The organism is Salmonirosea aquatica, from assembly GCF_009296315.1.
Lineage (GTDB): Bacteria > Bacteroidota > Bacteroidia > Cytophagales > Spirosomataceae > Salmonirosea > Salmonirosea aquatica.
This window is the reverse complement of sequence record NZ_WHLY01000002.1, coordinates 6,243,056-6,299,352: the sequence shown is the minus strand read 5'-3', so window position 1 is coordinate 6,299,352 and position 56,297 is coordinate 6,243,056. Positions and strand designations below refer to the sequence as shown.

Here is a 56,297-nt window from a genome sequence, read left to right as displayed (position 1 = left end):
TACCTGGCTGATTTTGCCCGGCTGATGCGCGAGTCCCTGACCAACAGCAGCAGAGAAGAGATTTCGCTACACGAGGAGGTACAGGGGCTGGAAACCTACCTAAAACTGGAACGACTCCGATTTGGCTTCACGTACCAGATTAGCCTGGATGATGCCATCCAACCTTACGAAAGCAGTATTCCGGCCCTGCTGTTGCAACCCCTGGTAGAGAACGCGGTCAAGCACGGTGCTTCCGCTTTGGGAAAGGCGGGACAGGTGGACATCCGTTTCGAAAAAAGGGACGAAATGATGATCGTACGGATTTCCGATAATGGAAAAGGCTACCCGGACGAAGCTTCCACCGGCGGCTTTGGTTTGAAACTAACCCGCGACCGCATCGAACTGATGAACCAGCTAAACCCAGTACAACCAATTCAACTTGAAATCACCGCCCGCTCGCCGGCGGGTACCGAAGTAATACTGCGCTTTAACCATTGGTTTGCATGAAAGCTATTCTGATTGACGACGAACAGCCCAACCTGGACAACCTGCGGGCAATGCTGAAGACCTACTGTCCCCATGTGGAGGTATGCGCCACCGCCCTGAACGCCCGGGATGGCAAGCTGCTTTTGCAGCAGCACCAGCCGGACCTGCTTTTTCTGGATATTCAGATGCCCGGCCAGAGTGGTTTCGACCTGCTGCGGAGCCTATCGTCCTGCCCTTTTGAGGTGATCATTGTCACGGCCTACGAACAGTATGCGATACAGGCCATGCGCTTTGCGGCCGTGGATTATTTGCTGAAACCGATCGATATCGGCGAGTTGGAAGCGGCGGTCGACCGAGCCATGAAACAACGTCGCCTAAAAGCGCAGAATAATCAGTTGGAGAACCTTTTGCAGCTCCTAGCCAGTCAGCAAGCTAATGAAGAACCACGCTTGGCTCTGTCCACCACAAAGGAGACACGCCTGGTGAAAGTCGGCGAGATTGTCCGTTGCGAATCGGCCAATACCTATACGACCTTTTTCCTGAGCGATGGAGAATCGATGCTAGTGTGCAAACCCATCTATGAATACGATGAACTTCTGAAGAAGTACGGTTTTTTGCGTTGCCACCAGTCCCACCTGGTCAATAAAACGTGGGTAAAAAGCTGGAGGAAGCAGTACGGCGACTTCCTGCTGCTGAACGACGGTACCGAGATACCAATATCCCGCGGTAAAAAGGAAGCGGTAAAACGTGCCCTGAATCTGTTTTAATTCGACTGCGTGTTCTTACTAACCTTTACAGAGATGAGGTTTTTAATTCGTGGCTTTTCCTGAGCATTTGGTTCAAAGGCAACTTTTAGATTGGTAACAAGAGATCGGCACGGCTATCCAGAGTTTATCAACTGTCTAAAACAGGGTACCTTGGACATTCAAGGAAAATGTCTAAGGTTGTCCAGGAAGCGGCATGAGTCTTCCGTAATAGCGGATCGTTACGCTTTCTGAAGCACTCTTTTCCGAGACCCTATTCCCGTCCCACCTACACCCATTGCGGGTCGTTATTTATTCAACCGAATCAAATCCGAAGCGATCCCGCCCTTAGCCAGGCTGAATGCCTTGGTCGCTCGGCCGGTGCCAGGATCGTATTCGTAAAAGCCGCTCGTATTGTTGCTCGCCGTATTGTACTGAAAATAGAATTTGCCATCGTATTTGTAAGCATTGGGGTACCCAAAGCCGGCGGTGAAGGGAATGTCATCCAGTACACTGACTGTCTTGGCGTTTAAGTCCAGCTTAACCCAGCGCTGGTTTTCGCTGTAGAATATGGCGTTTCTCAACTCGAAGAACTCTGCTTCCGTAATGATGCCCTGTGCGAATTTGCCAACCAACTCAAGAATTCGGGGGGATTCGGGTTGGGCCGAGATACAGGAATAAGCAATGCCGTTGGCATCGTAAATGCTCCCCAGCATCAGCTGTACCAAAAGATTCTGTTGGCCGAGGGTATTGACGGGATTGAAGCTATAGGAGGCGTCAAAATCGGTTGAATTGGCAGGAATCTTCAAAATCTGGGGCCGTGCATATTGTGCGGCTCGGGGGCCCATCTGTCCATCCAGGCCATAGGAGCCCTGGGTGAAAATATAGATGTTCCCGCTCTCATCGACAATCTGGTTTTCGTTGCCCCTCGACACCGGATAGCTGGCGTTCGCATAAGTAATGGTTTTCTCCCACTGCCTGCTCGTCAGATTGATTACTTCCACGTACACGTCAGTAGCATCGTAGTAGGGACTGGTGTTTTCATTGTCGGTTAGCAGGGCCAGGAAAACCCGGTTGTCCTGTTTTCTATAAACAATGTTGCTATAATAGTTTCGTGAATTAGCTGCAATTTTTTTCGCCTTTGACATGTCAATCTGCCCCAGGGCTTCCATGGTACTGGGATTGAAAATACCCACGTACCGGTCGCTGTTCCACAGGGTGTACAGTCCCAGATTGTCATCAATGATCTTTACAAAATTGAGGTCGTTCAACAGGGGTATGCTGGCCACTTCGACTAGTTTTCCATCCTGGTCCACCGCAATTTTTGAGAGCGTCCGGTCACCTCGGAGAGACGTTCCAAAAATATAATTCTTCCAGTCGGCCTTCCCAAAGAAATAATTGTAGGTGGATTTGGCCGTCATGTCCACAGGGGTACTGCCGGGCAGGTCTTCGAAGTACCCGGCGTAGTAGGTGGATCCGCCCGTGGATTCATTCACCGAACTTATGACGTATCCGCTTTCCTTATATTGCGGTCCGGGGGAGGGGTCCACCTTGTTGTTATCGCACGAGATAAGCAAGAGAGCCACAAGAGGTACACTCAGAATTTTGCTATTTTTCATTTGGCTGAAATTGGTTTATTTCGAACAGAAGTTTTACGTTGAAGTGGATCCCCGCGCGCGGCACCAGGAAATTATCGAAAAGTTGGGCGTTGAGAATATTGTTGATATTGAGCGCCAATGTTAGGAGCGGTTTGGCAAAACGGTATGAAGTCCCCACATCTATCCGGTTTTGAGTGGGAACAAACGAATCAGGGGAAGAGGTGGGCGTATCGTCACGGCCGATCAGGATATGGTTGAACGGGGCCACATGCAGGTAATAGACGTACACTCTGAATTTATCGTTCCGACTCAGCAGGCCGTGGGTTTCCCATCCGAGTTCGGTATTGGCAAAAAATGTCGGATTATTGGGGAAAGTAGTGCCTACCAGGAAAGCATTCCGGGGGTCTTTCAGGGCTGAAAAACGTTTCCGTAGGGTGGTAATATTGCTTCGCCAGGTCCACGCTTTCTTTAAGTTCAGAATCAGCTCGCCTTCCAGGCCTATGGTCTTCACCTGGTCTGTATTTTCGTACCTCCTTACCAGCCCGTTTCCTAAGAAGATAATGTCGTTCTGCTTATGCCAAAAGCCGTTCAATGTGGTGTTGATGGACAGATCGCCCGCAAAAACGTGCGTATAGTGCCAGCCCAGGTTGACATTGTCACTATTTTCGGGAATCAGGTCGGTGTTGCGCAGGATGTCGGCCCCGTTTCCTACGAACTGCTCGAAAAAGGGAATCAAGAAGCCGCGCTCGTAGGAAGCGCGGGCGAAGAAATTGTCCGTGAAGTTGTACTTTAGGCCCGCATTCCAACCCCAGAAACCATCCTTTTTTTTAACCGGCAGAAGGGTATTATTTTCCGCCCCGTTCAACTGGTAGTCGAAGCGTTTTAGCGCAGCCGACACTTCCACGCTTTCTGAAAATTTCCCGTTGTACTGCAGGCCGGCGATGTTCTTGGCGAGGTATTGCGGAATGCTCAGGTAATCCCTTTCACCTTCTTCCCTGAGGTGATCCTGGCCAGTCAGCTGCTGGTGGGCCCAGAGGTTGGACACCAGGAACCGGTGCTTCTCAGTGGCTTCCCATACCAGGGTGGTGCGGTTGATAAAATTGTTATAATAGGTGACGTAGTTCGATCGGTCCACGTATTCGCCGGGTGCCGAACGGCCCACCACCTGGCCGCTCCAGCTGTAGACATTGGCCGTGGTATCCACAAAATTCAGCGCCTGGTGGCTGTAACTAGAAAGGGTACTGGCCTTGAAACGATCATTCATAAACGCTTTTTCATAGCGGGCGCTCACACCGTAGTTTCGGGCTCGGTATTCCACCTCGCCAAAGGCGGTTGTGCTCACCCGGGCACCATTCTGGAGTTCCTTGAAGCCCGTGGAGTAATTGGCGGTGAATCGTAGCTCATCGGCCCATTTTCTGCTATGGACTCCGAAAGAAACCCCTCCGAACGCCATGCTGTACGCGTCATGGAAACGCCTGACCCGCTCCACTCTGTTTCTTTCAAAGACCAGCGCACGCATCGGATAGTCATTGTCGGAATAGTTGTAGCTGGCGTTGGCATTTATAAAAAAATTCTTTCGATTGGCCAGACCGATTTCAAAATCGACCAGATGCGTGTTGAAGGAACCCAGGCTATAGGAAGCGCGGAGATGCGAATGGGCTTTTTGCTCAGTGATGATATTGATTGCCCCACCCATTGCATCGGTCCCGACATCGACAGGTACCACCCCCTTGTAAACGTCCAGCCGCCTGATGGTACCGAGCGGAAGCGTGGAAATATCGAAGCTGGGATAAAGGAACTCCATAGGTAGCCCATCGACATAAACACGGATAGCGTTGCCCCTCATGCCGTTGATCGAGATATCCGACCTCTCACCGAGGCTACTCGACCGTCTGATCCGTACGCCGGCGATCCGGTCGGCTATATCCGTCAGCAGGTTATTCTGGGTGATTATCTCCCGGATATCGATGCTGGAGATGGGAATGGTTCTCTGCTGTTGCACTGAGGATGTTTTTTCCGCAGCAACCACCACCTCATCGAGGACCTGCGGATCTTCGGTCATTTGCACATTTTCAGCCGTTGCGGGTTGTCCTATCCGGATAGCTATTGTGACCTTTCGATAGCCCAACAGCTGGGCCACCAAATTATAGGTACCATAGGGGACATCCTCGAATAGGTACCGGCCGGCTTCATCGGTAGTGGTAGTGAAATTAGTATTTACCAGATAAAGGCTTACATGGGGTAAAGCTTCGGATTGGGCGGTTTGCACGAGTCCGGTTAGGCTTCCCTGCTGGGCCTTTGCTAGAAGAGGAAACAGAAAGCACATCATCCAGTAGAATTTCATCATGCGGACTTGTTCAATACTCCCATTTTAGAGTTACATAACAAAATTACACATTTATTCGTGACCGGTCTGTATATACATATGAATTATAAAAATTATAGAACATGATGGAATTTTGTCCTTTTTTGACAGGAGTCATTATATATGTTTCATAATCTGACTACTGTGCTGACTTACATTGGGTTAATTCCGGTGGATGTCAACCGAAATGTTTGGCTCGGATCCATCGTTAGCTATTGCCTTCTCTGAGGCGGTGCCAAGAGAAGACTGGTGACACTGACTGGCCTGCCGCTAGATATATCCCTATCTTCTCCCGGTCAACTGTTCCTGAGAATGTCGGCGGCAAAATGGGTTCCATCTGATGCAGGCGGCAGTGCTCCTCATAAGGGAATGCTTATGCTTACCTATTTAATTCATCGTTACTCCTTGGTCGAACAACTCAGGCAGGGCTTTCGGTACCCCTGAGAAGTGTATAAATGAAAAGAAGTGATGAGCTGATATCTAGGCTACTCAAATCTCAGGCCGATCCTTTAAAGGCATCTGGAGCTAGGTTTGACACTTCCGCGTGGGGGTAAGTGGGCTTTGACAAGGACTTTTTTTATTCGGTAAAAGTCCTACCCCGGGCCTGTCTCATCCCAGCCCCCGCAATTTCTTATAAAAACCATCGCTGTACGTATTACTGATGGGAATGGTCTGTTTGCCAATCCAGATCCGGTTTCTCTCGATATGATCGATCTTGTCGATGGCCACCATATAGGAGCGATGAACGCGGGCAAAATGTGGGGCAGGCAGTAGCTCCTCCAGCTGCGCAAAGCTCAGCAGCGTCATCAACCCTTCCCGAGTAGTGTGAATCATCAAATAGTCCCGCATCCCCTCAATGTATAGAATGTCACGGATGGAAACTTTCTGGATGCGATGCCCGACTTTCAAAAACAGATACTCCTGCCCGTAGGCCGGCTCTCCCGCGGTTTCCCCGAGCGTCGGCACCCGTTCGACCCCTGATTCCTGGTACAGGCGCAGTACTCCCTGATAAAACCGCTCAAAGGAAAAAGGCTTTAGCAGGTAATCCTTCACTTCCAGGTCGAATGCTTTCAGAGCATACTGGTCGTAGGCCGTCGTCAGGATGATCATCGGCCGGGGATTCAGCATGGAAACAAAGGTGAGCCCATCTAGGTTGGGCATATTGACGTCAAGGAAAAGCAGCCCGGGTTTGTCCCGGTCCATTTGCGCCGCCGCTTCCATAGGACTCATAAAGGTACCTTGCAATTCCAGAAAAGGAACTTTGGCTACGTATTCTTCCAGTATTTCCTGAGCCAGAGGCTCGTCGTCAATGATATAGCAGGTAAGTTTTCGCATGATTAGGCGGTCGATGGAGACCCTGGATATTTAAAAGAACGGTGAACAGGCCACCCAGCTGGCGGGTTTCCAGGCTGTACTGATCGGGATATAACAGGGCCAGCCGCTTGCGAACATTCGGGAGCCCGATTCCCCCCGGGCTTTCCAGGGCATTGCCCCCATTCTTTCCAACCGGATTTTGGATACTCAAGGTAAGCGTATGGTCATTGATTTCCATCGTTACCTTCACATCACCGGGCTCCAGACGGGCGGGGCTGTGTTTGTAGGCATTCTCCAGGAGGTGGATGAAGAGCAACGGAGCGATATAACAGGAAGTGGCGTCTCCCTCCACTTTCAGGTCCACCACCGGACTTTTCTTATACCGCAGCTGCTGTAGGCTCACATAGTCCAGCAGGTACTTTATTTCTCTTTCAAGCGGCACCGTGGCGGCATTCGATTCATAGATCATGTAGCGCATCAGGGAAGACAAGCGAAGGACGGCCTCCGGGGCTGCCGGGGCCTGCTTGTAGACCAGCGTGTGGATGTTGTTGAGGGTATTGAATAGAAAGTGAGGATTGATCTGTGATTTCAAGTAGTACAGCTCCGCCTCTACGGCCTGTTTCTCCAGCTGCTCCTTGCGGATGGTATTGAGCACCAGATTCTCCGTCACCTTGGCCAACCAGCTGAGAAAGATAAACGGAACTACTAGGGAGATCAGGGAGATAAAATAATATTCAGAAAAAAGGTCGAAGGTATCCAGCTTTTTGTAGTGCAAAAGCACATACAGCAAAGGCCCTGACCACAGGATAGCTGCCAGCCTGAGGTAATAGGTACCTCTCTTTCTTTTACCGGACAACCGGGTCAAAAGATAGAAATGGCTGTAAAAAACATAGAGACTCGTCAGCAGTACATCCACGGTTAAGATAAACCAATGGGCGGTATCCTGGCTGTGCTGCAGAGCAATCACCAGACTAAACAGGATCCAGAGGACGATGTGGAGCAGCGTGAATACTTTTTTTATCCGATTCATCCGACAAAATTATCTGATCCTTCGGTACCTCCATGCCTATTCGACCGGAAGCGTATTCCAATCTGCGAACGGGCCGATTCATCCTGCCAGTGAATTGGCAGAAGGAAAGCCGCAATCGGCAGAATGCTTTGCCACGGTGGTATATCGCTTTTTGCTTTCATTTCGAGTACCGGTTCTTTTGGGTCGAACAGGCACAGAAAAGCAAAGCATTTTGAAATGCTGCGCTGTCTACCTGCAAAAACATCACCGCAATATTCTTGGTACCTATGGAAAATAGCCTGGTTAGCCTTTCTATCCACAACATCTCCAAAGCCTATCCCAATGGGCGGTCCGCCGCAGCGGTTCAGGCGCTCCGGGATGTTTCCCTCACCATACCAAATGGCATGTATGGCCTGCTCGGCCCCAACGGGGCCGGCAAGTCTACCCTGATGCGCACTTTGGCGACACTACAGGAGCCGGATGAAGGGCAGATCTTATTGGGAGAAATAGATATTTTGAAACAAAAGGACGAAGCACGCCAGGCGCTGGGGTACCTGCCGCAGGAATTCGGGCTCTACCCAAAAGCAAGAGCCGAGGATATGCTGGACTACTTCGCCGTGCTCAAAGGCATTACCCACCGGGCTTCCAGGAGAGAAGTGGTACAAGCTTTACTGAAACAAACCAACCTCTGGGAAAAGCGCCGGCAGAAACTGGGCGGTTTCTCCGGAGGCATGCGGCAGCGCTTCGGCGTGGCGGTGGCCCTGCTGGGCAGTCCAAAGCTGTTGATCGTGGATGAACCCACGGCCGGGCTGGACCCGGCCGAGCGGGTGCGCTTTCTGAACCTGTTGAGCGAACTCGGCGAGAAAAGCGTCGTAATCCTATCCACCCACATTGTGGAAGATGTCAGCGAGCTCTGCACCCGAATGGCCATCATCGACCAGGGACGGATCCTGCTGGAAGCCGAGACTTTAAAAGTTGTGGAGGGAATACGGGGAAAAATCTGGCGCCGCATCGTGGAGAAAAGGGGTTTGCCCGCGTTGGAGCGGGAACATACAGTCATCTCCACCAAGTTGCTGAGCGGACGAACGGTAGTCCATGTCTACGAAGAAACAGATCCCGGCAATGGCTTTGAGTCCGTGGCCCCCGATCTGGAGGATGTCTACTTCACGACCCTGACCGGATCGACTCGAAGCCACAAACCGGAGACCACACGATGAAGTTCTGGAAGATCTTTCGCTATGAGTTGGCCTATCTGGCAAGGCGCATTTCCACCTGGCTCTATCTGGTCGTTCTTCTCGCGTTTGTAATGGGCATGAACCAGGTCATCAAACCGGGTGACGGCGTATACCCCAACAATACCTTCCTCATTACGGCCCTCACAGTCCTTGGCGGCCTTATCTGGCTGGTGATAGGCGCGTCAATAGCCGGAGAAGCAGCAGCCCGCGATGTGCAGACGCGTATTCATCCGCTCGTATATACAACACCAGTCAGTAGGTCCAGCTACCTAAGTGGAAAATTTATGGCGGCCTTTGCGGTGAATGCCCTGCTGCTGCTTTCTTTGCCGGTGGGCATACTGCTTTTCTTCTACCTGCCCGGTCTGGACTCCCTGCGGGGCATCGATCAGGGTGAACTACTGCCGTTCAGGCCAACCGTTTACCTGAATGTCTACTGCTTGATCGCCTTACCGAATGCTTTCGTGGCCACCGCGCTCCAATTCGCCCTTGCAAAGCTCACCCGCCAGGTGGCGGCCAGTTATATGGCCAGCTTGCTGCTGGCCGTTTTTCCCCAGATGATTGCGGTTGGGGCGGCAAACCTCTTCGGGAATTGGGACTTGCTCAAAGTACTGGATCCGGTCGGTGTGGCCGGAATCATTGGCAACGAATTGCAAACATGGACACCCAGCGAGAAAAACACGCGACAGGTTACGCTGGAAGGGATGTACCTGTGGAATCGCATTCTTTGGCTTGGCGTGGCCCTGGGGTTGTTGTGGCTCACCTACCTCCGCTTCAGTAGGACCAATCCTGAAACCAACCGCTGGTGGAGTCGCTTTTCGTGGCGGCCAAAAGTACAGGCCAAAAAAGCAGAAACCGCAATCGTTAGCGCATCCGCTATTTCTGTTCCTCAGGTTCGACGTGGTTTTGGTTTTGCCACCCATTTTCATCAGACGCTGACCATTGCGTGGGACTCTTTTGGGAAAATAGCCAGACATCCTATGGGACTTACGCTAGTTAGCGCTATTTGCCTGGCCTCGGCAGCGTTCAGTGATCAAATCATTGCCGAATTTGGGATTCCGCTGCTCCCCACCACGCAGCAAGTGGTAAACTACCTGGCCGCTCCGGTCAGCAGTGTCAATACCCCTGGGTGGTGATCCCGCTTCTCATCATGTACTTCGCGGGCGAGCTGGTCTGGCGTGAGCGGGATGCGGGCCTGAGTGATATAATCGATGCCGCGCCGGTACCGGATTGGGCGCTCCTGAGCGGCAAGTTCCTGGGTCTGACTCTGACCATCGTGGCTTGGATGGTACTGCTCATGATCGGAGGTATCGGGATGCAACTACACCTGGATTACCACAACTTCGAGATAGACCTGTACCTGCAGGTGCTTTTCGGGCTCCAGCTGGCAGACTACCTGCTCTTTGCTTTGCTGGCCCTGGTGGTGCACGTAATGGCGAATCAAAAATACATAGGGTACCTGGTGGTGCTTTTGCTTTACAGCTTCATGGCTTTTTCCTCCCATTTTGGGGTGGAGCACCCCATGCTTATTTTTGGCGCAGACCCGGGATGGTGGTACACTGACATGCGGGGTTTCGGACCTACGCTTGGGCCGTGGCTTTGGTTTAAGCTATACTGGGTAGCCTGGGGTATACTGCTTGCCGTGGCAGGGAGATTGCTCTGGGTACGGGGAAGCGATCAACGTCTGAGCTACCGAATTCAGTCAGCAAAGCGCCGCTTCACCCCCTCAACCATCTGGATAGCCACAGTCGGTGTTGGGTTTGTTCTTACCCTGGGAAGCTTCATTTTCTACAATACCAATGTGCGCAACGAGTACCTAACCACAGCCGACCTACTGGAAAAGAAGGCCGAATACGAACGGCGCTACGGCCAGTACCTCCAGACTCCGCACCCCCAGCTGACAGCCACCCGGCTGCACGTCGAACTCTATCCCGACCGGCAGGAAGCTGTCATACGGGGTACCTATACCTTGGTAAACAAGGAGGCAGTATCCCTAGACACCATCCATATAGGGAGCGCTTTGGGTGTAGAGTTTAGAGAAGTAAGTTTCAGTCGGCCAGCCGTTGGCGTGGTGATAGGCAAAAAACTCCACCACCACATTTACAGGCTGAATCAACCGCTACAGCCAGGAGGTTCATTCCAAGTGAACTTTGTAGTGTATTATAAACCGCATGGCTTCCGGCATAGCGGTACCAATGACTTGGTGGTAGAGAATGGCACCTACTTTACAAATTACGACCTGCTTCCTACGATTGGTTACCAACGTCATCGGGAGATAATGGATGCGGTCGTAAGAAAAAAGTATACACTTCCGGCGCGCCCAGTACTTCCCTCCCTCGAGGACCAGCAGGCCCGAAAAAAGCCGTTCAGTACCGATCAGACTACCTTCGAAGCCATTGTGGGTACGGCACAGGATGAAGTAGTCGTTGCACCAGGTAAGTTGCTTAAAACCTGGACGGAAGGCGGCCGGTGCTACTTCCACTACCTGACGGATGCTCCCATCGGGAGCGAGTACGCCATCCTGTCCGGTAAATACGCGGTGCGGGAAAGCCAATGGAATAACGTTGCAATCCGGGTGTACTACCATCCCGGACACGCCCGGAACATAGACCGTATGCTCCGGAGCGTACAGGCTTCGCTGGCGTATTACACGGCGCAGTTCGGCCCCTACCCCTTTGGCCATCTGACCGTAGTAGAGCGCGCCGGTCCCGGAGCAGGAGCCACTGCGGATGCGGGCATCATCTACTACGGAGAACAGTACGCCCTGATGAATCCCGATGACAGCCCGGATGGGTTCGACCTGCCCTACTACATTCTGGCGCATGAAGTGGCGCACCAGTGGTGGGGGATGGCCCGGTTGACCCCGGCCTACGTCGAGGGAGCCGGGGTTCTGATTGAGGGCCTGGCCGTGTACTCTGGCATGCAGGTTCTGGAAAGGAGCTACGGCGAGGGGCATTTGCAACGATACGTGGACTTTCTGCATTCCTTCTACGAAATGCCCCGCTCAGGCGCCACGGCTACCCTGCTCCGGGCGAATGAAGAATTTCTCTACTACCGAAAGGGGGGACTCGCCCTGCATGCCCTGAGTAAGTACATCGGCAAGGAAAAGGTCAATGCCGCGCTGCGACGTCTGCTCCAAAAGCACGACGCGGGGGAGGTACCCCTGCCGGCCACCCCGGACCTTTACCGGGAACTACAAAACATCACCCCGGACTCTTTACATTACCTGTTACACGACCTGTTTGAGCAGAACACGTATTGGCGCCTCAAAACAAAGCAACTGGCGGTAAAGCAAAACAAAGCAGGCAGCTGGCAGGTGACTATGAGGGTACAGGCACAAAAGGTAATAGTGGATAGAACGGGTCATGAAAAAGAAGTTCCGATGGAGGATTGGCTGGAGGTTGGCCTTTATGAGGAGGGCAAGGGGACAAGCGAGCCTCTCTACCTTCGGATGCACCGCATACGCTCGGGGGAACAGACCATTCAAGTGACCGTACCGCGAACACCCGCACGCGGCGGCATTGACCCCAACCACCTGATGATCGACCTGAGGCTTGACGATAATATGATGCACATGGACGGGTAATAATGCCATGTTCGAGGTATTCTGGAAGGCACATTTTACAAATGTCTTCCCCCACACTCAGCTTTTCCATCCAATTTTTTACAAAAGGTACGCTGTTTTTTTCTCAGCGTACCTTTTTATGTTATTGATAAGTGAGTAGGATTGTGAATTTATTGTATTTTGGGGTCGATGGCAAAATACAATCGGATCGCCGATATCACAAAGTGAACACGAGCTCCTGTGTCAGCGCTGTGCCTAATTAAAAGAAGCGGGCTGGAAATAGACCAAAATCGCCCAAGCTTTGGGCCCAATGGAAGGGTGGGTGAGCCGGACGCTGAAAAAATCAGATAAGATGGCGAGGCTGACTTAGTATAGTGCAAACCTGATGGGTCTGCTATCTGCTGCCTTTTCTAAGTCGAACCTAGGCAGCGGCCGAATGGGTACCCAGGGAACAGACACCAGTCATTACCGAGAAAGCAGGACGGAACCACCTCAGTCTGATAGTGGCGATGGCTCCCAAAGGACGCTTGTATACGGGTGGGCGGGGTGCGGCATTTAACGGAGCTGATGTGGTTTGGTTGTCAAAGGAGTAGTGTCGGCGCTACCGCCGAAAAAACTTGCTCATAATCAGTAAGGACCCTGAGCTAACGGTACCACTATTCGTAAAAATCAACAGGTGAAAACTTCCTGAGCCGCAAGAAAGGATGGGTTCACCTGCAGACATTGCCGGCGTACAGTCCTGAGTGGTCCGCCACCACAGCTAAATCCTGTAGATTGGTAAAGGTGCAAGAATTAGAGCATGTTGGGAAATTAAATTTGGCAAAACTCAATACTTGCGGAATAATCGTTGAATTGGTCATCAAACGAATCGAAGAACTAATGAACATGTAAATTTCTGTGAAAGCTACTCACCATTTTTGCTTGATCAAGTCAGCTATTTGGGATTCCCAATTCTTTAACATACTGAAATTCTGTTCAATACAAATTCCAAACAAGCTCTTAGGCAATAACTCCATAATAAACTCGTCCCATTTCCGTAAAAGGGAAATGGGATTCTTTATAAACTAATTTATCTATCAATAAAAATATTATGGATAAGACAAAAAAAATAATTGCAGATTCTGAAACTTTAATCATTTTTGGAATTATTGTTTTAGTAACCGTAATAATTGCTTCGCTTATAGGAAAGTATCTGCAGAGAATATTAAAAAGAAAAAGTGAAGATCAAAATATAGATAGTACAAGCTTTGTGTTTCTAAAACATATCATTATTGCAACAATTTATTTTTTCGGTTTAGGATGGGCACTGTTGACATTGCCTATTTCTGAAAATTTTGCGCATTCTTTATTTGCGGGAGCTGGAGCTTCCACTTTGATATTGGGATTTGCTTCTCAACAAATTTTAAGTAATATCATGAGCGGAGCTTTTCTAATTATTAAGAAACCATTTAAGATTAATGACATAATTGAAATCCAAGGTAATAGAGGAAGAGTAATTGAATTAGATTTACATGATATTACAATTGAGGATGAAAAAAAGGATAAAATTTTAATCCCCAATTCAATGATTTCAAATGGGATAATTAGAAATGTAAATAAGAATTTAAAAGAAAAAATTAACACACAATAATGGCTCTTCCATTGAGTCGCTACTGCTGTCTGTCGCCAACAAAAAATGGACAGCCGGAGCAGTGAAAAGAGAAGAAACGGTTTTAAACCCATTATACTCGCTGAAAAATATAAGTGCAGCGGCGCGCCCCTTTTCCGTCGTTTCAGCATCGATAACTGTTTAGGTTTTTTGCACTCTGCTACAATTTGCTCCTGACGGCCCCAATACGCATCCGCGGGATGTAGATTATCCAGTGAGTGTCCCGGCGTCCCGGTCATGATACTACTGGTGATAATAAAACATTACCCATCCGGTTAGATGTTGGCCCTGTTCATCGGGACTGTAATAATGCTCCGGCAGCACATTTTTCATAGACCAATGCCGCGACGGCGTACCGTTGGCGCTCGATTTTGCCGGCTCCGGTAGGAGATGAAATGGCGCACTTCGAATATATTCAATGCTTTCACCTTTCAAATACTCTCTTAAATACCGTTTTTTCTTTGTTTTTGTCACGGCAAATAAAAAACGCCACACCTACTAGCAGGTGTGGCGTTAAGTGGAGACGGAGGGATTCGAACTCTTATTCGGTTGCTTAAAAAAGTGCCTTTACGGCTTGTATGGGCACTTTTTCGGTTTTTTTTTAGTGGCATTTGGGGGTATTTTTAGTGGCACCGGTGCCGAATTGGCACCAAATTGGCACCATTTTAGAATTGCATTCTTTTAAGATTGATTGGTTGGGTAGTCTCACCGCGCCGGGGCATCCACAATCCGCAGTACTTTCCATATCTGGCGCAGATCCTGGGTTTTGACATTGATTTTGCCACCGGTTTCGGTGTTGTCGCTGTGCAGGGTCAGGAAACCTTCCTGGTAGTTGTTGTCGCGGATGCGTTTTATGACGAACGAATTGGCGAAAACGACCACGTACACGCCGCTCGTGATATAAGGCCAATCATTCGGATCTACCTGCTTGCAGCGCACGACCGTAGTACTGGGGTAGTTGGGCTCCATGCTATCGCCATTCACTTCAATACAAATCTGTCCTTCAAAGGAGCCATTGCCTTTCTTAATTACCGTGTAGGTTTCATGGGTGTTGCCTTTGAGTCCATCGGGCATTTCGATGAAGCTTGCGCGCGCCGGTACCGATACGAAGGGCAACTCGATAAATTCAAGATCCTCAGGGTATTTTATCTTATGAGGATAGTCTTCAACAATGTTTTCATTGACTATGTCTATTAAAGATACATTGTAACGTTCTGATAATAAGGCTAGTTGCTCAATACTAGGCTTGCTTGTACCTTTCTCCCACTTCTGTACAGCAGCGGCTTGTATCCCAAATAGTTCTCCTACCTCTCTTAAACTCAGCTTATTAGCTTTTCTTAGAAACCGTAAATTCTCTTGCATTGTCATTTCGGGATAAAATAATTGTGTATTTATCTTGTTTTTTATCTTAAAAAGATAAATATTTACGTCGTAGTAATTACGACTTGAAAAGTAAGCCGTAGTACGATAAAAACCAATGATTGCGCGAGTTAAACCACGATAAAATTATCTAATGGAAGAATCACTTGAAATCGAAGTCCTGAGAAGCGAATTCCAGATGCTTCGGGAACATCTGGGTAGCAGGACTTGGAAAGACCAAGTCAGGAAAGTTGACTCTTACTATCAGTCTGGACAAGGATTGCTTGACATGAATGCTGTTCGTGACAACCAGGCAAATTACTCACGCACGTTGCGACTACTCCGTGCAATGAGAAAAACCATTAATGGGGAAGCCTCCCAAACTGCCATCCGCAAGCAAGGCCTGATCCGCTCCGAACCCCTCCCTGACAAATACCCCGCCGCCCATCGGGCCGCGCGCCAACGAGCTTCTAACCGGAAGACCACTAAATAACCCGTTCACTTTTAACTATTTCTAAGCAAAATGGAAACACTCGATTTGAATTACACGATCAAGAACCCCGTGCCGGGCGTCGCTACGCCGCCCGTGCGCGACTTCGTGGGCGAAATGGAGGCCAATCCCGTACTGCGCGACGACAGTAAATTCTGGAATGCCCTATTCAATGGGCTTACGTACTCAGAAACACTCGGCCCTGTTTTCGGCGAACGCTACACGAACCTATCCTGGACGATCATGCCGGAAATGGAACAATGGAAGGATCACCTGCTGTGCTTCGGGATCGAGTGGCATCATCCCGAAAATACGCTGAAGGAACTGCGGTTCATCCGGGCCAAGGCCGATGAGTACATGCACTGGATGAACTATGAAGGATGACGCCCTGGCCATTGCCTATTTCTGGGAGCCGGTCACGCTCGTGACCGGCCTGGCTTTCGCCCTACTGTGCCTGGCCGTAGCCGGGTGGCTTATTTACGAACTCAAAACTGCCCCCAAATTCGATGAAAAGGGAAACCCCATCACCCCCCAGCCGCGCCCTGATCCTAAAAGCCCGGATCGTAGGACGAAAGGAAATGATCAGTAATGCCATCAAAGAGGGACGCTCGGCCGAGAGCATCCGCTTTTTGCAAGACAACCAGTCGAAAGATGAACAGGAGTACCGACAACTCATTGACAACCAATAACACAAAAGGCTATGCCAACTAAAAGAATCAAATACCCGACCGTCGTACTGGATACCGAGCAGTTGGGCTTCCACTACGACACCATCCAGTGCCCCACCTGCGGGCTAGTCCAGAAGGCCCGGATCATCGACACCAAGCCCCGCCCTACGTACCTGCATGAGTGCAAGGCCTGCAAATGGATCATTGAAGGCGATGAATGGAATTCGGTGGTACCCGTCTAACTCAACCAGGCTATTCCCATGAACCGACCCATTCTTTTGAAAATTGCCTTTGACCGTGACCAGATGAACATGATCCACATGATGATCCGCCTGGGCAAGACGCAGCGCCCCTACTGCCCTACGAGTCTACGGAGCTTGGAAGCCAAGGTACTGGCCTGCCGCCTGAGCGCCTACAATAGTGGCTCGTACGTGCTGGAACTGAACCAGCCGGAGGGCATCATCCTGCGGGGCTGCAACACCGACTACTGCGTGGGCATGGCCGACTACCTGCTGGCCCTGGAAGGACAGCTGGACGCCCTGCCCTGTACCGACGAACATCTGGAGCGCTGGGAGCGGCACCTGCACATCTTCGGCCAGAAAGTCCAGGACGCCCTGGTGCAGTACCGCCGCGCCACCAAGCTCCAACAAATGCTATACTAGTTTTTTGCTTCCCCCTGCTCTCATATAGAGAGTGTTCATTAGCGCTTCTCAGGCCGGCGTTTGCGGGCCGTGAGAGCAGGGGGCTTTACTTACTATCTGAATGTCGAAAGTTGATTTAGACCGATTGTTTGCCGAAGACGGGGGAGAGCGCTTCATCATCAGCATCTACCCCGACTCGGAAGAGAGTTTCAGGAATACCCTCCGGAAGTTCAGCGTCCGGAAAGAGAAGACCCCGTCGGCGAGTCTGAAGAAAATGAAGTCGGGCGAGTGGGGCGTGACCGACTTCGGTGGTGACAGCAAGTGGCGCAACGCCATCCACATCGCTATGCTGGAAGAGGGCCTGGACTACGGCCCCGCCCTGGGCAGGGTGTGCGAGTTTTACAACTACCAGGATGACACTAATAATTACGCCCCCAAGCCCAAATACGAAGAGCGCCCTGCCAAACCCGACGAGCAGGAGGGGCATATCGAGGTACTGCCGCGCGAGATTACCGTGGCCGAAATGCGGACGATCCTGACCGATAGCGCCTGGGAGGCAATGGGTAGTACCGACAAACTCCGGGAGGAACGCGGCCGGCAGATCTTTGCGATGTACCACTGCAAGGCGCTCCAATCGTACACCACGGTCTACCAGGGCAAGGTGCTCACCACCCTCAGTACCGATGAATACCCGATTTTCTACTTCGATGAAGGTACCTTTGGGAAGATCTACCGCCCGAAGGCTCCCCATGACAAGCGCTTCCGGTATGTGGGCACCAAACCCCGGCACTTCATCCACGGCCTGCAACAGGCCAAGGACTTCGTGGCGCAGTGCCAGAAGGAGCAATACGACGCCCAGGCCGCCAAGCAGGCCGCCGCCGAGTTCCAGGACAGCGAGAAGGAGCAGGCCAAGGAAATCGCGCGGATCGATGTGAAGCTGCCGGAGATCATCCTGTGCAGCGGCGGCTCGGACGCCCTGAATACCGCCGCTCTGGGCTACCGGGTGATCTGGCTCAACTCCGAAACCGAGACGCTGAAGGGCGAGGATTACGCGGCCCTGATGAAGCTCACCTATAAGCTCTACAATCTGCCGGACATCGATACCACGGGCAAAGTCACGGCCCACGCCCTGGCCACCAAGTACCTGAACCTGCTGACGATCTGGCTGCCCGACAAGATCCTGCGACTCGACCCCGAAACGGGGAAGGCCACCAGCAAGGATCAGCGGGACTACCTCCGTACCCACAAGAAAAAGGACTTCGACTGCCTGGTGGCCACGGCCATGCCGTACCGGTTCTGGGACATGGAGCGAATGCTCGACGATGAAGGCAACCCCAAGTACAAGTTTGGCCGGCCGATCGTCCAGTACAAGTTCAACCACGTGCAGGCCTACAATTTCCTGTACCGCTCGGGGTTCGCCCGGATCAAGTCGGAGCGCGATAAGGAGGGCTTTTTCTACGTGCAGGTGACGGGCAACGTCGTCCGGAAGCTCGACCCGCAGGAGATCAAGAATTACCTGCATTACTTCCTGGAAGAGCGGGCGCAGTTCGACGCCGACATCACGCTCGACCTGCGCAACGCGATGTACACCACCAACCAGCTGAGCGTGTCGAACCTGGCCAACCTGCCGCTGGTGGAGCTGGACTTTGTGGCCACGGGGCCGGATCACCAGTACCTGTTCTTTCCGAACTGCACCTGGAAAATCACACCCGGTGCGATTGAGGAAAGCAAGGGGCTGAATACCAGTAAATACGTGTGGGAGGATAAGGTGATCTCGTATCCGGCCAAGGACAAGAACCACACGCCCCGTATCAAGCGCCAGTCGCCCATGTTCCGCATCGATCGGCGCAATGAAGCCGACTACGGCATCGAGATCCTGGACGACAGCTGCATGTTCCTGCGGTTCCTGATCAACACCGCCCGCGTGCACTGGCGGAAGGAATTGGAGGAAAGGCAGATGCTGTGGATGACCCACGACAAACCCGCCAAACGCGAGGAGTACATCGAAGAGCACGGCCTGACCCCGGAGGAAGAGGGGAGGTTCTTCGCCGTCCGGAGCCAGGAGGAGCAGGAGGCCTACCTCGCGGCGCACCGGTTCGACCTGGCCGGGCCGCTGCTCACCGAGGCCGAACGGCAGGAGCAGCGCCTGCACCTGGTCAACCGGATTTATACCCTGGGCTACATGATGCACCGCTACAAGGACCCCTCACGGGCCTGGGCGGTGTGGGCCATGGACAACAAGTTGAGCGATATGAGTGAGGACGCCAAGAGCAACGGGGGATCGGGCAAGTCGCTGACCGGAAAGGCGCTCAAATGGATCTGGCGCTATAATGTTTCGTTCAGCGGCCGCAACCCGCTGCTGACCAAGAATCCGCACATCTACGACAAGGTGACCCGGCACACCGACCTGCTGATCGTGGACGACTGCTTCGAGTACCTGGACTTCGGGTTTTTCTATGGCGACATCACCGGCGACATGAACCCCAATCCCAAGCAGACCCAGAGCTATACCATCCCCTTCGACGAGTCGCCGAAGTTCTGGTTCGACTCCAATTTCGGCGACCGGGATTTCTCGGAGTCCACCCAGCGCCGCAAGCTCGTGACCTCGTTCAGCGACTACTACCACGAGAACAACGGCCAGTACCGCGAGACCCGTCAGCCCACCGACGATTTCGAAGGCCGTCGGCTTTTCTACGATTTCACGCCCGACGACTGGAACCGCTTCTACAACTTCCTGGGCGAGTGCCTGGCCTTCTACCTGTCGGCCACAGAGAAGATCAAGCCCCCGATGAACAACATCCAGAAGCGCAACCTGCTCAGCTCGATGGGCGGCCGCTTCTTCGAGTGGGCCGAGATTTACTTTGCGCCGGAATCGGGACGGCTGAATGTCTTCATCAGCAAGCAGGACGCCAAGCAGGAGTACATGGAGGGCGAGAAGATCCGCGACCTGAGTACGCAGAAATTCAGCGACTACCTGCGCAAGTACGCCGACTATCACGGCTACGAGCTGAACCCGGAAGAATACCAGAACAACCAGGGGCGCATCCTGCGGGAGCACAACGGCAAGCGCCAGGAGCTGATTTTCTTCAAGACCCGCCGTCCGCTCGCCGATCCGGGCGAAGGTTCCCTGCCACCCTCGGACGATATGCCCTTTTAGTTTTTAATATCTTAATTCTATATCAGTTATGGATGAGCAAAAAGAACACCCCCATATCCACTTCCTGCGGGAGCGTAGCCTGTGGACCGATGTGAAGGGCCGGAAACTGCTGGTGCTACGGCATTACTTTGCCTGGAACGGCGCGGCGCACGTGGTCAGTAGCCTGGACCTGGTGCTGCTGGATGAACTGGCCATGATCACGCGGCCCCGCGCGGAGCTGGCGGCCCTGGTAGCCGATGGCAAAATGAAATACGATGGTGAGCTGGCGGTGAAGGTACCCCTGGCCGTCCCCAGTGGCGTGGTGCCGCAATTAGCCGGCGCGGAAAACTAGAAATGTAGTTTCATTGGCCCGGTTTCCACACTCTGGAACCCTGCTCTTTAAAAAACACAAAAATCCTTTTTCACGGCATCCCGCAGGGGGTGCCGTTTTTTTGGCTTCGACGGAGCCCGGCATTCTCCCCCAAAACCCCCTCCCCTAAAAACCTTAAAATTTTTGTAATTTCTTATCTTGATTTAAATCTATGGTTTAAAGTGTTGAAAGTTAAGGATATAAAAATAAATGCATTTCTTATCGCTGCGATAAGAAATTACAAAAAGTAAAAACGGTTTTTGTGCCTTCGGCTCCCCGGAAAGGCCCGGTAACAAAAATTTTTGCCACGCGTACAAAAATAAATCGGCCCAATTGTCGGCTAACTGGCTTAGTAAGAGAGAGAAGCGGCCGGGATAAGAAATTACAAAAAAAATAGTGGTTGGGGGATAGGCAGCTTTCGGAAAAATGCGGCGCCAGGGTGGGGGAGGAGCGAGAAATCTGGGAAAGAATGGGTAAATTTACCTTCTAATAATGCAATCCGGACTTTACGTATACCGAAGGGAGACTGATCCTGACGGATCGATTTCGCTCCATCGCGCGTTTCTGCGCTGTAAGTACCTTTATGACATAAAAAAAGCCCCCTGCTGGTCACAGGGGGCCGGGAATGTCTTCAGCGGGCAAGCGTTGACATGGAATCGGGTTTGACGTTACAAAAATAACGTTCCTACCTTATTTTCCTGTTATCCTGCCCATGAAATTGTTGATTCCCGTGGAAGCCCACGTGCACGAGTTCCTGACCTCGCCCGAGCTGCACGGCCCCGGTCCGCTTTCGGTCCGCAAGGACAGCCTGATCGGCCTGCTGATCATCATGCTGGCCACCAAGGGGCCGACCGAGCTGAGCAAGTACTACCACGACCGCCTCGAGCCCGAGGCGATCCCCAACGCCAAGATCCTGGAAGTCGACACGGAGTTCCCCCTGCGGGAGGCCTTCGTGCTGGAGGACAACCTGCTGTATGTGGGCAACGCGCTGTCGATGCTCTTCGACACCCAGGCGCTCTACTTCACACTGGGCTACATGCGCCGCAACGGCTCGGAGCGCGGGGGCTTCTACGAATTCTACAAGCATTTCAGGATGCAGGACGACCCGATCAAGCAGGAGTCGCTGCGAGCCAAGGCCAAGCGCTTCCGTGCTAAAAGCCGGAATACGCCAACTCAGAAAGCGTCCCAATTCGCAAAATAAGCGTCCCATTCCACGACTTTCATGTCCCAAAAACTCACTTTGAGTCCCAGAAAATTATGACCACTCAGGAAGCCATTTTAGGGGGGTACCGTGCCCCCAACACCGGGTTTGTCAGGCGGCTGTTCCTGCTCGACCGGGAGGACTGCGTCTCGGTGCTCGACCCCGTGCGCCACCGGTACGCCGGAGCCGTGGCGGGGATGCTGCCGGCCAACGGCGTGGCCGCCCGGCTGGGGGCCACGCTCACGCGGATGGATTTCCCGCCCAAAAGCTGCACGATGGGGGTCAATTACAACGGTATGGCCACCACGTACAGCATCGACTACGACCTGCCGGGCACCGACGTGAGCGTGGCGGCCTTCTACGAGCAGGGCCAATACCGGCAGTACGTGTGCCTGGTGGAAGACTACAACGGCCGCTGCTACGTGCTGGGCAACGAGGAGCGCGGCCTGCGGCTGGGCCTGGCGCAGGGCGTGGCCACGCTGGCCAGCTCGCGGCTGAGCCTGGGCGGACGGCTGAATGTGCCGCCGTTTCAGCTGACGTCGGCCAACGGTCTCGTCCTTGCCGAAGTGCTGGCGAACTCGGACTTTGGTACCGGCTTTTCGCTCGACTTCAACGCTTAACCCCGATCCCGATGCCCTATTTCAGCAGTCTGCAGAACTTCATCGACAGCGTGACCGCGCGGCTGACCAAGCCCAAGCGGGGCGTGGGCGGCTCGGAAGGCGTGGTTCCGGCCGACCTGATCGACGCGCTGACGGACGTGGGCAAGTATGCCGACGACATGAAGGTGGCCAACACCGCCCTGACGGCCTCCTTCGTGAGCCGCAGCCTTAACCTGAACGCCGTCGTCTACATTCGGGCCGATGTGGGCGATGACACCCGCACCGGCGAGACCAGCGCAAGCTCCGGTTCTACCGGAGCCGTCAAGACCCTGGCCCGCGCCATCCAGCTGCACTCGGGCAAGACCCAGAAGCTCAGCATCCGCATCACCTCGGGCAACCTGGCCGTCGACAGCGACCTGCAAATCATAGTCCCCGAACTCACGATCATGATTTATGCGGGGGCGAGCCTGAACTTCTTCAAGAAGTCGGCCGTCAAGGACGACGCCAACGTGACCGTCGGCGAAGGTACCTACTGTTTGAAATGCTTCACCGACAACCTGCTGGTGCGCGTCGACGGCAATTTGATCGTTCAGAATCACGCCGGCAGCAGCGGGACGGGCAACCCCTTCTACTACACCAACGCCCAGGGGGCCATCGCCATCTGTATGGACCAGGAGGCGGTTTTCGGCATCAGCTACCAGACAATCCAGCTGACCCACTACGGGGCGGTGACCGTGGGCAACAACGCCACGCTGTTCACCTACGGCACCAATGGCACCAACGGCTACGGTTCGGAGCTGGCCCGCTACAAGCGGGTGTACCTGGGGGGCGGCTCGCTGACCCTGGGCAGCAACGCCACCGAGTCGGCGCTGAAGACCGACAAGCTGCGCGAGACGCTGGTCTTCGAGGGCAGCGGCGTGTCCAAGTCGGTCAACATCCGCCGCAGCTACGCCTTCGCCTTCGAGATCGTCTACAACGACGGCTGCACCATCAGCGTGCAGCCCGCGGCCAACTGCTCGGCCAATGCCAACAACACGCTGACCTTCACCGGCACGGCCGGCAAGACTCTCACCGTACGCCTAACCAGTAGTATTACCTTATAGCCGACAGTGATCATTGTCAACTGTCCACCGTCAACTGTCAACTAAAAAAATATGATACACGAAATCACGGTAGCCCCGCATCCGGATTATCCGGACTGCACCCACACAGTGGCCGTGCGGGGCATCAACATCCTGCTCGACGGCCAGGAAGTGCAGCTGGTGACCGTTTCGACGATCTACGACGCCGAAGGGCTCGTGCGCCGGCGCACCGAACCGCGGGAGGTGATCCTGCGGGCCACCGACGAATCGTTCGTCGACGCCACCGGCGCGCTGGTGGACGGCCCGGCCGACGGGGAGACGATCTTCCCGCAGTTCCAGGCGATCTTCACCCAGGCCTGGCCGCTGCTGCTGCCCTTCGTGGCGCAGGGCGTGGCCAACGGCGTAACCCAGGGCCGCTACCTATGACCCAGTGGCCCCAGATCAACATCCGCAAGACGCGGCCGGGGGAGGGCAATCCCAGGAAGACCGACCAGTTCATCACCACCGAGGACTTTGCCTACTTCCACCCGCTGGTGGGCCGCCGCGTGGTGCCGGCCGGTTTCGTGACCGACGGGCTGTCGGTGCCGCAGGTGTTCTGGCCGCTGGTGCCGCCGCACGGCATCGGGTTTCCGGCCGCCGTCGTGCACGACGACTGCTACATCAACCAGGTGGGCGTGATCGGCAACGGGAGCTTCTTCAATGAGGCCCGGCGTATGGCCGACTCGGCTTTTTACGAACACCTGATTTTGCTGGGCATGCCCCGCTGGGAGGCTAGGCTGGCCTATTTCATGGTGTCGCGCTTCGGGGAGAGGGCCTTCCGGCGCTACCGCAAGCCGGTGGATGTGTGGGAATCAAAAGACTGAGACGATGGTGTACACGACGAAAATAGACCTGCTGGGCATCGTGCGCGGCGACAGCTTCGAGCTGTGCGTCGAGATCGGCGAGGCATTCCCGCTGGCCGGCTGCACGCTGCGCGCCCAGGTGCGCACCTACGCCGGCGACTACCGCGTGGTGCTGGACCTGGACGTGGACACCGATCTACAGCACATCATCCTGAGTGCGCCGGCCGCCGCCATGCGCATTGCGCCGGGCCTGTACGCCTACGATGTGGTGGCCACCACGGCCGAGGGCCAGGAAGTGACGCTCTTCGGGGGCAAGTTTGAAATCGTTAACCGCGTGACGCGATGAGTATCCGAAAAATCGACATACAGGCCGTCGGGCCCGTCCAGGTACCCGCCACGCCCACCGGGCCGCGCGGGCCCAAAGGCTGGACGCCGGTCTTTGTCTCGCTCAGTGACGGCTTCCGCAAGCTGGTGCGCATCACCGGCTGGACCGGGGGCGTGGCCCCCATGCCCCCCACGGGCTTTTTGGGTGCGGCCGGGCTGACCGACGTGATCGCCGACGCCATGGACTTCGCCCCGCGCGGGCTGACCCACATCGAGCAGGATGCCGATGGCAGCCTGGTGCTGCACTACAACGACGGCACACAGCAGGCCATCCCGGCCTACTTTGCCGACGTGCTGGAGAAGGTGGCCGACTTCTCGGCCAAGTACGAGGACTTCCTGCCCAAGTATGAGGAAGTCAATAATGACACGGTGTCGGTCACGATGAGCCGGGCCGATGTGGAGAACCGCCAGGCCGACATCATCGAGCGGCAGGAAGACATTGCCGAACGCCACGGGGACATCGCCGCCAAGCACCAGGAGGTCGACAACGACGCCGTGTCAGTGACCATGAGCCGGGCCGACGTGCAGGGCTGGTATGTCACCATCCAGGGCTGGTTCAACGCCATCTCGGGCTGGTTCCCCTCCATCCAGACCATGTACGACGCCATAGCGGGCTGGTTCCCCCAGATCGAAGTGTGGCAGCAGCAGGTTAGTGACAACGTGGCCCTGTCCGAGGCCAAGCGGGTGGAAGTCAACGGGCTGGTCAATCAGGCGGCGGCGATCGTCTTCAGCGGCTCGACTGACTGGCCGACCGTACCGCCCTTGTCTTCGTGGCATTGCGACAGCGGCGAACTGGACCCGCGTCTGGAATTGGCCTTTACGGGCAACCTGACCACCTGCGACCGACGCGGGATACTCCGTTCGGCTCCACAGGCGGCCAGGGCATTGCACTACGACGCCTTAACAGGAAAATGCCTGGGTCTGCCCGTATGGCCGAGTTCCGAGAATGTGTTGCTTCGATCCGGCAATCTTAGTGTATCACCCTGGGTAGTAACAGGGGCGGGGGCGGTCGCCCAACAGGCCGATGGCTACCTCATTACGCTCGATAACACACAGGCGGACATACTATTTTCCCAGACGAGCGCAATTCCCGCTGCTGGCGAAACCTGGACGGGCTCGATTGTGCTGAAAGCGGGCTCGATAGCCGATATTGGAAAGGAAGTGGTACTGCAACTTCGTCGGGTAGGTGGCACATACATACAGTCTTCCGTTAGTATCGTCCTGGCGGAAGAGTACCAGACAGTTTCGGTCAAGGTGACACTCGGATCGGACAACACAGGCGGGTTGCGATACTATATTGTTAAGGCAGGAAGTAATCCGGCTGCCGCCATAATAGCGAAAATGCCGGGGCTGGAAAAAAAAACATTGCGCACACCCCACATTCCGACAGCCGACGTGCCTGCTTCGCGTGGCAACGCCTCGGTCTACATGCTGGGCCGTGCCTTCGAGAGCGTCTACGACAAGCGAGAATGGACACAGGTGATCGAATGCGATATGCTGGAAGCGGGAGGGGTGGAAGACTTCTTATACAACACCACCGGCGCACCTAACAGCGTGTACTCGATAAGGCGGTCTGCCAATAGCACTATCGTGATCCTGGTCCGCAGCAACGCGCTGTCGGGCGATTACGTCCTGGGCAGCTTTCCAGGAACAGGGATATTGAAGGTTGCAGCTCGCTTTAAGAAGGGAGCCTTCGCAGCCAGCATGAACGGTGGGGCGGTGGTATCCACCAGCCACAATGACCTGGGCACCAATACGACAGCGGGCTGGTACGGCAGCTTTTCCGGCATTCCCGTACAGGGGAAATATCTACGGGAGATTACCACTTATGGCCCAGGCATCACAGACTCGCAACTCGTAGCCCTTTCACGAATATAAACCAACAAGATTATGGGTTTAACAACCGGAACCAAACCCGAGCAGGTGCCCAATTGGGGGCAGATCTGGCGCAGGCTGCTGGACTACGCCCGGCTTAGGATGCTGTTTCTGCCACAGTTTACGATAGACGAACTGCGGAACACGCGCTACCTACTGGCCAAGGCCGTGCTGGTCACCGACAGCGGCAAGGTGGGCATCTTCTACCGCGACGATGCCGATGCAACGAGTGCCGACGACGGGCAGAACAGCATTCTCACCGCCGACGATACGCCCGTGCGCTTCAAGCGGCGGCTGATCCTTCGCCGATACACGCCCGTAGCCGGAACCGACACGACCATGGAGCTGGGTGCCACCTGCTACGACGACAACTACTTCTACATCAAGACCGGCGCTTCCACGATCAAGAAAATAGCACTAACCGCCCTGTAATATGCAACCGATCCGAATCGACATCCCCGGCGAAAACCCGCTCCGCAAGGACGTTTTCGTCTGCACCGAGTTCTCCGTCAGCCTGGCCACACGGAAGATCGTGGCGGCCATGCACGTCGAGCAGTTCCACCGCACGGCCACGCCCATCCAGGAGGTGCTGGAAGACGGCACGCCCGGCCCCAACGGCTGGACCGAGTACGGCGCGTGGGAGCCTTACCGGAGGTACCATCCGTCGGGCCAGTACCCCGTACACGTGACCAGCGACACCTCCAAACTCGTGGACGCCACTTTCGCCCTGGTGGAACCGGGCACCGAAGGGGCCGTGCCCGAGGTGCTGGCGATCTGGGGCATGCTGGGCGCACCCATCGAGCAGCTTTTGCGGCTGCTGATGGGCCGGATGATCCAGCGCGGCAATTTGGAGGATTTGAGCCAGCTGTGAAGACCCGCGATTAGATTTTCCAAGCCCCTTCATCTCCGGGATGAAGGGGCTTTTTTCGTCCTATCCGGTCCCCATCGACTTCCCTAAGTTCGCCTCGTACCATTCCCATCCGTCGATGCTTCACCGCTTCTTTACCGGCCCCTGGGCCATCGAGCCCCGCCTGCACGACCGCCTGGCTCCGCTGGTGCTCAGCGGGCGCGTGGACCTGGACGGGGCCAAGCTGGCCCGCGCCCGGCGCTCGCCCCGCTTCGAGTCGGCCCGCTCGGGGTCGGCGGCCGTGGCGGCCATCATGGCCGCTGCCAATACGGTATCCGGTCCGGCTTCCAAGGCTTCCCTCATTCCCATCATTTCGATCATCGGCACGATGACCCGCTACGGGGACATGTGCAGCTACGGCACGGAGGACATCGCGACCTGGATTCTGGAAGCGGATGCCGACGAGCGCGTGCTGGGCGTGGTGCTGGAGATCGACTCGGGCGGGGGCGAAGTGAGCGGCACCGAGCTGCTGGCCGAAGTGGTGCGGCAGTGCGCCAAGCCGGTGGTGGCCTACGTGACGGGCATGGCCGCCAGTGCGGCCTACTGGGTGGCGGCGGCCACGGACTGGATCGTGATGGAGAGCCCCACGGCCTCGGAAGTGGGGTCGATCGGCGTGCTGGCCATGCACGTGGATCTAAGCAAGAAGCTGGAAAAGGAGGGCATGAAGGTGACCATCATCCGGGCGGAAGGCTCGGAGAACAAGGCGCTCTTCAACTCGGTGGAACCGCTCAACGAAAAACTGATCAAGGAAGTGCGGGCGGAGATGAACCCGATCCGGGACGCCTTCGAGGCCTCGGTGCGGGCGGACCGTCCGGGTATTTCCGATCAGGTTTTCGAGACCAAGGGCGGCATGTTCAATGCGATCGCGGCTTTGGAAAACGGCATGGCCGACGAGATCGGGTACCTGGGCAATGCCGTGGCCAAGGTGCAGCAGCTGGCTGCATAATGATGAGGGGTCCGCCCCCGCGGTGATGAATTATTAATGATGAATGATCGTGCCTTTTCTCGGTCAATTTTTTAGTGTAGCAACCTTAATTTTTTCAAATACCGATGGATTTACAAAGAAAAACCCTGGGCCAGTTGATGGCCGGCGTGTTGGGGATCGGCAACCAGAGCAAGGCCGTGAAGGTCGATGCTCCCGAGCTGGATTCGGATGCTTCGGAGGACGAAGCGGGCGATGACGCGGCGCAGGAAGACGACGATGCTGCCGACGAGCAGGAAGAAGCCCCCAAGAAAGCAGCTGAGCCGAAAGCCAAGCCCGCCCGTGCCGGCACGGTGACGCTGAGCCTGGCCGAGTACAACGCTCTGAAGGCGGATGCCGACCAGGCCAGGACGCTGAAGGCGGCCAACGCCACCCTCAAGACCAAGGCCGCCGCCTGGGACGCCCATCAGAAGGCGATCGGCGGAGCCGCTCCCAAGGCCGACACGACCAACGACGCGCCCGAGACAGAGGAGAACACCGAAGCGAAGGAAATGAAACGCCTGAGCGAGCGCTACAAGGGGATGATCCCCGCCTGAGTTTAACCGATTCGTATCACCTTTTTAATTTTTAAGTAATGGCAAGTAATGTAGTGGACGTTTCGGCGCTGTCGGAATTCCTCACCAAAGACCGTAAGGACTACGGCAAGATTTTCGGCCTGAAGATGGCCGACGGCTTCGCCGCCAAGGGCGACTTCGTGCGCCTGGGCATCAACCAGGAGATCTCGCTGGTGCGCGATGAACTGGACAACCTGACCCAGCCCGGCCGCACCGGCACGACCAACTTCTCGACGACCTTCATCAGGCAGAAGGAGCGCATCGGCAAGCTGAAGCCCGCGAAAGTGGACCTCAAACTGACCGAGGAAGAACTCTACAAGCTGCGCGTGAGCTACATCGGCCAGCGCGAGCCCGGCAACCCCCGCGACATCAACAGCCTGCCCGGCCGGAATTACATCATGAACCGCGTGATGATGGGTATTGGCCGGGAGATCAACCGGGCGATTTTCAAGGGCGTGGAGAACCGCGCCACCGGCGTGCAGGGCGGCCTGAACCTGTTCGACGGGCTGGACTTCAAACTCACGGCCGGCTACACGACCGTGGCCAACGGGGGCGTCGAAGACATTCCGGCCGCCAACAAGGTGGTGGGCGCTGCCGGCTCGGTGACGGAGGCCAACATCCTGGGCGAGTTGAAGAAGATCGTCAACCTGATCTATTCGTCGACCACGCTGATCGAGTACAAGGACGAGAACGCCTCGCTGTTCATCCCGCCGCTGTGGTACCAATTCATGGTCAACGCCCTGGACAGCGCCCTGAGCAACGGCAGCCAGGTGGTCAGCAAGCAGGGCAACAGCTACGTGTTCAACCTGCTGCCCAACACGGTGATCAAGCCGCGCACGTACATGATCGGCGTGGACAACATGGTGTGGTCGCCGGACGGCAACCTGTTCTGGCTGCACCAGGACGTCGATACGGACATTCCCCGCATCAAGTTCCAGGAGGTGGACCGCGACCTGAAGATCCTGATGGACTTCGAGCTGAACGTGGAATACGCGGACGGCCGGGTGATCGTGCTCTACAAGTAATCAATCATCAACCCTGGGGGCGGGTGATCATCCGCCCCCGATTTCAATCTTTTCAGTATGCCAGGTAAATTCAAGAATCTAAGTTATACCGCCCGGGGCAACAGCAACCTGGGGGGCATTGCCCGCATGGTGGCTTTCGCCGAGAGCGACTTCACCGGCGGTACCGGCTGGCCCAAGCGCGCCGACCTGACCATGGGCGAATTGACGACCGCCCCGCCCCTGAAAGCGGGCGTGGTGGGCGCCGAGCTGAGCTTCGACCACGGCAGCGGCCGGGCCAAGTCGAGCAAGAAGGGCAAGCTGGGCTACCAGAACCACGACCACGAGGTGGAAGCCAAGTTTGCCGGCGTGAGCAAGGAGCAGGCCGAAGCCGTGGAGCTGTTCTTCAACGAGGGCGGCGTGATCGTGTGCTACTACAAGAGCGGCAAGCGCAGGGTGTACGGCGCGAGCTGGAATCCGCTGATCGTGGAAGAGAGCGACGATTCGGGGGCCAAGGGTGGCGACGCGAACGCCATCAGCTTCAAGGCCAAGGCCGAAGACCTGAACTTCCACGCGCCGTTCCTGGGCGATGCTGTGGTACTACCCACCGACGCTACGGCGGTGAAGGCGATGCCTTTTGCCGTGGTGGTGGCTTAATAACCTCACCCCCTAGCCCCCTCTCCAAAATTGGAGAGGGGGATTTTGGGATAAACTGTTTTCAGTATGAGTAAGAAAACCGAATGGCGGGTACTGGCCGATTATGACGGCCAGGTGACGCTGGAAAAAGAAGGAACCGGGGTGACCCTCTCGAACGAGCTGCCGCAGACGACTTTGGCCGAACTGGCCCAGGACGGACTGGCGGTAGGTTTCATGGAGAAGGCCGCCGTAAACGATACGACCGATGTCAAAGACAAAAATTAAGGCGACGCTGACCGCCCTGGACAAGGCCGCGAAGGCTGCCTTCAAGGTGTTGAACGAGGTGACCGAGGGTGCCTTTGAGGGCTCGCCGGCCGAAGCGGAGCCGATGCGCTTTGCTAACGAGATCAGCCAGCGGCTGCAGAAGCAGTACGATCATCTGGAAGCGAATGCCCGCTACGAGGGCCTGAGCGAACAGGAGATTGCCGAGCAACGCGCTACCGAAGCGGCCGAAGCGCAGGCGAAGTTGCAGGAGCTGGCGGCGGAGAAGCTGAAAAAGTTGAAGCCCGCTCCGGTGGAAGACGTGGAAGATTCCGAGAATCCGGACATTTCGGGAGAAAATGACGAGAATCCGGACAATGAAGATCCCGATGGGACGGACGAATCCTGATTGAATCAGGTTCATGTATCCAAGCCCGGCCATGAGGTCGGGCTTTTTTTTCGTCCCTTGCGTGGAAGGGGGCTTTGCCTATATTTGTGACGCAAACAACAAGTATCTTTTCTGGTAGGAATACACAAGTGGCTATGCTGGAATCAGGGCATGGCCGGTGAGCGCGCGGTTGTAAGTACCGCATGGCCTCGTTGGTTCAACGTGTGTTGTTTGCAGCGACTTACCGGCTTTTTTTCTGCCCTTCATGATCCCTGCTCCCGAAGGCTTCCGCGATCTGCGCGAGTACCTGCACCAACGCCGCATCGATACGGCTTGGATCAGGACGGTGCTGGACCAGTACCTCGGGGAATACGACCACCGCCAGACCGATGGCGACTTGGACCTGGATCACCAGGTGTGGGCGTACCGCCAGGCCATTACCGATTTCAAGCTACTGATAGAAGACGATGTCGAATCCGATGACGACCCTGGAACAGATCCGGCAGGTGGAGTCGGCGATCAAGCTGCTGGAGATGCAGCTGAAAGCCGGCCGCGCCCGGCCCGAGCAGCTGGAGCCGCTCCGCGAGCAGCTCAGCAGGCTAAAAAGTCAGGCACTGACCGCGCCTAATCCGCAACCTGCTGCTCCGGTAGCCGCTGCTCCTGTCAAATCACCCCGTGCTACCCGGTCCGTCGTGGATTCGTACGCCGAGCGCCAGGCGGCGCTGACGCTGGAAGCGGATGCCCTGCGCCAGGAGCAGGCGAAGCTGAGCAATCTGCTGCACAAGGTACCCGCCCATCAGGATTGTCCGGAGCTGACGAGCCGGATCGTGGATTTGCAGGGGCAGATCGAGGATCTGTGGGATGAGAAGAAGTTCATCGAGCGTAATGGCGTCGATGCACAGGCTTCGTTTCGTGAAGAAACTGTTCCGGGAGGCGCTCCTCCGGTTGTTCGACCGCTGGGAGATTTGCAGCAGAAGGCGGTGCTGACGGTGGAGTTGCAGCGGCTGCGGGAGAAGCGCTCGAAGCTGAGCCGGAAGTTGGAGAATCCGAAGGCTGCTGATTCGAAGAAGGCGGAGTGGGGTACGGAGCTGGCGCAGGTGAGTCGGCGGATTGAGGAGTTGACGGCGGAGCGGTATGTGCTGTAGTCTTTTTGCTGAGTTGGTGGGTGGTGCTGATGCTTGCCCTCCTGGGCCGGGCGGGCCCCGCTCTCTCAACGCCTCTGGATTTGGGAGAACCTGCGCGGGGCAGCCGCACATCGTCCTCCCAAATCAGGTCGTCTTATGAGAGAGCTGAAATTATTTGGAATTTTTCTATAATTCTATATTGCTAACTAATTGTCTATTAGCCAGATTATTATGATTAATGAATTGTTTAGGACGGAGCGGGCGCGGATCGGGGATCTGGTGCCGCATGTGAAGAATCCGCGGAAGATCAAGTCGACGGAGAAGCAGAAGCTGTGGGAGCGGCTGCAAAAGTTCGGCATGATCGGGATTCCGGTGCGGGATGCCGACAGTACCCTGCTGAGCGGAAACCAGCGCTGTGAGATGCTGGCCAGCAACGGCCTGGGGGATTATGAGATCGACGTGCGGACGGCCGTCAGGAAGCTGACGGATCAGGAGCTGCGGGAGGTGATGATGATCGAGAACAGCCACGCCGGGGAGTTTGACATGGAGCTGCTGAAGGCGGAGTTTGACGAGTACGTGGATCTGGACAGCTTCGGGCTCAGCATCGAGGCGCTGTCGGCGGACCTGGCGGGGGCATCGGCCGATGCCGCTCCGGAGCAGCCGGAGTTACCGATCGTGGCGAAGTTCTCGGAGCAATACGATGCGATCGTGATCGTCTGCCGCAATGAGATCGATATGAATCACCTGTCGGAGAAGTTGGGGTTGGATACTTCGCAGTGCTATAAGTCGAGCAAGGTGGGTACTACGCACGTTTTGGAGGGAAAGGCAGTCATTGAAATGCTAAGTAAGCACGGTGCCTGATCGTCAGGCTGTGACCAGGCACCGTGGCTCAGTGATTGTGCTCGGCGTTCAGTTTGGCCTGTAAGGCGTAGAGCATCGTCATCAGCTCTTCAATATCGGCCTGGGTGAATTGGCTGGCTCTCTTCCGAATCGGAGCTTTCATCTTTTCCGCATCGAAAATATCGACAGAATCCTCAAACCCGACGAAATGACGGATAGCGATCCAATCGGACGCGAGCGAATGGGAAAGGTCCTTGGGGATGATCAGGTGGAAGTAGCCCACCTGGCTGGCCAGGGTATGGTTTAGGTTTTCCTTATCCCGTTCCAGGTTTTGGATAAGCTGGGCAAGCACGACATCGACATAGATGTTCGATTTTCGGTGCGGGTCGGGACTTTCCGCAACGGACTTCTTTTTTCTGAATAACGATTTAAGTGGGGACATATAAGTATTACTTTCATGAAGGAGGGGTTATATACTAAGTATTAAAGTTAAAAATTCTACCAATTAATTCTGTTTGTATCCCTTCGTTATCCCCGTATTTAGTTAAAAACTAACACATAATCATTTAATATTCATATAGTTATGGAAGTAAAGATTATAATTCCCTCGCACAAACGGTGGAGCCGGGTGCTGACCACCAGTGCGGTGTATGGGGCCGCACTCTGCGTAGAAGAGAGCCAGGCGGAGCAGTACCGGAAATGCAATCCGGGCATCGAGATCATCACGCATCCGGACAGTGTGATCGGGTTGACGCGGAAGCGGGAGTGGATGATCAGGAACCTGGGGGATGTGTTCATGCTCGACGATGACATCGACCATTTGCGGCGGGTGTACGGCGAGTCAGGTGAAGAACCGATTGTGGAGCCGGACTTGGCGTATGATATCGTCCAGATGACGGCTCACGCGGCCCGGAAGGCGGGGGCTTACCTATACGGTTTTGCGATTTCGCCGAACCCAATCCGGTTCAGTAGTCTGAGCCCCATCCAGCTGAGTGGCTACGTGACGGGCTGCGCGCATGGGGTACTCTCAGGCTCGAAACTGTGGTATAATGGCGATATCCATTGCAATGAGGATTTCTGGATCTCGCTGCTGAATGCGTACCACCATCGGCTGATTTACAAGGATACGCGCTTCTACTGGGCGCAGAAGGATACGTTCGTGAACCGGGGCGGGTTGGCGGAGTTTCGGAACGTGGAGAATGAGGAGAAGGACTTCCATTTGCTCCGGAAGGTTTTTGGGGACGTGGTGGAGTTGCGAAAATCTACGAATAAAAGTAACCTTAAAGATCCCTATCAGAAGACCTTGAAAATGCCATTTTAGATAAATTTTTGTATCGAAATGGTATAATTATTGCTGGAAATTGGAGTAATGTTTGTCCTTACTATATTTTTCAAATGACAAATAATGAAACCATTCTTAACTTTCTGATGGACAAAACCAATTGGAACGACGCAGAGTCCGTAGCGTACTGTTTTGAGCATGCATCCAAGTACGATCTTTTGCATATGGTAGATGATATGCTAGATCGGATGAATGCGGCAAAAGCTCGGGAAGATGTCCATTACGGGGCCTTCTGGAAAGGCAACGCACCTGCAAATGAAGAGACCTAATAAATAAACCGAGCCAATAGACCTGGCAGAGTGCATGCAGCCCCCGACCCTAGGGTCGGGGGCTTTTTTGTGCAAGCTTACATTTGCTGCTATATTTTCGACTCCTATCATCCTCCCTGCCAAGGCACTCATGAGAGTGCCTTTTTTCGTGTCTAAGCGCCTCAAAAAAACTTTCATTTTTCAGAAAAATAAATGATTGGCGGAGTTGTAAATCCGTTTTGGTGAGAGATATTTATATCAGTTAACAATCACTATTTCAGTCACTTAATTCTAAGCAAATGGAAAATGTAAGCGCAGTAAGTCGGACAGTAGCCACGAAATCGCGGGTTCGGAAGTCAAACCAGGTGGAGCGGTTGAGTTCCAAAAAGAATGAGCACAAGGTACCTAAGCAAGCAGCGAAGCCGAAGAAAACCGAGGTTCAGGCGGTGGGCGTCGCTCAGCCTGTAGAAACCAAAAAGCCCCGGCACATGGAGCGCTTCCTGGAAGCGACGGGCAAGACCCAGCAGGACTACTACAGCTGGGCGACCGAGGTGGGACGCCGCATGCACATCAACAAGCTCGACGCGCTGGTGTGCGCCCGGCTGGACGTATACACGGTAGCGCACCTGGTGGATAAGCCTACGGTCCTGCCGGAGGACATCGGCTTGGTGGAGTTGGATGAGTATCTGGTAGCGCATAGCGAGAACCCCTACGAGCTGGCCACGCTGTGGTTGCGGGCGCAGGCCGATGCCCACGCCTGGGTGAGCAAGGAGAGCATCCTGAACGAATGGCTGACGGGGATCAGGAAAGAGGACTTTGAGCACTACGGCGACAAGAACCATACCGGGGACGTGAGCAAAAAGTGGTGGATGAAGGATGCCGCTCCGCTGGATGCGAAGCTGCACGAGATCAACGATATGCAGCTGCTGAGCGCGGAGATCACGCCGGAGGATGCGATCGACTTCATCAAGGCGCACAAGCCGGGTGGGTACGTAAATCCGGCCTGGAATCTGGTGGCCACGGTGGAGAACCGGTTTAGGGAAGTGACGACATTCCGGATCAAAGACTACTACGTGCAGCACCTGGTGAAGATGTGCCAGGGCGCACGCGCCGAACTGGCCGACGCGCCGTTCTGACCCGAAGGAAGGCCCCGACACTCGGGGCCTTTTTGTTTTACTTCAATCTAATTGGACATGGGATATATGATGGATGCTCCGCCTTCGGTGGGGCCGATGATCAAGATATTGCGTGATATGGGCCAGTATCGATACGACCCGGCGGACGTGTTCCGCGACTTCATCGACTACGCGGTGGCCTGCCTGCTGGTACATGGGGATAAGGAAGTGGCCGAGCGGCTGAAACGGAAGTATGGGGCCGAGTACTCGCAACTCAATGGCTTGCTGGTGGCCTGGATCGGGATACTGGACCGGGAGGTGGCCGATGATGGCCGCTCGTGGTTCGATGCCCTGGGGACGGTGTATGAGTACCTGGCCAGTACCCATAAGAAGGGCTGGCTGGGGCAGTTCTTCACGCCCTCGGAACTGTGCGATCTGTGTACGAGGATCGCCTCGGACCCTGAGAATAAGCCGGTGGGTAAGCGGATCAATGATCCGGCCGTGGGCAGCGGGCGGATGCTGCTGAGCTACCTGGCGCATAATCCGGGCAACTACCTGTACGGCGAGGACATCGACCCGATCTGTGCGAAGATGTGCGCGCTGAACCTGGCCTTCCACGGCGGGCAGGGGCAGGTGAGCTGCATGGATTCGCTGGCGCTGGATGACTTTCGGTTCGGGTTCCAGGTGAATCCTTACCATGCGGCGGGTCGGTACGCCGCAGCGGGGCCGCCTATACCGCATCTGTTGCCGATCGGGAAGGAGCAGTCGGTGACCTGGCAGCGGGGGCGTCAGCTGATGGAGGAGTTCAAGGCCGGGAAGGTACCTGCACCCGCGCCTAAGCCAACCCCGCCCAAGCCCGCTAAACCCCAGCCGATGGTGTCGCAGCTATCGCTGTTTTGAAGCAATACCACCTACCGCAAGTAGGTGGTATTTATTTTCATAAATCGCTGAAAATAAACGAATTGGTGCTTTTTAAATCCGTTCTGTATGAAGAAATTTATATCAGTAAGGAATTAAAAATCAGTCACTTAACATCTAAGTACCATGCGAAAAATCAGTGAACAATGGCGGTCGCGGCTCCGGGTGGTCATGCAGAAAGCCTGGGGGCTTTTTAAACATGGGATCGTGAGCTTCTCGATGTCGCTCAGGCTATCGTGGGGTATTGCCCAGGGCAAGGTCAATGAATTTCTGTTACTCAAAAAACTGGCCAAACGATGAAACCAAAGGATTTTAAGAAGCTTACGCCGGAGGATCAGAAGGCGCTCCGGGAATTGCTAAAAGAGCAACCCAACGCCCTGGGCGGGGTGCTGCGGGATAGGAAAAAGGGCTACTCGGACCTACCCCTGTTTCAGCGGGACGATCAGACGAAGCTTTTTTAGAACGGAAAACCCGCTCAAAGAGCGGGCTTTCCAGTGTACTACTATTACACTATTGTCAGAGCGAGTCTGACAAATAGAATAAGCGTGGCAAATTTAAACGTATACCCCTATACGAGGCAAGAAAAAACCCCGGCTGGCAGGCCGGGGTCAAATTAATCAACCAATCACAGTTAACTAATTCTAAGCGATGGCAAAAATACAGAAAAATCGAGCATTACGCATCGGGTACCGGGTGCGCCGGAATGTTTTCCGGCAGGTGAAACGGGTACCGGAAATCAAGCTGATGGGCAACTGGCTGGAAGCGGCGGGTTTTGCGATCGGCGAAGGCGTGGAAATCATGGTTCAACCAGGTAAAATCATCATCAAAAATGGGTAAGTACGATATAACGACCCAGGGCGGGTATGACTTCTTCGAGATTAGCTCGGCCCTGCAAAAGTGCATCCGTAGGGGGATGGAGGACGAAGCGCTGCATTGGGCGGTGGAGCTGTACGCCAGTGGCTACGGGGAGTACGTGTGGAAGCGGCTCCGGATCATGTCCAGCGAGGATGTGGGCCTGGCCGAGCCAATGATCAGCAGTGAGATCTGGGCGCTGTATTGCATGTATAGGGAGCAGGCCAAGAAGAAGGAGGACAAGAACGAGCCCCAGCGGCTGTTCCTGACCCACGCGGTGCTGCTGCTGTGCCGGTCGCGGAAGAGTCGCCTGGTGGACTGGGCACTGCTGTGGGCCTGGCTGACGCATCCGTTCCGGAAATTGGAGGTACCCGACATGGCCTACGACAAGCATAACGAGCGCGGCCGCCAGCTGAAGCGGGGCTGGGGGCACTTCTTCCGGGAAGGTACCCGGCTGGAAAACCACGTGCCGGCGGATCGGGAGGAAGAGTTCAGGAAGCGGGCGATGAAGGCGATTGATGATCCTTCGGGGATGGGGTTGTTTTGAAAATGAGAGAGCCCCGGTTGGGGCTCTTTTGGTTAGTGGGAGAAGATGTCTTCTTTTATTTGTTCATAGGATAGGATTTTAGAAATTAAGGCATAACGCTCCTTATCGGATTCTATTTTCTTTCCGCCAATACCCACTGTTTTTTTATTTAAAATATGGTCTATTAGATCTTCTACATCTTTTTGTCCATGAACAATTATAAACGAAATGTCATTAGGAGTAAAATTTAAAAAAGCTGAATTATTATTGTACGGAATATCCAAAGATTTAATATAGTTTTCATATGCTACTTTCTGAATATCAGCTTCTGACCTTACATCATTGTACTTTTCTTTAAAAAATCTATAAAATGCTGGGGACATAGGAGTCATAAGCATATCAATTTCCGTTAAATTGAGTGGTATATATCTCCATTCTCTTTCATTATAAAAAATATAATCATTAATTGTATATTTCCCCTTGACATTATAATCTCCAATGTATGGTTTTGTAAAAAGTATATGTCTATATCCTTGCAAACCTATATAGCCATTGCCACAGTTTATCCTTGTTTCAATAACATTTGACTCACTAATTGATTTTTTGTTTATTAAAAAATCAATTTGATTGATATATTTTAATACATCCGTATCTTCGAAATTTTTAACATATTTGAAATAATTCAGAATACCTTGAATATTAAATTTAAGAGTGGTTAACCCTAATAGGTCTTGACTAATTGTTGATATTATTTCAGAAAGAAAAGAATTGTTTGCTAAATAAATCATGGGATTTAAGTGATGACTAGTTCCCCAATCCTTCTTCATGCCTATTCCAAACACTTTTTGTCAGATGAGCTATAAATTTCTGCATGCTTACTTATAATTGAGAGTGGTATATCGCAAAAACATACCATCGGAATGCTATAATTCATCTCAAGAGTTTTATAATGTCCTGAACCCCCCTGAAGGTTAATTACTTTTTCTGGTGCTGTTATAGGATATGTTTCATTGCTTTTTTTAACTAAAAACCCATTTTCGAGAATAAGTTTTAGAGTTTCCGAACCACCACTAGTAAAATGAAATAGAGAGCTTGAGCTAACAGCCATGTGCTTAGAATTTAAGTTTCAGGCAATATACAGAATCGTCCTACCCGATCATAAAGTCACGCTGCATCTTGCCGCGTGACTTTATGCTGTAATACCGGATGGACGGAATGGATCTGATGCCCCAGGGCGACTACACGCCCGAAAAGGGTACCCACAAGCTGGACAAGTTCAAGGACCACCTGGTGGCCCACAGCCCGCTGGGGCCGCGCGACCAGGCGTACTTTGAGAAAATGAAAAAGGCCTGGAGCTGGGCCACGAAGATGTTCAGCCCCCAGAAGGTGGTGGAGATGCTGCACACCGAGTACGGCCACGAGAAGACCCACGCCTACCAGATCCTCAGAGACAGCTACGCCCTGTGGGGCGACGCCTACGAGCTGGACAAGAAGGGCGCTTCGAAGGTGCTGGTCGAGTCGGCCTACGTGGCGCTGCAAATCGCGGTGCGCGACAAGAACGGCGAGCTGATCCTGAAAGCGGTCAAGGAGCTGCGGGAGCTGCAGCAGATCGACAAGGTGGAAGCGGCCATCTCGCCCGAGCTGGCCATGCCCGCCGGCACGCGGGTGTACGTGTTCAACGGCGCGGTGAATGTGGGGCAGCAGCCTGAATCGGGGAAGGAGGTGGTGGATGGGAACGTCGAGCTCCAATAACCGCCAGGTTCAGATCAAAGTGAATCCCGCCCAGGGTAGGTTCCTGTGGGCCCTGATGGAGAACACGGCCGACTTCGAAAAAGACGGCAAAACCTACCAGACGGGCTTCCGCGCCACATTCAACGGGGGGCGCGGCTCGGGCAAGACCAACACGCTCATGCGCGTGCTGGCCGAAGTGGCCTTCTCGCTGCCCCGCAGCAAAGTGGGCCTGGCCTCGATGACCTACCGCCACGTGCAGGACGTGGTGCTCTCGCAGAGTAGGAAGGTCTTCGAAGAGTACGGCCTGTACGAGTACGACGCCAAGGCCCGGCCCTGGGGCCACTACACGCTCAACCGCCGCCCGCCCGACGGCTGGCACAACCCCTTCGAGGGCATCAACACCTACGACAACTGCATCTGCTTCAAGAACGGCTGCACGATCGTGTTCCTGTCGGCCGACCGCCCCGACACGGCGCGCGGGCTGAACCTGGACGTGCTGCTGCTGGACGAGAGCTTCAAGCTCAAGGAGGATTTTTATAATACCGTGCTCCGCAAAACGGTGCGGGCCAACAAGTACCAGTACGGGGACCCGCGCCCGCACCGCAAGGGCTACAACCACCCGCTGCACTGGCTGATCGCGGACTTCACGTCGGCGGCCTGGACCCCGGAGCAGCAGTGGATCTACCGCACCGAGGAGCTGATGAAGAAGGACCCGCAGCGCTACTACTTCCAGGAGGCCACGGCCTACGACAACCTGGACAACCTGCCGGGCAATTTCATCGAGACCGAGCGCGAGAGCTGCGCGGATGAATTAACATTCGAAGTCGAGATCCTCAATAGGCGCGTGGTCCGGCTCAGCAACGCGTATTACGCCGCCCTGAACACGAGCCGTCATACCTATAACCAAATGTACGACTATGCGTTCGACGACCAGAAGCGCCTCTATGTCCACAAGCGCGTGGACTACGACCCCACCCAGCCCATCGAGGCCAGCTGTGACTTCAACGCGCGCTTCACCTGTATGCTCGTGGCGCAGGAGTTTCCCTCGGAGCTGCGCTTCATCGATAACATCTTCGTCAAGCGCGCTGACACCACGCTGGTCGAAGAGCTTGGCAAACAGTTCTGCACCAAGTACTCCAACCACCGCAGGAAGGTGCTGTACCTGTACGGGGATAGCTCCGGCAAGAAGGGTGATCCCGGCCGGACCACCAGCCACTACCAGCAATTGATCGGGGTACTGCGCAAACACGGGTGGTCGGTGAAGGACTGCGTGCAGACCTCCTACCCGCCCTACAAGATCAGGTACCGCGTGGTAAACACCATCCTCGCGGAGTCACGACCTAGTGTACCTAGAATCCGTATCAATGAGCTGGAGTGCAAGTCACTGCTCATCAGCCTCCAGCACGCACCGATCATCAGCGACAACTTCGAGAAGGACAAACGCTCGGAATTGGATGAGAAACTCGATCAGCAATACGCAACGCACTTGTCCGATGCCTTCGATTACATCGTCTTCAAGAAATTCAGCCGCATCGTACCGATCACCGGCTCAGGGCGAGCCCAAGTCCGCGTCTCGTCCGCGGCCTGAAAATGACCCGGCATATATTCAAAAACGGGATTTGGCAATTGCCGTTTCGATATAGGGCGGGCATGGGCCTGATAGAGTAGCGGAAACGAAAGCCCGATTTTCGGGCCTAAGTGCCAGATTGTGAGCGGCAAGCATTTTCCCAACACCGGAATGGCGTCGGACCGAAAAAAGCGTCCTATTAAATCGCCGGGGTAGGCGCCAAGTTTGCCCCATGCAAAGCATCTACCTCAAGGACGTCCGCCGCCAGGTCGACCTGCTCACCCGGCTTGACGACCGCACCTTCTCGATCACCTACCGCAAGAAGGACGGCCGCTACGGCGAGAAGCGGTACTGCCGCAACCGCTCCGGCTCCGTCCAGCAGGAGAAAAAATCCGACCTGCTGAGCGTCCGGCACGAGACCCGGCGCGCGGGCTACCTGCGCTTCGAGTTCCGCGACCAGGGTCAAGGTGGGCGGTGGCTCAAGCGCGAGATCCTGCTCTGCCTGCTGGTAACTTTCAATGGCCACCTAATCGACCACCGTTTCTAATGTCAACCACCACATTCAAGGCCGGACGCCGGCAGTTCGCCTTTTCCCTGCCCAAGTCCGCCGACGAAGGCCAGCGCGACACCACCGGCGTGCGGCCCACCACCGAGCGCACCGTCAAGGTGGGCAGCAAGAGCCACCTGTACTACCCCTGGGGCGACAACAACCTGCTGCCCAACGAGCGCGTGAAGCTGCTGCGCTCCAACGGCGACGCCCAGAACCTGGTGCAGGCCCGCATCGACTTCCTGTACGGGGGCGGCTTCGGCTTTTTCAAGCACGTCCAGAAGGACGGCATCACCGTCCGGGAGCCCTTCACCAGTCCCGCCATCGAGGAATACGCCGACGCCTACGGGCTGCCCGATCTGGGCGAGGTCGTCGACCAGATGAACACCGCCCTGGTCGAGACGGGCAACGCCTTCGTGCGCCGCAAGGTGGAAGACGGCCTGCCCATCTACTCGGTGAAGGACTCGCTGATCGTGCGGGCCACGCTGGCCGAGCCGACCGTCAAGTCGTACCTGCTGTGTCCGGACTGGACCGACTTCGACGTCATGGAGAAGCACTGCTCCATCCTGCCCGCCTACGACCGCAACAACACCCAGCTGGCCGACTCGCTGGTGCACCTCAAGCCCTACCAGAGCGGGCAGCCCTACTACGGCTTCGCCCAGTACTGGGGCGAGCAGTCGGTGCACTGGATCGAGGTGATGAACTACATTGCCACGTCGATGATCGGCACGGTGAAGCACAACAAGAACCTGGCCCACATCTGCCGGATCGCCTCGCGCTACTTCGACGAGATGGCCGCCAACAGCGCCGACGACGAAGCCCCCGACGAGCCGGTCGATTTCGAGAAGCAGAAGGACAAGGTGCGCGACCAGTTCTACCAGAGCGTGGAAGCCATGTTCTCGGAGAAGAACGACACCGGCCCCCGGATCATCTACGACGAGTGCGACCTGACCATGGACGGCAAGCTGGCCGGTTTCATCCAGTTCGAGGAGATCAAGCGCTCGTTGAACGCCACCGAGCTGAGCGAGGCCTACCAGCTGGCGCTGCTGGCCTTCGCCAATGCCTCGCGCATCCTGCCCGGGCTGGCCGGCGTCAGCGACGGCAAGATGCTGGGCGGCTCGGGCTCGGAGCTGAAGGTGTCGGCCAACTTCCAGCAGTTCTTCCGCACGGCCCGCGAGCGCAAGCTGGTCTGTTCGCTGTTCAACCACGACGTCAAGCCCGCCCTCAAGCTGCCGCGCGACGTGTACGCCGGCTTCCACGACATCCTGCTGGTGTCCGACGACAAGAACCCCGCCGGCAAGGAGAACAAGACCACCTCGGGCCAGAAAGGCACCGATCCCCAACCCAAAACTGAGAAAGATGCTGCTTAAAGGAATCCCCGATCTCATCCGGTACCTGGGCCGGGCCGTGATGGCCGCCACCACCGACGACTTCATCGCGCCCTACGTCGAGCTGGCCCAGGAGGGCGAGCTGACCCGCGCCCTGGGCAGGGAGTTCGTGGAGCTGCTGGACACGGAGTACCAGAACGACAGCCTGTCGGAGGCCAACACCCGGCTATTCCCCTACGTGCAGAAAACCGTGGCCTGGTACGCCTACCTGCACTACCTACCCTTCGCCATCGGCAACGACGGCGACAACGGCTTGCAGGAAATGGGCACCGAGTCGACCAGCCCCGTCCGGATCGGCGTGCTCGACAAGCGCCTGCGCGAGACCGAGCGCAACGCCGTGGCCAGTCTGGAAAGTCTGCTGCAGTACCTGGAAAGCCGGCCTAAAACCGACTATCCGGCCTACCATACTTCCCCCACGGGCCAGGAAACACGCCGGTCATTCCTGCCGTCGGCTTCGGCGATGAGTGCGTTCCTGCCCATCGTCGCGGGCAACTACCGGCTGTTTGTCAACCTCCGGCCCTACATCGCCCTGGCCGAACAGGACTATATCCTGCCCCGGCTGGGTCAGGCGCAGTTCGACGCTTTGAAAGCGAAACTCCTGGAAGGTACCCCGACGGCCGAAGAGAAGGCACTGCTTACCGTCATCGCCCGCGCCCTGGCGCACACGGCTTTCGGGTTGGCGTTGCCCCACCTGCAATTCGAGGTACTTTCCTCCGGCAGTGTCCGGATCACCTCCGATTTCGACGGCATCTACAACCGCAAGACACCCCCGGCCGATGCAATCAACGCCCTGGTCGCCACCCAGCAGGCCGAATCCAAGAAGCACCTGAACGCGCTGACGGCCTTTTTGCGCAGGCACAAGGACGACTACCCCGCCTACGCGGCCAGCAGTGCCGCCCGGGCCGAGCCGGCCAACCGCCTGCCCGACAATGCACAGTATGCCAAAGTTTTCCGCATGAAGTGATATGGACTACCTAGCCCCCATCCAGCACCAGAAGCTCGCCCTGAGCCGTAACCGGATCGTCGTTTCGGCCGACCCCGTCGTGCTGCCCGCCGGGCAGAGCCGCGTGGACCTGCGCTACTACTGCGAGCTGTTCGTCCAGAAGAGCTTCCAATCGGCCCAGTTCGAAAGCCTTTCCCGCCACGAGGCCAGCGAGGAGCCGCCCACGGCCAATAGTACCACGTCGGCCGGGGCTTACTTCGAGCTGCAGACCCGCCTCGATGATTTGCTGGTGGCTGCGCCCCCGCCCTACGGGGCCGACCGGGTGCAGGTCTGCGACGGGCTGACCCGACAGTTCTACACCAGCCTGGCCCGCTACAACGGCGACACGCTGCTCGACGCCAGCCTCCAGACCTCGCAGTGGGCCATCAAGGCCGGCGTCGCCGAGCGCGACTACGATACCTACCGCGAGCTGTTCTTCACCCGCTACATCGGGGCCGGCTGCCGCTTCCTGACCTGGCAGCCCGACCACAAGTTCGTGCGGGCCGACCAGCCCGAGTGGCTCTACTTCCTGACCAATTTCTCGCCCCTGCCCACGCGGCTGCTCGTGCGGGTGCGCTGCCTCTATGCCGACAATACCCGCGAGACCTACACGGCCCTGGCCGTCGACAACGTCAGCTACATGACCGTCTACGCCGTGCCGGTGGGGATGGCCGCGCTCGGGCTGCTCACGCGGCCCAAAACCGTGCTCCGCTACGAGGTATGGCTGTCCAACCAGGACCAGCAAAGTGTGTCGGAGGTGCGCAGCTACCAGGTCTCCGACGAGTACGCCGAGCAGGTCCGCTACCTGCTCTACCAGAACGGCCTGGGCGGCTACGACACCGTGCCCTGCCTGGCCAATCCCGTCGAGAGCGTCAAGGTCAGCCGCCAGCTGGTCGACCGCTTCGTGGGCCACGACTACCTGCCCACCGTGGCCGAGACGATCATCCGCGAGGTGGCCGGCGAACGCCAGCTGACGCTCACGCTGGGCCGCCGCATCGGCGAGGCCTACCGCACCTATCTGGAAGACCTGCTGCTGTCGCAGGAGTTCTACATCGGCGACGGCTCCGACTGGCTGCCGCTCACGCCGGGCTTCGACAGCCTGGTGACCGACCACCGCGACGAGTGGCCCATCGAGCGCAGCCTCACCTTCCGCTACGCCAACGCCGTCACGCGGTTCAGCCGCTTGCCCCGCATCGCCCAGGAGACCCGCGCCACCGGCTGGCGGGCGTGGACCACCTCCTGCGCCCTCGGCGCCCAGGGCCTGCGCACCGGCCAGCGGATCGTCAACGAGCTGGTGCGCTACTACCTGGACAGCGGCGAGAACGTGCGGCCGCTGGTCACCAAGGCCAACGTGCCCGGCACGGAGGGCTACATCGCCCCCTGGCCGACGGAGAACTGCGCCCCCAGCACCACGCCCTACCTGAGCGTCGATGTGTCGCTGGCGTCGGTGAAGAAGAAAAATGACTGCGGCACCGGCACGGTCGGCACCGGCTGGACGATCACCGTGGCGGCGGGCAGCTTCGGCTCCGAGCTGAGCCAGGCCGATGCCCAGGCCAAGGCGCAGGCCGCCGCCCTGGCGCTCGACACCCAGGAGGCCGCCAATACCCACGGCTCGTGCATCCCCACCACCCTGGTACCCCTGGCCTTGCAGAACATCACCACCCCCATCTTCGGCCAGTTCGACCCCGTGGTGGCCCTGCTGCTGGGGGGCGACGAAGTGGTGCCCAACACCAGCACCAACAGCACGGTCCGCTACGCGGCCAGCGGCCTGGCGGCGGGTACCTACAACCTCGATGTGCGGGTGTCCTACTCCGGCTCGCCGTTCCAGCCCTTCCGGCTCACGGTCCCCGCCAAGGGGCTGACCTCCGAGGTATTGTCGGGCAACCAGACCTACCGCTTCTCCAATGTCGTCGTCAACTGGGGCGATGCCGACCTGATCGTTAAAGCCATCCCGCAATGAATACCATAACCTACCGGGGCAAAACCTACAAGGGCCCGGCCTCCTGGCACGAATGCACCCCCGAACACTGGGGCGCGCTGGTGGGCTTCGCCCGGCTGCCCAAAGCCGACCGCACCGACGACGTGGTGAGGCTGGCCGCCCAGCTGTGGCTACAGGTACCTTCCAAAGCGTGGAGCCGCTGGACGCTCGACGCCCCCCAGTGGGAGGCCCTGCAAGCGCAGTTCGCCTGGATCTGGGAACCGCCCACCGGTCGGCCGTGCGAAAGCTTCGGGCACGAGGGCGAGACCTATTACGTCTTCGACGAAGATTTTGCCGACACCAAGGCGCTCGACCTGACCATGGCCCTGATGGAATACCTGGCCTTCGCCCATCCCGACGCGCCCGACCCCACGGCCTACGAGCGCATCCTGGCCACGCTCTGCCGCCCGGCGCGCGCGGACCTGGCACGCTTCCGGCGCTCCGACGACTGGGACGGCGACGTGCGCGAGCCCTACAACGAGCTGCGCGCCGCCGACCGGGCTGACCAATTCATCAGCCTATCCGAACCCGTCAAGCTGGCCCTGTTCGATTACTTCGAGCGGTCGGCCCACGACTTTTTATTGAACTACGAGCGGCTGTTTGGCGGTGGCGGTGGCGAGGAGCCGCGCTATCCCGATGGCCGGGGCTGGCTGATGCTGTTGAAGAACGTGGCCAAGGACGGCCACTTCGGCGACTTCGACCGCGTGGGCCGCCAGCCCGCGCACCTGGTCTACGCCGCCCTGCTCGACGATGTGCTGACCCACGAAGAAATCACCAACCCATCCGACCATGAGTAAGCTGCCCTACCCCCTGAACATCACCGACCTGCTGAGTCTGGAAACCTTCTTTGCCGCCGTGGCCACCGAGCTGGGCGGCTTCGACGAGTACCGCTACGTGTCGGCCGGCGAGGAAGGCGCGCAGGAGATCCAGCACCTGTTCGAGAAGGTCTTTTTGCCCAATCAGCGCATCCTGCTGGCCCAGATCGCCGAGACGCCCCTGACCGACAACGCCACGGGCCTGACCCGCGCGACCTTCGCCTGCTCGCTGCTGGTGCTCGAAAAAATGGGGGGTGCCGGCACTACGCCGGCCGATAAGCTCGAAGCCCGCAACCGCACCTGGCTGGCCATGCTGCGCGTGGTGGGCCAGATCCGCCAGAGCGCCGAGTACGCCGCCGCGATGGCCACCGAGGAAGACGAAGTCGAGTTCACCATCTATCAGGACCGCCTGCTGCCCATCGGCCGCATCGCCAACGCCCAGGTGCAGGGCTGGCTGCTCGACGTCGACGTGACCATCCCGGTCAACCAGTACCTGTTCCCGGAGGAAGGTTAATTGTTTTTTGTTTTTTGTGGAATTGGTTTTTCCTCACTGTCAACTGTCCACCGTCAACTGTCAACTAAAAAATTGGACGTCCAAAATGAAATCACCCAGCGCTTCGAGACCGAAGTACTGGACGTTTGCGACCGGATTTTCAGCGAGGGTGTGCGCCAGATGCGCTACGCGATGGAGAACGTGGGCCTGGTGCTGACCGAGGAGCTGAAGCGCTCGCTCTACTCCGAGCGCACCTACGTCAGCGGCCAACTGGAAGCCCAGTTCCGGATGGGCATGCGCGGCTACGGCCGCTTCAAGGACATGAAGAAAATTAACTACGCCAATTTTCCGGACGTGGATGCCCTGGTGGCGTTTGTGGAAGGCGTGGGGGTGGAGAAGTTCATCAACAACGACACGACGACCCTCGGCGGCAAATCGGTGCAGCTCTTCGTGCCGGGCTACTTCATCAATACCCGGCGACGTGTAGCGCTCACCGTGGATCGGGCCGCCACCCGCCTGGCCTACGCCATTGGTCGTGACCGCTTGATAAGAAATACCCTCAAACGGTCGAAAAACCCTTTCTACAATGTGAATAAAGGCAGTATTTATAGCGATATTGCCCGATACCTGATGGAAAAGCTACCCGCCGACATGATGCAGGCCTTGAAGGATTACTACGAGAAACCGTTTTATGGGAAGGGGGAGTGGTGGGGTGATTAGAAAATGGTCAATACCCACTTTGTATTATCGTTTAGTTGAAACCTGATGTTTAGAATAAATAAGGGAGTTTTATCCTTTGATTGTTGATCAATTTTCTTGTCAAATATTCTAATAAATAGAATTATTTAATAATCAATTTTATGATTATCTCAGAAAAACAACTACTTGAAGAAATTGATTGTTTAAGAAATAAAACACCACAATCTAGTCTCTTACTTTATAGAGGCCAAACTCAACTATACGAAAAAATGAGGTCAGGAAAAGCAAGACCTAATACTTTCGTAGTACCCGAAGTTGAGAATGGCTGGAATACTATTGTGAATAGGTTAACCAACGAAAATTCTAGAAACTCTAGATACAACCAAGCAATATTACAACACTATGGTTTTCCAACATATTATTTAGATCTAACGAGTGACCCGCTTATAGCAGCTTGGTTTGCCGTTAATGAATATACTGTTTTAAGGCCAACACTATGGATTGGGAACACCTTTCGGTTTCAAGAAGAATCTACATACACAAAACTTAAAGATGGAATAGGGTTCTTGATTATTATTGAGATACCTAATTTTAAAGAAATGATTGCAAGAAATGAATTATTTGATATATCACACGAGCAAAACTTCATTCGTCCACAGAAACAAGCTGCGTATCTAATGTTGGATCAACCACCTCGATTACCAAATCCTAATGATTATATAGCTAAAATCTTAGAAATAGATAGAAGTGCATTTGATTCATCTAAAAATATAAAGGAACTTTTTCCAAAACCAACATTAGATAATGGTTATGCAAGTTTATTGAAAGTACCTTTTGTTCAAATGCCATCTTATTATGTTAACAAGACAGAATATGGTGCAAATATTTCACAAGATGAAATTTCAATTGATTTAGATAAAAACTTAATTCTTGGAAGACGTGCAATTCATATTCCACTTTATGTAGAATATAAAATGGATCTCTCTGATTTTAGACCTAATTGGAAAGATACTGTTATATATGAGCCATCTCAGTTTCGCCTGTGGAAAACGCAAGATTTTGACCTTTCAAAAATTCATAGTGGTCAAAATGTTAATTTTAAAGACTCCGCAAAAATTACAATATCACCACTGGCATTCAATAAATTGTTTGACTACCCTTTTGAAATCGAATTGACTTGGCCAGATATAAACTCAAATAGTATATTTTTTACTAAGGCAGTCATAGATCATGACAAGATCATTGACCATGAACCTCCGTATTTAGGAGTATGGCTCTATAAGAAGGATAATCTCATTTTTGAACTTCATCTTATAGTCGATGACGAGAGAGCTGGCATACTTATAGAATTGGGTCATGTATATATATTTGAAGATGGGCAATTGGAGTATGTAAAAGTAGAGAAAGAATGTTCCTGCGGAAATCCAGAGGAACATTATGAATTATTACAAGGATTTTTAAAAATTCATTCACTAGTTAGAAAGCAAGAGGTTGCATTAATTCAAAACTCTTTTATGATTGATAAATGGTATGTACTTCTGTAAAATTACATTTGGTGCTATTCTAACTCATTTGTTCATAGTCTTCCGAAGGGAGACTGCGTACCAGAAATAGTCGGCAGTCTGTGACTGCCTCCCAAGCCAAAAGGCCCGCTGCAATAAAGCAGTGGGCCTTTTGGCTTGGTGGTGTGGCACTTTGTTAACGTGATTCCCCAGCTGACTCAGCCTACCGGGATCTGGGGGTGGTTCAGCTGGATAAAGTTCAGCTCTTCCAGGAGCCTGTCCCTGGACTCGTAGAACCATGCCCGTACAGGCTTCTCGTACCCCAGCTTGTCCCTGCTATAAAAGTAGAGCACCGACAGGTTGGAGTCAGTAAGATTGGAGGAGACGGGTTCGATCCGGACGATTTTTGATTCGTTGACGGGCGGGTTCTGATTGATCAGCATGTATTTGCTCGATATATATCCCATAGGTTCAAGGCTTTGCCACGCGTTTGCGGGGGTGGTTGGTTGTCAATTGCGTACAGCACTACTGCGGCTTCGGGCTTATCCCTGGTACACCTCGATGTGGGGATTGTTCTTTACCACTTCTGCCAGGTCAGCCCTTCTTTTCTGATCGGTGGTGTAAAACCACGACCTGAGTACCTTGCCTTCTTCTCCGTAGAACCTAAGACTCCACAAGCGCTCGTTGCGGGGGCTGGCCGGGCTTAGCTTGATTTTCCGAACACTCGACTGGATCAGGTGCCGATTATCGTACTCGGTGCGGTGTTGGCTAATGAGGACAAGCATAGGATAGTGGTTGTTTAAACCAGCGAAACCATACTGGTTAGTAAGGTTCTATACAAAACCGTTCCACCCAGGCGCGTATCCCCAGGTGCCGCTCCACACGCCGCTATACCCCATGAACCGGGATACAGGGAAAGGGATATGGCTACACTTTACCCCAGTTGTGTGTGATTTTTTGAAATTATAGGGTCATTTGCTCCACCGGCCCGAACTTTCCCGTCCAATTTTTCGAAAAAGGTACGCTGCATCTTCGTAGCGTACCTTTTTCTGTTAACGGATGCAACTCGTCGAAAACTCGGTCTGGAACCTGGACATCAACGGCAAGCCCGCCCTGAATGCTTTGGGCGAGCTGGAACAAAAACTACAAGAAACCAAGAAAGCCCAGGCCGAGCTGCAACGCGGCACGAAGGAGTGGGCCGAATCCCAAAAGGAGATCAAGGCCCTGGAAGCCGAGATCAGCCGCGTCCGCGAGACGATGGGCCAGGCGGGCATGACCGTCAAGCAGCTGGAAGGCTACGCCCGGCAGCTCGGCAAGGAGATCAAGGACCTCACGCCCGGCACCGACGAGTACATCAAAAAAACCGAGGAATTAAAGGAGGTCAACACCCGACTATCAAATGTTAGGAAAGACGTGCGCGCCGTGGCCGACGAAGCCAGCGGCTCCCAGGGCATTTGGTCCAACCTGAAAAGCTGGATCATGGGGGCCTTCGTGATGAGCGTCGTCGTGGAGGCGGGCCGCATGCTGGCGCAGTTCGTGGGCGACGCCATCGAGAACTTCAAGAAATTCGAGTCGGCTTCCCAGGAGCTCTCGGCCAACACCAAGATCACCGGCCGCGAGCTGGAATACCTCAAAGACCAGGCCAAGGAACTCGGCCCGCAGATGGGCAAGACCGGCGACGAGATGCTGGCGGCCTACCAGGCGATGGGCTCGGCCAAGAGCGACCTGACCGAGAACGCCGCCGCCCTGGCCTCGGTGACGAAGGAGGCCATTATCCTCTCCCAGGCCGGCAAGATCGACCTGGCCCCGGCCACCGAGCTGATGGCCGGGGCGCTCAACCAGTTCAACGCCCCGGCCAGTGACGCCGGGCGCTTCATCAATGCCATTGCGGCCGGCGCCCAGGTCGGCTCGGCCGAGATCGCCGACATGACCGGTGCCCTGAAAGCCTCGGGTACCGTGGCCAACGCCGCCAACGTCTCATTCGAGCAGACCAACGGCGCTTTGCAGTCGCTCTCGACGATCAACATCAAGGGCGAGCAGGCCGGCACGATGTTCCGCAACACGCTGATCAAGCTGATGTCGTCGGCCGACGAGCTGAACCCGCAGATCGTCGGGCTGGATAAGTCGCTGGAAAACCTGGCCCAGCAGAACCTGTCGACCGCCGAGCTGGCGAAACTATTCGGCACCGAGAACGTGGTGGCCGCCCAGCACCTGATGACCCACCGCGACCAGGTGGCCGAGTTCACGGCCGCGCTCACGGGTACCGACGAAGCCTACAAGATGGCGGCCATCAACAACGATACGCTGGAATTCAAGCAGAAGCAGTCGGAGGCCACCACGGCCAACCTGGGCGTGGCCCTGGGCGAAAAGCTCAGCCCCTTCATCGTGAAGGCCTACAACGCCTTCGGCGTGTTCCAGTCCGTGATGGGTGACGTCATCGAGAGCAGCACCCCGCTCTTCGACACCTTCATGATGCTCTGGGACGTGCTGGGCAGCCTGTTCGGCAGCCTGGGCAAGGTGGTGGGGGCCTTCTTCGGCCTGGACGAGAAGACCAACGGCACCAAGGTGGTCATGCAGACGCTGACCGTCGTGTTCGGCCTCGTCGGGGCGGCGGCGGCTTCCCTGGTGGCCGTGCTGCAGCTGATCATCGACGGGCTGCTGTTCCTGGACGGCAAGATCACCTTCGAGCAGCTAAGGAATAACGCCACCAATTCCTTCAACACCATCAAGGCCGGGCTGAAATCCACCTTCGTCGATCAGTTCAAGGAGGTGGAAGGCCAGGCCGTCGCCGCCCAGGCCGACCTGAGCAAAAAGCAGGGTACCGCCCGCGCCGACGAAGAGAAGAAGACCATCGACGCTATCGTCAACAACGAGGTCGATACCCACGGCAAGGGACTGACCAAAAAGGAGGAAGCCGAAAACAAGAAGCGGGCCGACAAGATCCTCAAAGAGAATGAGGCCGCCAAGCGGATCGCCGACCAGCAGATCGAGGCCACCGAGAAAGCCAACAAGGAGATCGAAAAGATGGCCATTGCGGCCATCACCGATGAGACCAAGCGCAAAGTGGCCCAGATGGCCTTTGAGTTGGAGGACAAAATAGCCACCAACCGCAAGTCCAAGGCCGACGACCTGGTCAAACTCAACTACGAGATCGCCCTGCGCGAGAAGTTCAAGACCGACACCGAGAAGCTGGAAGCCGACGCCCGCGCCAAGGCCGTGGCCGAAGAGAAGAAAAAGCTCGACGAAATCAGTAAACTGGAAGAAGCCGCCCGCACCGAGCGACAGAACCGCGAGTACGCCACCAGCAAGGCCGTCATCGAGAATGCCCTGAGCAACGAGCGCCTGAGCATCAGCCAGCGCCAGAAACTCAAACTGGACCTGATCGACCTCGAACACCGCCACGAGATCCAGCGCATCGAGGACACCGCCGCCAAAGAGCGTGCCAAGGCCCTCGAGACCAGTAACCAGCTCATCAAGCTGGCCGGCGACGACTCGGCCAAAAAGAAGCAGATCCTCGATGAGCTCGACGCCACCACGCGCGGCATCGACGCCAAGCTGCTGGCCGACAAAACGGCTGCCAATACCAAGCACAACGCCGACACCAAGGCCGCCGAGCAACAGAGCCTGGCCGAGCGGAAGGCCAACCAGGAGAACTTCTTCAGCGCCATCAAGGCCCTGATGACCGGCGACCTGACCACCTTCATGGACTACCTCAGTAAGAAGCTGGCCAGCGAGAAGGCGATGAACAACGAGCGCCTGCAGAACTGGACGGAGAAGGGGCTGGAAATCCTGAACGGGGTGAAGGGCATCCTGGAACTGATGAGCGTGGCCAACGAGGAGTACCTCAAGGTGCAGATCGGCCGCAACAACCGCGAGCGCGACGACAAGATCAGGAAACTCCAACAGCAGTACGAGAAGGGGCTGATCGACAAGGTGACCTACGAGACCGGCGTGGCCAACATCAACACCCAGGCCGACGCCAAGGAGAAGGAGCTGAAGATGAAGGCCTGGCGGCGCGACCAGGCCGGGCAGATCACGATGGCCGTCATCAACGGCGCGGCCGCCGCCCTCAAATCGCTGGCGACCATGGGCTGGCCCCTGGGCCTGGTGGGTGTGGCGGCCGCCGCGGCCAGCACCATCGCGCAGATCGCCATCATCAAGGCCCAGGCTCCGCCCACCTTCGCCCGGGGTGGCTACCTGCGCAACGGCGGCGTGCCCGACGGCCCCCGCCACGGCAGCCAGTACGGCCAGTCGGGCATCGCCCTCACCCGGCGCGACACGGGCGAGGAAGTCGGCGAGATGGAGGGTGGCGAGCCGGTGATGATCCTGAGCCGCAACACCTACAAGAACAACGGCCGCATCATCGACAAGCTGCTCGACAGCTCACTGCACCGCAACGGCGCGCCGGTCTTCGCCGAGCGGGGCAGCGTCTTCGGCGGGGACGGTGGCTCCTACCAGGACTACCTCGAACCCCTGCAAGGGGGCAGATGTACCTGTTCGGCAGCAAGAAGAAGAAGGCCGCGGCCGAAGCGGAGATGATGGCCATCGCCATGGAGATGGAGAACAAGAAAATGATGGAGGAGATGCAGGCCGAAATGGCCAGCTACGGGATCGGCGCGGACGGGGGCTTCGACGCCGGCGTGGACTTCGGGGCGGGGTGGACTTCGGCGACGACGCCTACAACGGCAACGACTACGCCGACATCGGGGAAGCCCAGGCCACGGTCAGCGCCACCAACGCCGAGATCGCCAAAAGCCAGAACCTGATGCAGGCCATCGTGAAGAACACCCAGATCACGGCCGAAGCGATCCGGATGCTGGCCGACATCACCAGCAGCATGTCGGGCAAGATCGACAGCCTGGTCGGGGCGACCAACAGCGTGGCGGCCGCCTCCAACCGGGCCGCCGACGCCGGCTACCAGGCCGCCGCGGCCAGCAACCGCGCGGCCGATGCCGCCGCGATGGGCAAGCAGCATGACGCTTAATTAGTGGACGGTGGACGGTTGACAGTTATCCTTTATATTAATGCAAAAGAAGATAGAATTCAGATTGGAGGGTACCCCTCTTTTCCTTGCGCCGGGTACCGGCTTTACCTTGGAACGGTATAACCCGCTGTTCGACTTCGGGCAGGTGCGCGGCTCGAAGGTCTACCGCTTCTCGGTACCGTTCTGTCCGGTCAACAACCGGCTCTTCCAGTACGCGGCCGACCCGCAGGCGGTCTGGGAGCCGCGGCCCTACTTCACCGAGCAGTACGCCGACGGCGATTTGATCGAGCGCGGCTTCACCTTCCTGGAAGGCGTCAAGCCCGCCGGCTACGAGATCAGCTTCGGCAGCAACCTGGGCGACTTCTTCGGCGACCTGCGCGACGTGCCGCTCAACGAGATCGCCTTCGGCTCGGAAGTCCTGCCCGCCGACCACAAGGACATCCTGCCCGAAAAGATTGTGGCGGGCCGGACGGTCTACACCCTGCCCACGATCTTGAACGGCACCTTCTACGGTACCATGCCGCCTGCTGGTTTCAGCGGCCAGGTCAATGCGTACAGCGCCGGCACCGGCTACCTGGCCGGCTCGCCCAAGGTACCGCACTTCAATCTGCACTGGGTATTGCGCCGCCTGGGCGAGGTGTGCGGTTTCACGCTGCGGGGCGAGTTCCTGGACGATCCCGACGCGCAGCGCCTGATCCTCTATAACACCTTCGCCCTCGATGGGCGCACCACGCTGGACTACCGCCTGCACATGCCCGCCGACCTGACGCCCCGCACCCTGCTGCTGGCCCTGACGCTGCCGCCCTTCGGCATCACGCCTTTTTTCGACGTGCAGCGCCGCATCGTCACCCTGCGCTACTCGCAGACGGTCATGGCCACGCCCACCCGCATCAACATCACCGACCGGACGCTGCCCAGCCTCTGGCCGGGCAGCCTGACCGACCGCCGCCTCGAGCTGGACTGGGAGCTGGACACCGACGACGGGCTGATGAAGACCGTCCCCGCCGCCCTGGCCAAGTACACCGCCCCCGAGCTGGCGGGCAGTACTCTCTATGGACTGAAAGGGAAATTCAGCACCCTGCTGATGGACGGCGCGACGGGCCTGCCGGCCGCCGAGCAGCAGGGCATCACCCCGCTGACGGGCCAGATGGACAAGAAGTTCAAGCCCCGCCTGCTCTACTGGCACGGCGTGGTGGGCGACGTGCCCAAGGCCGCCAGCAGCTACGGCAGCAGCTCCCTGGCGTTCGCGGGCCCCGACAACCTGCGCGAGAAGTACTGGCGGCGCTACGAGGACTTCCGGCTGGGCACCTTCCCCGTCGAGATCCAGGCCG

The 56,297-nt window shown here is 55.8% G+C and carries 61 protein-coding genes (2 of these 61 running past the window's edge); 50 read left to right on the top strand and 11 right to left on the bottom strand.

The annotated features are described in order from the left end of the window. Together GBK04_RS27440 and GBK04_RS27435 are read left to right on the top strand one after the other, a co-directional pair. A protein-coding gene (locus GBK04_RS27440; RefSeq protein ID WP_152765323.1) for a sensor histidine kinase crosses the window boundary here: on the top strand, positions 1-486 show its final stretch. It extends 1,152 nt beyond the left edge of the window; only the last 486 of its 1,638 coding nucleotides appear in the window; its start codon lies beyond the left edge, outside the window; it ends in the stop codon at positions 484-486. Next, positions 483-1,232: a LytR/AlgR family response regulator transcription factor gene (locus GBK04_RS27435; protein ID WP_152765320.1), complete on the top strand. Its 750-nt coding sequence runs from the start codon at positions 483-485 to the stop codon at positions 1,230-1,232. The genes GBK04_RS27440 and GBK04_RS27435 overlap by 4 nt, the downstream gene beginning before the upstream one ends. Positions 1,233-1,516: 284 nt before the next feature. On the opposite strand, the gene GBK04_RS27430 is transcribed toward GBK04_RS27435, so the two are convergent. From GBK04_RS27430 to GBK04_RS27415, 4 genes are all read right to left on the bottom strand, one after another. Next, on the bottom strand, positions 1,517-2,827 hold the full coding sequence (locus GBK04_RS27430) for a DUF4374 domain-containing protein (protein WP_152765317.1): 1,311 nt from the start codon (positions 2,825-2,827) through the stop codon (positions 1,517-1,519). Then, entirely contained in the window at positions 2,817-5,153 is a 2,337-nt protein-coding gene (locus GBK04_RS27425) for a TonB-dependent receptor (RefSeq protein WP_152765316.1), read from the bottom strand. Before GBK04_RS27425 ends, GBK04_RS27430 begins: the two co-directional genes overlap by 11 nt. A gap of 627 nt (positions 5,154-5,780) precedes the next feature. Then, on the bottom strand, positions 5,781-6,506 hold the full coding sequence (locus GBK04_RS27420; protein ID WP_152765313.1) for a LytR/AlgR family response regulator transcription factor: 726 nt from the start codon (positions 6,504-6,506) through the stop codon (positions 5,781-5,783). Further along, a complete protein-coding gene (locus tag GBK04_RS27415) occupies positions 6,478-7,515 on the bottom strand; it encodes a sensor histidine kinase (RefSeq protein ID WP_152765311.1) in 1,038 nt (345 codons plus the stop codon). Before GBK04_RS27415 ends, GBK04_RS27420 begins: the two co-directional genes overlap by 29 nt. A gap of 266 nt (positions 7,516-7,781) precedes the next feature. Here GBK04_RS27415 and GBK04_RS27410 point away from each other — a divergent pair, with 266 nt between their 5' ends. The 4 genes from GBK04_RS27410 (at position 7,782) to GBK04_RS27395 (ending at position 13,921) form a co-directional block, all read left to right on the top strand. Next, entirely contained in the window at positions 7,782-8,711 is a 930-nt protein-coding gene (locus GBK04_RS27410; RefSeq protein ID WP_152765310.1) for an ABC transporter ATP-binding protein, read from the top strand. Further along, complete coding sequence (locus GBK04_RS27405) at positions 8,708-9,862, top strand: ABC transporter permease (protein WP_152765307.1); 1,155 nt, start codon at positions 8,708-8,710, stop codon at positions 9,860-9,862. The genes GBK04_RS27410 and GBK04_RS27405 overlap by 4 nt, the downstream gene beginning before the upstream one ends. Then, positions 9,859-12,312 carry an ABC transporter permease/M1 family aminopeptidase gene (locus GBK04_RS27400; RefSeq protein WP_152765304.1) on the top strand — a complete coding sequence of 818 codons (2,454 nt, stop codon included), beginning with the start codon at positions 9,859-9,861 and terminating at the stop codon, positions 12,310-12,312. The genes GBK04_RS27405 and GBK04_RS27400 overlap by 4 nt, the downstream gene beginning before the upstream one ends. 1,069 nt (positions 12,313-13,381) lie before the next feature. Beyond that, entirely contained in the window at positions 13,382-13,921 is a 540-nt protein-coding gene (locus GBK04_RS27395) for a mechanosensitive ion channel domain-containing protein (RefSeq protein ID WP_152765302.1), read from the top strand. 723 nt (positions 13,922-14,644) lie between these two features. Here the strand turns inward: GBK04_RS27395 and GBK04_RS27390 are convergent. Beyond that, positions 14,645-15,301, bottom strand: coding sequence for an XRE family transcriptional regulator (locus tag GBK04_RS27390; RefSeq protein ID WP_373331403.1), 657 nt, complete (start codon positions 15,299-15,301; stop codon positions 14,645-14,647). A gap of 346 nt (positions 15,302-15,647) precedes the next feature. On the opposite strand from GBK04_RS27390, the gene GBK04_RS31230 reads away from it, so the two are divergent. From GBK04_RS31230 to GBK04_RS27285, 22 genes are all read left to right on the top strand, one after another. Beyond that, entirely contained in the window at positions 15,648-15,791 is a 144-nt protein-coding gene (locus tag GBK04_RS31230) for a hypothetical protein (RefSeq protein ID WP_373331402.1), read from the top strand. Positions 15,792-15,821: 30 nt separating this feature from the next. Then, a complete protein-coding gene (locus GBK04_RS27385) occupies positions 15,822-16,172 on the top strand; it encodes a hypothetical protein (RefSeq protein WP_152765297.1) in 351 nt (116 codons plus the stop codon). Then, on the top strand, positions 16,162-16,377 hold the full coding sequence (locus GBK04_RS27380) for a hypothetical protein (RefSeq protein WP_152765294.1): 216 nt from the start codon (positions 16,162-16,164) through the stop codon (positions 16,375-16,377). The genes GBK04_RS27385 and GBK04_RS27380 overlap by 11 nt, the downstream gene beginning before the upstream one ends. 111 nt (positions 16,378-16,488) lie before the next feature. Next, positions 16,489-16,698 (top strand): hypothetical protein, encoded by a 210-nt coding sequence (locus tag GBK04_RS27375; RefSeq protein WP_152765291.1) that lies wholly within the window; start codon positions 16,489-16,491, stop codon positions 16,696-16,698. Between the two features lie 18 nt (positions 16,699-16,716). After that, a complete protein-coding gene (locus tag GBK04_RS27370; RefSeq protein WP_152765289.1) occupies positions 16,717-17,118 on the top strand; it encodes a hypothetical protein in 402 nt (133 codons plus the stop codon). A gap of 100 nt (positions 17,119-17,218) precedes the next feature. Continuing rightward, on the top strand, positions 17,219-20,254 hold the full coding sequence (locus GBK04_RS27365) for a hypothetical protein (protein ID WP_152765287.1): 3,036 nt from the start codon (positions 17,219-17,221) through the stop codon (positions 20,252-20,254). Positions 20,255-20,282: 28 nt separating this feature from the next. Further along, a complete protein-coding gene (locus GBK04_RS27360) occupies positions 20,283-20,585 on the top strand; it encodes a hypothetical protein (RefSeq protein WP_152765286.1) in 303 nt (100 codons plus the stop codon). A gap of 730 nt (positions 20,586-21,315) precedes the next feature. After that, positions 21,316-21,804, top strand: a complete 489-nt coding sequence (locus tag GBK04_RS27355) for a hypothetical protein (RefSeq protein WP_152765284.1) — start codon at positions 21,316-21,318, stop codon at positions 21,802-21,804. A gap of 56 nt (positions 21,805-21,860) precedes the next feature. Then, positions 21,861-22,424 (top strand): hypothetical protein, encoded by a 564-nt coding sequence (locus GBK04_RS27350; protein WP_152765282.1) that lies wholly within the window; start codon positions 21,861-21,863, stop codon positions 22,422-22,424. Between the two features lie 11 nt (positions 22,425-22,435). Next, positions 22,436-23,506: a hypothetical protein gene (locus GBK04_RS27345; RefSeq protein WP_152765280.1), complete on the top strand. Its 1,071-nt coding sequence runs from the start codon at positions 22,436-22,438 to the stop codon at positions 23,504-23,506. A gap of 51 nt (positions 23,507-23,557) precedes the next feature. Further along, a complete protein-coding gene (locus tag GBK04_RS27340; RefSeq protein ID WP_152765278.1) occupies positions 23,558-23,911 on the top strand; it encodes a hypothetical protein in 354 nt (117 codons plus the stop codon). Continuing rightward, positions 23,908-24,348, top strand: a complete 441-nt coding sequence (locus GBK04_RS27335) for a DUF1353 domain-containing protein (protein ID WP_152764541.1) — start codon at positions 23,908-23,910, stop codon at positions 24,346-24,348. Before GBK04_RS27340 ends, GBK04_RS27335 begins: the two co-directional genes overlap by 4 nt. 4 nt (positions 24,349-24,352) lie before the next feature. Beyond that, positions 24,353-24,673 carry a hypothetical protein gene (locus GBK04_RS27330; RefSeq protein WP_152764539.1) on the top strand — a complete coding sequence of 107 codons (321 nt, stop codon included), beginning with the start codon at positions 24,353-24,355 and terminating at the stop codon, positions 24,671-24,673. Continuing rightward, positions 24,670-26,589, top strand: coding sequence for a phage head spike fiber domain-containing protein (locus tag GBK04_RS27325; protein ID WP_152765277.1), 1,920 nt, complete (start codon positions 24,670-24,672; stop codon positions 26,587-26,589). Before GBK04_RS27330 ends, GBK04_RS27325 begins: the two co-directional genes overlap by 4 nt. 12 nt (positions 26,590-26,601) lie before the next feature. Continuing rightward, a complete protein-coding gene (locus tag GBK04_RS27320) occupies positions 26,602-27,018 on the top strand; it encodes a hypothetical protein (RefSeq protein ID WP_152764533.1) in 417 nt (138 codons plus the stop codon). Position 27,019: 1 nt separating this feature from the next. Beyond that, positions 27,020-27,457, top strand: a complete 438-nt coding sequence (locus tag GBK04_RS27315) for a hypothetical protein (RefSeq protein WP_152765275.1) — start codon at positions 27,020-27,022, stop codon at positions 27,455-27,457. Positions 27,458-27,572: 115 nt separating this feature from the next. Next, positions 27,573-28,439 carry a S49 family peptidase gene (locus GBK04_RS27310; RefSeq protein ID WP_373331401.1) on the top strand — a complete coding sequence of 289 codons (867 nt, stop codon included), beginning with the start codon at positions 27,573-27,575 and terminating at the stop codon, positions 28,437-28,439. 104 nt (positions 28,440-28,543) lie between these two features. After that, positions 28,544-29,011, top strand: coding sequence for a hypothetical protein (locus tag GBK04_RS27305; protein WP_152765271.1), 468 nt, complete (start codon positions 28,544-28,546; stop codon positions 29,009-29,011). Positions 29,012-29,049: 38 nt separating this feature from the next. After that, positions 29,050-30,054 carry a hypothetical protein gene (locus tag GBK04_RS27300; protein ID WP_152765269.1) on the top strand — a complete coding sequence of 335 codons (1,005 nt, stop codon included), beginning with the start codon at positions 29,050-29,052 and terminating at the stop codon, positions 30,052-30,054. 57 nt (positions 30,055-30,111) lie between these two features. Then, entirely contained in the window at positions 30,112-30,687 is a 576-nt protein-coding gene (locus GBK04_RS27295; protein WP_152765267.1) for a hypothetical protein, read from the top strand. A 66-nt stretch (positions 30,688-30,753) separates the two neighbouring features. Beyond that, complete coding sequence (locus GBK04_RS27290) at positions 30,754-30,951, top strand: hypothetical protein (RefSeq protein ID WP_152765265.1); 198 nt, start codon at positions 30,754-30,756, stop codon at positions 30,949-30,951. A gap of 49 nt (positions 30,952-31,000) precedes the next feature. Then, a complete protein-coding gene (locus tag GBK04_RS27285; RefSeq protein WP_152765263.1) occupies positions 31,001-31,336 on the top strand; it encodes a hypothetical protein in 336 nt (111 codons plus the stop codon). 220 nt (positions 31,337-31,556) lie between these two features. Here the strand turns inward: GBK04_RS27285 and GBK04_RS31225 are convergent, their stop codons facing one another. Continuing rightward, positions 31,557-31,727 carry a hypothetical protein gene (locus GBK04_RS31225; RefSeq protein WP_373331400.1) on the bottom strand — a complete coding sequence of 57 codons (171 nt, stop codon included), beginning with the start codon at positions 31,725-31,727 and terminating at the stop codon, positions 31,557-31,559. A gap of 55 nt (positions 31,728-31,782) precedes the next feature. On the opposite strand from GBK04_RS31225, the gene GBK04_RS27280 reads away from it, so the two are divergent. Continuing rightward, the gene (locus GBK04_RS27280) at positions 31,783-32,460 is read left to right on the top strand and encodes a hypothetical protein (protein ID WP_152765261.1); all 678 of its coding nucleotides are present in this window, start codon (positions 31,783-31,785) and stop codon (positions 32,458-32,460) included. A gap of 210 nt (positions 32,461-32,670) precedes the next feature. After that, on the top strand, positions 32,671-33,300 hold the full coding sequence (locus GBK04_RS27275) for a ParB/RepB/Spo0J family partition protein (RefSeq protein WP_152765259.1): 630 nt from the start codon (positions 32,671-32,673) through the stop codon (positions 33,298-33,300). A gap of 28 nt (positions 33,301-33,328) precedes the next feature. Here GBK04_RS27275 and GBK04_RS27270 read toward each other — a convergent pair whose 3' ends face one another. Beyond that, positions 33,329-33,721, bottom strand: coding sequence for a hypothetical protein (locus GBK04_RS27270; RefSeq protein ID WP_152765257.1), 393 nt, complete (start codon positions 33,719-33,721; stop codon positions 33,329-33,331). A gap of 141 nt (positions 33,722-33,862) precedes the next feature. Here GBK04_RS27270 and GBK04_RS27265 point away from each other — a divergent pair, with 141 nt between their 5' ends. The 7 genes from GBK04_RS27265 (at position 33,863) to GBK04_RS27245 (ending at position 38,301) form a co-directional block, all read left to right on the top strand. Further along, a complete protein-coding gene (locus GBK04_RS27265) occupies positions 33,863-34,600 on the top strand; it encodes a GREB1-related protein (protein ID WP_152765255.1) in 738 nt (245 codons plus the stop codon). Between the two features lie 568 nt (positions 34,601-35,168). Continuing rightward, positions 35,169-36,005, top strand: a complete 837-nt coding sequence (locus GBK04_RS27260; protein ID WP_373331399.1) for a hypothetical protein — start codon at positions 35,169-35,171, stop codon at positions 36,003-36,005. 57 nt (positions 36,006-36,062) lie between these two features. Next, positions 36,063-36,884, top strand: coding sequence for an N-6 DNA methylase (locus GBK04_RS27255; RefSeq protein WP_152765253.1), 822 nt, complete (start codon positions 36,063-36,065; stop codon positions 36,882-36,884). A 144-nt stretch (positions 36,885-37,028) separates the two neighbouring features. After that, on the top strand, positions 37,029-37,202 hold the full coding sequence (locus GBK04_RS31220; protein ID WP_373331398.1) for a hypothetical protein: 174 nt from the start codon (positions 37,029-37,031) through the stop codon (positions 37,200-37,202). Next, positions 37,199-37,363 carry a hypothetical protein gene (locus tag GBK04_RS31215; protein ID WP_373331397.1) on the top strand — a complete coding sequence of 55 codons (165 nt, stop codon included), beginning with the start codon at positions 37,199-37,201 and terminating at the stop codon, positions 37,361-37,363. The genes GBK04_RS31220 and GBK04_RS31215 overlap by 4 nt, the downstream gene beginning before the upstream one ends. Before the next feature lie 187 nt (positions 37,364-37,550). After that, positions 37,551-37,739: a SymE family type I addiction module toxin gene (locus GBK04_RS27250; RefSeq protein ID WP_152765252.1), complete on the top strand. Its 189-nt coding sequence runs from the start codon at positions 37,551-37,553 to the stop codon at positions 37,737-37,739. Then, positions 37,732-38,301: an AAA family ATPase gene (locus GBK04_RS27245; protein ID WP_152765250.1), complete on the top strand. Its 570-nt coding sequence runs from the start codon at positions 37,732-37,734 to the stop codon at positions 38,299-38,301. The genes GBK04_RS27250 and GBK04_RS27245 overlap by 8 nt, the downstream gene beginning before the upstream one ends. A gap of 32 nt (positions 38,302-38,333) precedes the next feature. On the opposite strand, the gene GBK04_RS27240 is transcribed toward GBK04_RS27245, so the two are convergent. Both GBK04_RS27240 and GBK04_RS27235 read right to left on the bottom strand, forming a co-directional pair. Then, the gene (locus GBK04_RS27240; RefSeq protein ID WP_373331396.1) at positions 38,334-39,107 is read right to left on the bottom strand and encodes an abortive infection system antitoxin AbiGi family protein; all 774 of its coding nucleotides are present in this window, start codon (positions 39,105-39,107) and stop codon (positions 38,334-38,336) included. Between the two features lie 2 nt (positions 39,108-39,109). Next, positions 39,110-39,388: an abortive infection system antitoxin AbiGi family protein gene (locus tag GBK04_RS27235; protein ID WP_152765244.1), complete on the bottom strand. Its 279-nt coding sequence runs from the start codon at positions 39,386-39,388 to the stop codon at positions 39,110-39,112. A gap of 107 nt (positions 39,389-39,495) precedes the next feature. On the opposite strand from GBK04_RS27235, the gene GBK04_RS27230 reads away from it, so the two are divergent. The 10 genes from GBK04_RS27230 to GBK04_RS27185 all read left to right on the top strand — a co-directional run bounded on the left by GBK04_RS27230 (position 39,496) and on the right by GBK04_RS27185 (position 50,024). Further along, entirely contained in the window at positions 39,496-40,032 is a 537-nt protein-coding gene (locus tag GBK04_RS27230) for a hypothetical protein (protein ID WP_152765242.1), read from the top strand. After that, entirely contained in the window at positions 40,010-41,599 is a 1,590-nt protein-coding gene (locus tag GBK04_RS27225) for a terminase large subunit domain-containing protein (protein ID WP_152765240.1), read from the top strand. Before GBK04_RS27230 ends, GBK04_RS27225 begins: the two co-directional genes overlap by 23 nt. A 211-nt stretch (positions 41,600-41,810) precedes the next feature. Then, a complete protein-coding gene (locus tag GBK04_RS27220; RefSeq protein WP_152765239.1) occupies positions 41,811-42,125 on the top strand; it encodes a hypothetical protein in 315 nt (104 codons plus the stop codon). After that, positions 42,125-43,495 carry a hypothetical protein gene (locus tag GBK04_RS27215; protein ID WP_152765237.1) on the top strand — a complete coding sequence of 457 codons (1,371 nt, stop codon included), beginning with the start codon at positions 42,125-42,127 and terminating at the stop codon, positions 43,493-43,495. The genes GBK04_RS27220 and GBK04_RS27215 overlap by 1 nt, the downstream gene beginning before the upstream one ends. Beyond that, on the top strand, positions 43,485-44,477 hold the full coding sequence (locus GBK04_RS27210) for a DUF6712 family protein (RefSeq protein WP_152765235.1): 993 nt from the start codon (positions 43,485-43,487) through the stop codon (positions 44,475-44,477). Before GBK04_RS27215 ends, GBK04_RS27210 begins: the two co-directional genes overlap by 11 nt. Position 44,478: 1 nt before the next feature. Further along, a complete protein-coding gene (locus tag GBK04_RS27205) occupies positions 44,479-46,455 on the top strand; it encodes a DUF5977 domain-containing protein (RefSeq protein WP_152765233.1) in 1,977 nt (658 codons plus the stop codon). After that, positions 46,452-47,270 (top strand): hypothetical protein, encoded by an 819-nt coding sequence (locus GBK04_RS27200; protein WP_152765231.1) that lies wholly within the window; start codon positions 46,452-46,454, stop codon positions 47,268-47,270. The genes GBK04_RS27205 and GBK04_RS27200 overlap by 4 nt, the downstream gene beginning before the upstream one ends. Then, positions 47,263-47,802 carry a hypothetical protein gene (locus GBK04_RS27195; RefSeq protein ID WP_152765229.1) on the top strand — a complete coding sequence of 180 codons (540 nt, stop codon included), beginning with the start codon at positions 47,263-47,265 and terminating at the stop codon, positions 47,800-47,802. Before GBK04_RS27200 ends, GBK04_RS27195 begins: the two co-directional genes overlap by 8 nt. A 72-nt stretch (positions 47,803-47,874) precedes the next feature. Further along, positions 47,875-48,501 (top strand): hypothetical protein, encoded by a 627-nt coding sequence (locus tag GBK04_RS27190; RefSeq protein WP_152765227.1) that lies wholly within the window; start codon positions 47,875-47,877, stop codon positions 48,499-48,501. Positions 48,502-48,641: 140 nt separating this feature from the next. Continuing rightward, on the top strand, positions 48,642-50,024 hold the full coding sequence (locus GBK04_RS27185) for an FRG domain-containing protein (RefSeq protein ID WP_152765225.1): 1,383 nt from the start codon (positions 48,642-48,644) through the stop codon (positions 50,022-50,024). A 176-nt stretch (positions 50,025-50,200) separates the two neighbouring features. Here the strand turns inward: GBK04_RS27185 and GBK04_RS27180 are convergent, their stop codons facing one another. Next, entirely contained in the window at positions 50,201-50,449 is a 249-nt protein-coding gene (locus GBK04_RS27180; protein ID WP_152765223.1) for a hypothetical protein, read from the bottom strand. A gap of 75 nt (positions 50,450-50,524) precedes the next feature. Then, positions 50,525-50,767, bottom strand: a complete 243-nt coding sequence (locus tag GBK04_RS27175; RefSeq protein WP_152765221.1) for a hypothetical protein — start codon at positions 50,765-50,767, stop codon at positions 50,525-50,527. Positions 50,768-51,041: 274 nt separating this feature from the next. On the opposite strand from GBK04_RS27175, the gene GBK04_RS27170 reads away from it, so the two are divergent. The 3 genes from GBK04_RS27170 to GBK04_RS27160 all read left to right on the top strand — a co-directional run. Continuing rightward, positions 51,042-54,521 (top strand): phage tail tape measure protein, encoded by a 3,480-nt coding sequence (locus GBK04_RS27170; protein WP_152765219.1) that lies wholly within the window; start codon positions 51,042-51,044, stop codon positions 54,519-54,521. A 118-nt stretch (positions 54,522-54,639) separates the two neighbouring features. Next, complete coding sequence (locus GBK04_RS27165) at positions 54,640-54,966, top strand: hypothetical protein (RefSeq protein WP_152765217.1); 327 nt, start codon at positions 54,640-54,642, stop codon at positions 54,964-54,966. A gap of 40 nt (positions 54,967-55,006) precedes the next feature. Beyond that, on the top strand, positions 55,007-56,297 hold the 5' portion of the coding sequence (locus GBK04_RS27160) for a hypothetical protein (protein WP_152765215.1). 155 nt of this gene lie beyond the right edge of the window; 1,291 of the gene's 1,446 nt are visible here — the first part of the coding sequence; the start codon lies at positions 55,007-55,009; the stop codon falls past the right edge of the window.

What these genes read in the sequence shown, in the direction of transcription:
- GBK04_RS27435 (WP_152765320.1), top strand. Translation starts at nt 483, where the DNA reads ATGAAAGCTATTCTGATTGACGACGAACAGCCCAACCTGGACAACCTG.
- GBK04_RS27430 (WP_152765317.1), bottom strand. Translation starts at nt 2,827, where the DNA reads ATGAAAAATAGCAAAATTCTGAGTGTACCTCTTGTGGCTCTCTTGCTT.
- GBK04_RS27425 (WP_152765316.1), bottom strand. Translation starts at nt 5,153, where the DNA reads ATGATGAAATTCTACTGGATGATGTGCTTTCTGTTTCCTCTTCTAGCA.
- GBK04_RS27420 (WP_152765313.1), bottom strand. Translation starts at nt 6,506, where the DNA reads ATGCGAAAACTTACCTGCTATATCATTGACGACGAGCCTCTGGCTCAG.
- GBK04_RS27415 (WP_152765311.1), bottom strand. Translation starts at nt 7,515, where the DNA reads ATGAATCGGATAAAAAAAGTATTCACGCTGCTCCACATCGTCCTCTGG.
- GBK04_RS27410 (WP_152765310.1), top strand. Translation starts at nt 7,782, where the DNA reads ATGGAAAATAGCCTGGTTAGCCTTTCTATCCACAACATCTCCAAAGCC.
- GBK04_RS27405 (WP_152765307.1), top strand. Translation starts at nt 8,708, where the DNA reads ATGAAGTTCTGGAAGATCTTTCGCTATGAGTTGGCCTATCTGGCAAGG.
- GBK04_RS27395 (WP_152765302.1), top strand. Translation starts at nt 13,382, where the DNA reads ATGGATAAGACAAAAAAAATAATTGCAGATTCTGAAACTTTAATCATT.
- GBK04_RS27390 (WP_373331403.1), bottom strand. Translation starts at nt 15,301, where the DNA reads ATGCAAGAGAATTTACGGTTTCTAAGAAAAGCTAATAAGCTGAGTTTA.
- GBK04_RS31230 (WP_373331402.1), top strand. Translation starts at nt 15,648, where the DNA reads ATGAGAAAAACCATTAATGGGGAAGCCTCCCAAACTGCCATCCGCAAG.
- GBK04_RS27385 (WP_152765297.1), top strand. Translation starts at nt 15,822, where the DNA reads ATGGAAACACTCGATTTGAATTACACGATCAAGAACCCCGTGCCGGGC.
- GBK04_RS27380 (WP_152765294.1), top strand. Translation starts at nt 16,162, where the DNA reads ATGAAGGATGACGCCCTGGCCATTGCCTATTTCTGGGAGCCGGTCACG.
- GBK04_RS27375 (WP_152765291.1), top strand. Translation starts at nt 16,489, where the DNA reads ATGCCAACTAAAAGAATCAAATACCCGACCGTCGTACTGGATACCGAG.
- GBK04_RS27370 (WP_152765289.1), top strand. Translation starts at nt 16,717, where the DNA reads ATGAACCGACCCATTCTTTTGAAAATTGCCTTTGACCGTGACCAGATG.
- GBK04_RS27365 (WP_152765287.1), top strand. Translation starts at nt 17,219, where the DNA reads ATGTCGAAAGTTGATTTAGACCGATTGTTTGCCGAAGACGGGGGAGAG.
- GBK04_RS27360 (WP_152765286.1), top strand. Translation starts at nt 20,283, where the DNA reads ATGGATGAGCAAAAAGAACACCCCCATATCCACTTCCTGCGGGAGCGT.
- GBK04_RS27355 (WP_152765284.1), top strand. Translation starts at nt 21,316, where the DNA reads ATGAAATTGTTGATTCCCGTGGAAGCCCACGTGCACGAGTTCCTGACC.
- GBK04_RS27350 (WP_152765282.1), top strand. Translation starts at nt 21,861, where the DNA reads ATGACCACTCAGGAAGCCATTTTAGGGGGGTACCGTGCCCCCAACACC.
- GBK04_RS27345 (WP_152765280.1), top strand. Translation starts at nt 22,436, where the DNA reads ATGCCCTATTTCAGCAGTCTGCAGAACTTCATCGACAGCGTGACCGCG.
- GBK04_RS27340 (WP_152765278.1), top strand. Translation starts at nt 23,558, where the DNA reads ATGATACACGAAATCACGGTAGCCCCGCATCCGGATTATCCGGACTGC.
- GBK04_RS27335 (WP_152764541.1), top strand. Translation starts at nt 23,908, where the DNA reads ATGACCCAGTGGCCCCAGATCAACATCCGCAAGACGCGGCCGGGGGAG.
- GBK04_RS27330 (WP_152764539.1), top strand. Translation starts at nt 24,353, where the DNA reads ATGGTGTACACGACGAAAATAGACCTGCTGGGCATCGTGCGCGGCGAC.
- GBK04_RS27325 (WP_152765277.1), top strand. Translation starts at nt 24,670, where the DNA reads ATGAGTATCCGAAAAATCGACATACAGGCCGTCGGGCCCGTCCAGGTA.
- GBK04_RS27320 (WP_152764533.1), top strand. Translation starts at nt 26,602, where the DNA reads ATGGGTTTAACAACCGGAACCAAACCCGAGCAGGTGCCCAATTGGGGG.
- GBK04_RS27315 (WP_152765275.1), top strand. Translation starts at nt 27,020, where the DNA reads ATGCAACCGATCCGAATCGACATCCCCGGCGAAAACCCGCTCCGCAAG.
- GBK04_RS27310 (WP_373331401.1), top strand. Translation starts at nt 27,573, where the DNA reads ATGCTTCACCGCTTCTTTACCGGCCCCTGGGCCATCGAGCCCCGCCTG.
- GBK04_RS27305 (WP_152765271.1), top strand. Translation starts at nt 28,544, where the DNA reads ATGGATTTACAAAGAAAAACCCTGGGCCAGTTGATGGCCGGCGTGTTG.
- GBK04_RS27300 (WP_152765269.1), top strand. Translation starts at nt 29,050, where the DNA reads ATGGCAAGTAATGTAGTGGACGTTTCGGCGCTGTCGGAATTCCTCACC.
- GBK04_RS27295 (WP_152765267.1), top strand. Translation starts at nt 30,112, where the DNA reads ATGCCAGGTAAATTCAAGAATCTAAGTTATACCGCCCGGGGCAACAGC.
- GBK04_RS27290 (WP_152765265.1), top strand. Translation starts at nt 30,754, where the DNA reads ATGAGTAAGAAAACCGAATGGCGGGTACTGGCCGATTATGACGGCCAG.
- GBK04_RS27280 (WP_152765261.1), top strand. Translation starts at nt 31,783, where the DNA reads ATGTCGAATCCGATGACGACCCTGGAACAGATCCGGCAGGTGGAGTCG.
- GBK04_RS27275 (WP_152765259.1), top strand. Translation starts at nt 32,671, where the DNA reads ATGATTAATGAATTGTTTAGGACGGAGCGGGCGCGGATCGGGGATCTG.
- GBK04_RS27270 (WP_152765257.1), bottom strand. Translation starts at nt 33,721, where the DNA reads ATGTCCCCACTTAAATCGTTATTCAGAAAAAAGAAGTCCGTTGCGGAA.
- GBK04_RS27265 (WP_152765255.1), top strand. Translation starts at nt 33,863, where the DNA reads ATGGAAGTAAAGATTATAATTCCCTCGCACAAACGGTGGAGCCGGGTG.
- GBK04_RS27260 (WP_373331399.1), top strand. Translation starts at nt 35,169, where the DNA reads ATGGAAAATGTAAGCGCAGTAAGTCGGACAGTAGCCACGAAATCGCGG.
- GBK04_RS27255 (WP_152765253.1), top strand. Translation starts at nt 36,063, where the DNA reads ATGGGATATATGATGGATGCTCCGCCTTCGGTGGGGCCGATGATCAAG.
- GBK04_RS31220 (WP_373331398.1), top strand. Translation starts at nt 37,029, where the DNA reads ATGCGAAAAATCAGTGAACAATGGCGGTCGCGGCTCCGGGTGGTCATG.
- GBK04_RS31215 (WP_373331397.1), top strand. Translation starts at nt 37,199, where the DNA reads ATGAAACCAAAGGATTTTAAGAAGCTTACGCCGGAGGATCAGAAGGCG.
- GBK04_RS27250 (WP_152765252.1), top strand. Translation starts at nt 37,551, where the DNA reads ATGGCAAAAATACAGAAAAATCGAGCATTACGCATCGGGTACCGGGTG.
- GBK04_RS27245 (WP_152765250.1), top strand. Translation starts at nt 37,732, where the DNA reads ATGGGTAAGTACGATATAACGACCCAGGGCGGGTATGACTTCTTCGAG.
- GBK04_RS27240 (WP_373331396.1), bottom strand. Translation starts at nt 39,107, where the DNA reads ATGAAGAAGGATTGGGGAACTAGTCATCACTTAAATCCCATGATTTAT.
- GBK04_RS27235 (WP_152765244.1), bottom strand. Translation starts at nt 39,388, where the DNA reads ATGGCTGTTAGCTCAAGCTCTCTATTTCATTTTACTAGTGGTGGTTCG.
- GBK04_RS27230 (WP_152765242.1), top strand. Translation starts at nt 39,496, where the DNA reads ATGGATCTGATGCCCCAGGGCGACTACACGCCCGAAAAGGGTACCCAC.
- GBK04_RS27225 (WP_152765240.1), top strand. Translation starts at nt 40,010, where the DNA reads ATGGGAACGTCGAGCTCCAATAACCGCCAGGTTCAGATCAAAGTGAAT.
- GBK04_RS27220 (WP_152765239.1), top strand. Translation starts at nt 41,811, where the DNA reads ATGCAAAGCATCTACCTCAAGGACGTCCGCCGCCAGGTCGACCTGCTC.
- GBK04_RS27215 (WP_152765237.1), top strand. Translation starts at nt 42,125, where the DNA reads ATGTCAACCACCACATTCAAGGCCGGACGCCGGCAGTTCGCCTTTTCC.
- GBK04_RS27210 (WP_152765235.1), top strand. Translation starts at nt 43,485, where the DNA reads ATGCTGCTTAAAGGAATCCCCGATCTCATCCGGTACCTGGGCCGGGCC.
- GBK04_RS27205 (WP_152765233.1), top strand. Translation starts at nt 44,479, where the DNA reads ATGGACTACCTAGCCCCCATCCAGCACCAGAAGCTCGCCCTGAGCCGT.
- GBK04_RS27200 (WP_152765231.1), top strand. Translation starts at nt 46,452, where the DNA reads ATGAATACCATAACCTACCGGGGCAAAACCTACAAGGGCCCGGCCTCC.
- GBK04_RS27195 (WP_152765229.1), top strand. Translation starts at nt 47,263, where the DNA reads ATGAGTAAGCTGCCCTACCCCCTGAACATCACCGACCTGCTGAGTCTG.
- GBK04_RS27185 (WP_152765225.1), top strand. Translation starts at nt 48,642, where the DNA reads ATGATTATCTCAGAAAAACAACTACTTGAAGAAATTGATTGTTTAAGA.
- GBK04_RS27180 (WP_152765223.1), bottom strand. Translation starts at nt 50,449, where the DNA reads ATGGGATATATATCGAGCAAATACATGCTGATCAATCAGAACCCGCCC.
- GBK04_RS27175 (WP_152765221.1), bottom strand. Translation starts at nt 50,767, where the DNA reads ATGCTTGTCCTCATTAGCCAACACCGCACCGAGTACGATAATCGGCAC.
- GBK04_RS27170 (WP_152765219.1), top strand. Translation starts at nt 51,042, where the DNA reads ATGCAACTCGTCGAAAACTCGGTCTGGAACCTGGACATCAACGGCAAG.